Raw genomic sequence first — 55,122 nt, 5'->3', positions numbered from 1 at the left:
CGGCCGCGGCGCCGGCCTCCCGGGAGAGCACCAGCGCACAGCCGTGGTCGGAGACGACCGGCATCTCCTTGGCGACCAGGTTCATGCCGTCGCGGATCGGGTTGACCAGGGCCACGTCGGCCATCCGGTAGGCGGCCAGCGAGCGGGCGAAGTCGTCCTTGACGTGCAGGTCGACCGGCTGCCAACCGTCCGTGCCGAAGGTTTCGTTGATCTCCGCGGCGACCCGTTCGACGGTGGCGGTGTACTCGCGGTAGACCGCCAGGTCCTGCCGCGAGGGGTAGGCGAAGGCGATGTGCACCACCCGGCCGTGCCACTGCGGGTGGTCCTCGAGCAGCCGCCGGTAGGCGTGCAGGCCGCGCACGATGTTCTTGGACAGCTCGGTGCGGTCCACGCGCACGATCGTCTTGCGGTCCGGGCCGATCCGCTCGCGCAGCACGGCCAGGCGCTCCTCGACGTCCGGCCGGTGCGCGCGCTCCCGCAGGAAGTCCGCGTCCGCGCCGAGGCCGTGCACGCCGAGCCGGGTCGTACGGCCCTCGAAGCGGACGGCCACCGCCGTGCCGTCCTCGTACAGCGGCTCCGCGCCCAGCACCCGGGCGCAGCACGCGGCGAAGGCCTCGGCCCAGCGCCGGGTGAGGAATCCCGCGCGGTCGCCGCCGAGGATGCCGCGCAGCACCTGCGCGGCCACGTCGTCGGGCAGCAGGGCGTAGTAGTCCGGCGGGGCCCAGGGGGTGTGGGAGAAGTGCCCGATCCGCAGGTCGGGCCGCCGCTCGCGCAACAGGCCGGGAACCAGCGCGAGATGGTAGTCCTGCACCAGGGCGACCGCGCCCTCGGCCGCCTCCTCGGCGAGCGTGTCCGCGAAGGCGGCGTTGTAGGCCTCGTACGCCGCCCACTGGGCGCGGAAGCGGTCGTCGAAGACGGGCTCGAGCGGGGTCTGGTAGAGCATGTGATGGACGAACCACAGCACGGAGTTGGCGATGCCGTTGTACGCGGCGGAGAAGGTCTCCGGCGCGATGTCCAGCATCCGCACCCGGTGGCCGCCGGTGTCGGCGGCGTCGAGTCTGCCGCCCGACCGCCGTGCCGCGCGGCGGTCCCCCTCGCCGAGCGCGGCGCACACCCATAGCGCGCCGGAACCGGAGGGCAGGGCGCTGAGCCCCGACACCAGACCCCCGCCGCCCCGGCCGGCCGTCAGCGTGCCGTCCTCGTCCAGCCGGTACGAGACGGGGCCCCGATTGGAGGCCACGACGATCGGGGCGGAGTGCGTGTGCTCGGCAACCATGACGCGAGCCTTGCCGCCGCGCGATCCGCGCAAACGTACGCTTACGCCGCGCGGTGCCGCGCGTACTCGGGGATGTCCGCCATGGGGGGGCGTTCCTCGGTGTCCACTGCATAGATGCGCGGAACGAAGCCCTCCGCCGTGCGCTCGAATTGCGTGAGCACCGGCCGTACCAGGGGCGCGCGGGCCAGCCGCAGCTGTGCGGTGCGGTAGATCGCGGCGGCCATCCGGCCGAGGGCCAGGCCGTCCTGATGGCGGTGCTTGCGTACGCCCACGTCCACCTGGGCCATCGCGTCCAGGCCCACCGTGTGCAGTGCGTCCACCAGCAGCCCGAGCTCGACGCCGTAGCCGACGGGGAACGGCAGCCGCTCCAGCAGGTCGCGTCGCGCCGCGTACTCGCCGCCCAGCGGCTGGACGAAGCCGGCCAGCTGCGGCCAGTGCAGGTTCAGCAGCGGGCGGGCCACCAGCTCGGTCACCCGGCCGCCCTGGCCCGCCGTCGTGCCGAGCGGACGGTCGTACATGCCCTTGACGAAGGCGACGTCCGGGTCGGTCAGCAGCGGGCCGATGATCCCCGAGACGAAGGACGCCGAGAATTCGCGCAGGTCGGCGTCGATGAAGCACACGATGTCGCCGGTCGTCACCAGCAGCGACCGCCACAGCACCTCGCCCTTGCCGGGCATCGCGGGCAGCCGCGGCAGCACGCTGTCCCGGTGCACGACGCGCGCCCCGGCCGCCGCCGCGACCTCGGACGTACGGTCCGTGGAGCCGGAGTCCAGCACCACCAGCTCGTCCACCAGCGGCACGGCCCGGGTCATCAGCTCGCGGCGGATCGTGGCGGCGATCTCGCCGACCGTCGCCTCCTCGTTCAGCGCGGGCAGCACCACGCTGACCGTGGTCCCGGTGTCCCGCTTGGCGGCGAGCAGCCGGTCGAGCGGGCGGTCGGCCGCCGACCAGGACCGCCGGGACAGCCAGCGTTCCACCTCTTCCAGCACGTGCACGACTCCTTGTTTGTGATGCATCTCGCGTTACGGACGGCCCTCTCTCGGGCCGGGGCCTTCGGTTACAGTCTTGAACAACGCGGACGGCTCCCGTATGTCGGGGTCGTCGCGCGCACAAACGCCCGGGCCATGCCCGGGCCATACCGCTCATCCAGAGGGGCAGAGGGACACGGCCCGTTGAAGCCCCGGCAACCCTCCAGCCGGTCTCGTTCTCGAACGCGAGGCTCCCGGCGGGGAAGGTGCCAATTCCGTCTCGTGGCGAGGTTCGCCACGGGGAAGATGAGGAGAAAGGGCCTCGCCTCCATGGCTGTGCAAGCCGTTGAACGCGTTACTTCTTTCGGTCCCGCCGTCGCGCTCTCCTGCCGCGAGTGCGGCGAGCGCGTCGCTCTCGGGCCGGTCTTCGCCTGTGTCGCCTGCTTCGGTCCGCTCGAGGTGGCGTACGAACTGCCGGGCGGTGACCCTGAGGCGCTGCGGCGCCGGATCGAGTCCGGTCCGCCGAACATCTGGCGCTATGCCCCGCTGCTGCCCGTCCCCGAGGACGTCGCGGACCGGCCGAACCTCAACCCCGGCTTCACCAAGCTGGTCAAGGCCGACAACCTCGCCCGCGAACTGGGCGTCACGGGTGAGCTGTTCGTCAAGGACGACTCCGGCAACCCGACGCATTCCTTCAAGGACCGTGTCGTCGCGATCGCCGTCGAGGCGGCACGTGCCTTCGGCTTCACGACGCTGTCCTGCTCGTCGACGGGCAACCTGGCCGGTGCGGTGGGTGCCGCGGCGGCGCGGGCGGGGCTGCGGTCGTGCGTGTTCATCCCGCACGACCTCGAGACGGGCAAGGTCGTCATGGCCGCGGTCTACGGCGGCGACCTCGTCGGCATCGAGGGCACGTACGACGACGTGAACCGCTTCTGCTCCGAGCTGATCGGGGATCCGGCGGGTGAGGGGTGGGGGTTCGTCAACGTCAACCTCCGCCCGTACTACGGGGAGGGGTCGAAGACCCTGGCGTACGAGATCTGCGAGCAGCTGGGGTGGCGGCTGCCGGACCAGATCGTGGTTCCCGTCGCCTCCGGGTCGCAACTGACGAAGGTCGACAAGGGGTTGCGGGAGCTGATCGCGCTCGGGCTGGTCGAGGACCGCCCGTACCGGATCTTCGGTGCGCAGGCGGAGGGGTGCTCGCCGGTGTCGCGGGCGTTCAAGGACGGCCATGACGTGGTGCGGCCGGTGCGGCCGGACACGATCGCCAAGTCGCTCGCGATCGGCAATCCGGCGGACGGGCCGTACGTCCTCGACATCGCCCGGAGGACGGGCGGGGCCGTCGAGGATGTGACGGACGCGGAAGTGGTGGACGCGATCCGGGTGTTGGCCCGTACGGAGGGGATCTTCGCGGAGACCGCGGGCGGGGTGACGGTCGGGGTCACCCGCAAGCTGATCGACTCCGGTGCGCTGGATCCGGGGCTGACCACGGTCGTGCTGAACACGGGCGACGGTCTCAAGACGCTTGACGCGGTGGCGGCGGGGCCGACGGCGACGATCCGCCCGTCGCTGGACGCGTTTCGCTCCGCGGGGCTCTAAGGGTTTGTGCCCCGGCCCCGCCCTTTCGCCGTTTCCTGGGGCTGCGCCCCAGACCCCGCTTGTCGCGGCTTCGCCGCTCGGCCTCAAACGCCGGCCGGGCTGGAATTCAGCCCGGTTTCGGGGTCCGGGGCGGAGCCCCGGAGGAAACGGTGAAAGGGCGGGACCGGGGCACCCTCTGCCCACAGCAACCACCCACCACCCGAAAGGCGAACAACCCCATGAGCGTGACAGTCCGCATTCCCACCATCCTCCGCACTTACACCTCCGGCCAGGCGGAGGTTTCCGCCGACGGGGCCACCCTCGGTGAGGTGATCGCGTCGCTCGAGCACAACCACCCCGGCATCGCCGCCCGTGTCCTCGATGAGGGCGGCCGGCTGCGCCGGTTCGTGAATGTCTACGTCAACGACGACGACGTCCGCTTCGAGGGCGGCCTCGAAGCGGCGACGCCGGACGGCGCAGGCGTCTCGATCATCCCGGCCGTCGCGGGCGGCTGACTTTTTCCCCTTCTTCACAACTGCCCAGTGCGACACGGCAATCGCCCCGTCCGGAACCGGACGGGGCGATTCCGTCTGTTGAACCGCGATACAGTTGGGCCGTTCCCCCTCCGGTGTCAGTGCCGAACGCATATGAGAACCCGTCAAGTTGCGCAGGAAATATGCGCGTTAATTGTCGGGTTGGTTGGGGTGTGTCCGGTCCGACTTGCCCTGGAACATCCGCAGTTCACCCAATCTTTCCGATCGGCCACCCTCCGATTTCTCGTCCTTCTGACCTGTTGCAGACGGCATCCGTGCAGATACATTCAGCCGCGGTCGACGCGTTCCGGCGCACACCCCCACCTGTCGGGGGTGAGGTCTGACCCGGGCCCGCGAAGTGCGGTCCTGTGCAAGGGCCAGTAATAGGGGAGTTAGGCATGGCTCAGGGCACCGTCAAGTGGTTCAACGCGGAGAAGGGGTACGGCTTCATCGCGGTCGACGGTGGTGCGGATGTTTTCGTCCACTACAGCGCGATCCAGATGGACGGTTACCGCACCCTCGAGGAAGGGCAGCGGGTCGAGTTCGAGATCTCGCAGGGCCAGAAGGGGCCTCAGGCGGACATGGTGAAGCTGGCCGTCTGACCCGCGACGCATCGACCACCCGGTCATCCGATTTGTGCGAAGGGCCCGTACCTCGTGGGTACGGGCCCTTCGCATGCCCGCTCGCATCCCCGGCGGAGCCCTGATTCCGGCCCCGGATATCCCTGAGTCGCTTGCACTCGGTGGGGCCGAGTGCTAATCATTGGGCTTAGCACTCTCCCAGTGAGAGTGACAGATTTGGACCGTCGGTGAGGTCGGCGAGTCGGGCGGGGCAAGGAACCGCCGGGCCCGTGGGCCGTCCGTCGCGGGCGCCGGTGCGGTCCGGAGCAATCCACCCCAGTCCGGGAGGACCACTTCACATGGCCAAGATCATCGCGTTCGACGAGGAGGCACGGCGCGGTCTCGAGCGCGGGATGAACCAGCTCGCCGACGCCGTCAAGGTCACCCTCGGCCCCAAGGGCCGCAACGTCGTCCTCGAGAAGAAGTGGGGCGCCCCCACGATCACCAACGATGGTGTGTCCATCGCCAAGGAGATCGAGCTCGAGGACCCGTACGAGAAGATCGGCGCCGAGCTGGTCAAGGAGGTCGCGAAGAAGACGGACGACGTCGCCGGTGACGGCACGACGACCGCGACCGTCCTCGCCCAGGCGCTGGTCCGCGAGGGCCTGCGCAACGTTGCCGCCGGCGCCAACCCGATGGCCCTGAAGCGCGGCATCGAGAAGGCCGTCGAGGCCGTCTCCGCCTCGCTGCTCGAGCAGGCCAAGGACGTGGAGACCAAGGAGCAGATCGCCTCCACCGCCTCCATCTCCGCCGCCGACACCCAGATCGGCGAGCTGATCGCCGAGGCCATGGACAAGGTCGGCAAGGAAGGCGTCATCACCGTCGAGGAGTCCCAGACCTTCGGTCTGGAGCTTGAGCTCACCGAGGGTATGCGCTTCGACAAGGGCTACATCTCGGCGTACTTCGCGACCGACATGGAGCGCATGGAGGCGTCCCTCGAGGACCCCTACATCCTCATCGTCAACTCCAAGGTCTCCGCGGTGAAGGACCTCCTTCCGCTGCTGGAGAAGGTCATGCAGTCCGGCAAGCCGCTGCTGATCATCGCCGAGGACGTCGAGGGCGAGGCCCTGTCCACGCTGGTCGTCAACAAGATCCGCGGCACCTTCAAGTCCGTCGCCGTCAAGGCCCCGGGCTTCGGCGACCGCCGCAAGGCCATGCTGGGCGACATCGCCATCCTCACCGGTGGCACGGTCATCTCCGAGGAGGTCGGCCTCAAGCTGGAGAACGCCGGTCTCGACCTGCTCGGCCGCGCCCGCAAGGTCGTCATCACCAAGGACGAGACGACCATCGTCGACGGTGCCGGTGACAGCGAGCAGGTCCAGGGCCGCGTCAACCAGATCCGCGCCGAGATCGAGAACAGCGACTCCGACTACGACCGCGAGAAGCTGCAGGAGCGTCTGGCGAAGCTGGCCGGCGGCGTGGCCGTCATCAAGGCCGGTGCCGCGACCGAGGTGGAGCTCAAGGAGCGCAAGCACCGCATCGAGGACGCCGTCCGCAACGCGAAGGCCGCCGTCGAGGAGGGCATCGTCGCCGGTGGTGGCGTGGCCCTGCTGCAGGCTTCCTCGGTCTTCGAGAAGCTGGACCTCGAGGGTGACGAGGCCACTGGTGCCGCCGCTGTGAAGCTGGCCCTGGAGGCCCCGCTCAAGCAGATCTCCGTGAACGCCGGCCTCGAGGGTGGCGTCATCGTGGAGAAGGTGCGCAACCTGGCCGTCGGCCACGGCCTGAACGCCGCGACCGGCGAGTACGTCGACATGATCGCCGAGGGCATCATCGACCCGGCGAAGGTGACGCGCTCCGCGCTGCAGAACGCCGCGTCCATCGCGGCGCTGTTCCTCACGACCGAGGCTGTCATTGCCGACAAGCCGGAGAAGGCCGCTGCGGCTGCTCCGGGTGGCATGCCGGGTGGTGAGATGGACTTCTGAGTCGCTTCGCGGCTCAGCGTCCATCGGACATGTACCGAGGGCGGTACCCCTGCTGGGGGTGCCGCCCTCGGGCGTTTTCCGGGGCTCCGCCCCGGACCCCGAACGCGGCTTCGCCGCGTGTCCTCAAACGCCGGACGGGCTGGATTTCGCGCCCGCGCTGGAGTTGTCCAGCGGGCTGGATGTGAACCCGAACAGATACGTCGCGGCGAAGCCGACCCCGTAGCCCACCAGCAAGCCCCCGCCGTACACGGCCGCTGCCTGCGGCAGGCCGCCGTGGTTGCCCCGCAGGAGGGGGAACAGGGCCCAGCCGGAGGGGCCGATGGCTGTGGTGCCCACCTGGTGGCCCAGTTGGCCCAGCAGGCCGACGAAGCCGCCCGCGAACGCGCCGCCGACGCAGGCGGTGGCGAACGGGCGGCCCAGCGGCAGGGAGACGCCGTAGATGAGCGGCTCGCCGATGCCCAGCAGGCCCGCCGGGAGGGCGGAGCGGACCACCCCGCGTACCGAGGGGAGCCGGACGTGCACGGCGAGGGCGGCGCCCACCTGGCCCGCGCCCGCCATGGAGAGGAGGGGGAGCAGGACCGTGTAGCCCTGTTCGGCGATGAGGGTGGTGTGGATGGGGATCAGGGCCTGGTGCAGGCCCAGCATCACCAGCGGCAGGAACAGCCCCCCGAGCACGAAGCCCGTGACGGCGCCGCCGTGCGTGAGCAGCCAGCCGGTGAAGTGGCCGATGGCGGCGGAGAGTTCACCGGCCGCGTACATCAGGCCGTAGACGGTGGCGAGGCCGGGGAGCAGGACCGTGAGGGCCGGGGTGAGCAGGGTGTCGAGGGCGGTGGGGACCACACGGCGGCAGGTACGCTCCACACCCACGGCCAGCAGCGCCGCGCACAGTGCGCCGATGACCCCGCCCTGGCCGGGGGACAGGGGGACGCCGAAGGCGTGCACGCGGCTCACACCCGGGTACATGACGACGGCCGCGACGGCACCGCCCAGCACCGGGGTCCCGCCGAACTCCTTGGCGGTGTTGTAGCCGACGAACACGGCGATCAGGGACATGAAGCCGGAGGAGACGGCGATGAGGGCAGGGGTGAGGGAAGGGGCCGGGTTCAGGCCTGCCAGGCCCGCGATGAGGCCGCAGCCGATGAGGGCCGGGATCAGGGGGATGAAGATCTGCGCGATGCGGCGCAGCATGTGTTTCAACGGGGTGGAGTTGCGGGCCTGTTGGGTGGTGCGGATGTGTGCGCCCCGGTCGGCGAGGAGCAGGGGCTCCAGCTCGGCGGCGGCGCGGGCGGCGGTGCCCGGACCGAGGACGATCTGGTAGGACGGGCCGTCCTCGACGACGCCCAAGACCCCTGGCAGCGCCCGTAGTCCGGCGTCCCGGACCAGCGCGCGGTCGTGGACGGTCAGGCGCAGACGGGTCATGCAGGCGGTGACGGTGGCGATGTTCCCGGGTCCGCCGAGGAGGGGGAGGAGGTCGGTGGTGATGGTGTCTGGTGCCATGGCGCCTTGCCTGGTGGGGGTTCCGGGTGGCCTCGGACGAGGTCGAGTGCCGCGCGCAGGTGACCGCCGGACTCTTCCAGCAGGCGGGCGGCGGTGGGGCCGTCGACCCCGCCGAGGAGGACGAGGATGGCGTTCTTCACCTCTCCGCCGGTCTCGCCCAGCGCGGCCCCGGCCTCCGTGTCGGAGGCGCCGGTGGCGAGCGAGACGATGTGCAGGGAGCGTGCGCGCAGTTTGTCGTTGGTGGCCCGGACGTCGACCATCAGGTTTCCGTAGGTCTTGCCGAGCCGGATCATGGTGATGGTCGAGAGCATGTTGAGGACGAGCTTCTGGGCGGTGCCCGCCTTCAACCGGGTGGATCCGGTGAGGAGTTCGGGGCCGACGACGACCTCGATGGCATGCTCGGCGGCGGCCCCGAGGGCCGAGGAGGCGTTGCAGGCCAGCCCGATGGTGAGCGCCCCGGCGCGGCGGGCGTGCCGGACAGCGCCGAGGGCGTAGGGCGTGCGGCCCGAGGCGGAGATGCCGACGACGGTGTCGTCGGGCCCGATCCGCAGGGCGTCCAGGTCCGCGGCGGCCGACTCCTCGTCGTCCTCGGCTCCTTCGACGGCCGTGACCAGGGCGGCGGGCCCGCCCGCGACGAGCCCGACCACCTGGCCGGGGCCGGTGTTGAACGTCGGCGGGCATTCGCTGGCGTCCAGCACCCCGAGCCGTCCGGCGGTGCCCGCGCCCGCGTAGACCAGCCGTCCGCCGCGTGCCATCCGGGCGGCCGTGGCGTCGATGGCCTCGGCTATCCGCGGGAGTTGGGCGCCGACGGCGGCGGCGACGGTGGCGTCGTCGGCGTTCATGATGCCGGCGATGGCGCGGGTGGGCAGCCGGTCGATGTCCGCGAGGTCGGGACGGAACTCCTCGGTGGTCAGCGCGGCGAGCTGGGCGCGGAGTGCGGCGAAGGCGGCGGTCGATGTCATGGCGAGGAGCCCTTCACCGGTTGGCGCGCGGGTCGTGGCGGTGGGCGAGTGCCTCGTAGGTGGCGGACAGGGCGGGGGCGGCGGTCGCGTACGTGTGCTGGGCGACGCCGATGAACAGGCAGTCCACGACGAGGAGTTGGCTGGTGCGGCTGGACATCGCCGCCGGGCGCAGCTCGCTCTCGCGGGCCGAGGAGGTGGTGAGCACATGGTCGGCGTACTGGGCGATCTCGGCGTCCGGGCGGCCGGTGACGGCGACCGTGGTGGCGCCGTGCTCGAAGGCGACCCGCAGCGGTTCGATGACGTCGGTGGTGCGCCCGGAGTGGGTGATGGCGATCGCCACGTCCCCGGCGCGGAGCTGGACCGCGTTGGTGACGGCCAGGTGGGGGTCGGCGGGCGCGTGGGCGATCAGGCCGATGCGGAGCAGCTTCTGGACGAGGTCCTGGCCGACGAGGTTGGAGGCCCCGATGCCGTACACGTCGATGCGCCGGGCGGTGGCGAGCGCGGCGACGGCCGACTCCAGCTGGGCGGTGTCGAGCCCGGCGGCGGTGTCGGCGAGGCACTGGGCCTCTTCCCGGGCGAGCTTGGCGACGACGTGGGCGAGCGGGTCGTCCACCGCGATGTCGGCGGTGACGGCGGGCGCCCGGCCCGCGGCCTGTTCGGCCGCGAGGGCGGCGAGGGCGAGCCGCAGGTCGCGGTAGCCGGGGTAGCCGAGGACGCGGGCGGTGCGCACGACGGTGGCCTCGCTGGTGCCGGTGCGCTCCGCGAGTCCGGTGACGGTGAGCGCGGCCGAGCCCGCCGGGTCGCCCACCACGGCGTCGGCGACGCGCTGCATGGAGCGGGTCATCGTGGGGGCGAGGGTGCGGACCTTGGCGGCCAGGGCCGTGGGGGCGGGTGGAGCGACGGTGAAAGTTTCTTTCAGTTTGCTGCTCACCCTCCGAAAGGTATTTTCGGCCCGATGTGCCGTCAAGCGTCCGCGTCCCGGACAATGGCACGCATGGAGCTCGAACAGGCACTGCACGCGGCGCGGGCACTCGTTCTCGCCGATCTGGCGGCCGGTGATGTGGCCGAGGCGGATGTCGTGTCGCTCGTCGAGGACGCGGTCGCGGGGCGGCGGTGGTGGGTCGAGCAGTGGCCCGAAGGCGCCGAGTACCTGGCCGGGCTGGTGGCCCAGGACGTCCAGGACGCGCTGCTCGACCGGTACGGCCGCTGGCCGCTGTGTCCTGTGTGCGCCGAGTCCGGCGACCTGCACGCGCTCGAGGTCGAGCCCGAGCTGGGGCCGGATCCGCACTGGGCGTGCGCCAAGCAGGCGGTGCTGGTGGCGCCGGTGGGCTCGCTGGCGTCGGTGCGGCGCGCGTGACGCTCTACGTCGACCCGCCGACCTGGCCCGGTCACGGCCGGATGTGGTCCCACCTGATCAGCGACACGGGCTTCGAGGAGCTGCACGCCTTCGCGGCCCGGCTCGGCCTGCCCGCCCGGGCCTTCGACCGCGACCACTACGACGTGCCGGAGACCTCGTACGCGGACGTGGTGCGGCAGGGCGCGATCGAGGCCAACAGCCGGGAGCTGGTGCGGTTGTTGCGGAGCGCGGGACTGCGCCGGCCCAAGGGCTTCGTACATCACACCGAGGGACCGTTTCGGCCGTCCTCGTACGAGTGACGTCGCGCATGTCGCGTCAGGTGCCGGGCAGCCGTGATGTGCCAGCACCGATGACCGGATAAGAGGTATTTCATGCGCCGTATCGCTGTCATGACCCTCGGAACCGCCGCGATCCTCGGCCTGTTGACCCCCGCCGACTCCTCCGCGCGCGGGCCGGCCCGCTCCCGTGCCCGTCAGACGGAGAGCAGCTCCAGCTCCGCCGCGAGATTGCGGCGGGCGGTGCGTTCCCAGAGCTCCTGACCTCGCGGGGTGCGGAACAGGCGGGGCAGGACCAGGAGTTGGCGCAGGATATCCGCGCGGCCGGCGCGGAAGGCGGCGTCGGGCACGAAGCCGTACTCCTGGCGGACGGCTGCCGCGTAGGCCGCGTAGTCCTGGGGACCGCCGCCGAGCACGGCGAGGTCCGCGTCGCACAGGACCTCGCCGTTGCGGTCGCCCGGGGCGGGGTCGTGGGTGACGGTGAGGCGGACGAGGCGGGCGACCTCGGCGGTACGGGCCTCGCCGACCCCCAGCTCCGGCAGGGCGCGCTCGGCGAGGCGGGCGCTGCGCTCCTCGTTCTCCGAGCGCTCGGGGAGGTAGACGACGTCGTGGAACCAGGCGGCGAGGCGTACGGCGGTGGCGTCCTCGGCGTGGCCGGCCAGCTCGTCGACGCGGTCCAGGACGGCGGCCAGGTGGGTGGGGGTGTGGTAGTGCCGCTGCGGTTCCGACCAGCGGGCGAGGAGGTTGTCCGCGTACCGCCCGTCGGGGTCCTCGGCGCGGGCCTGTGCGATCGCCTCGGCCCAGCGGGCGCGCAGGGCGGGGGCCGCCGGGTGTTCGGGTGCCGGGTGTTCGGGCGTGACTGCCATAGGCCAATTGTGTACGCCGATGGTGTGGCACGGCTTTCTGTAAGGGACACCGATGTGGCACTCTGTGCTACATGTCTAGACCAATTCTCGAAGTGATCGCGCTGGGCCCCGAGGACGCGGTGGCCGCGCAGGCCGGCGGGGCGGACCGGCTCGAGCTGGTCAGTGACATGGCCTCCGACGGCCTCACCCCGGCTCTGGCGACCTTCGTGGCGGTCCGGGACGCCGTCGACATCCCGGTGCGTGTGATGCTGCGCGCGGCGGACGGGTTCGCCGTCGGCGGTGCCGCGGCGCTGGCCGCGCTGTGCGCGGACGCGCGGGCGCTGCGTGCCGAGGGGGCGCGGGAGTTCGTCCTCGGCTTCCTGGCCGAGGACGGCCGGGCGGACCTGCCGGCCGTGGCCGCGCTGACCGATGTGCTCGGGCCGCGGGCGCGGTGGACGTTCCACCGCGCCATCGACCGGGCCGCCGACCGCGACGCGCTCCGCAAGCAGCTCGCGGACCAGCCGGGGCTGGACACCTACCTCACGGCCGGCTCCGCGTCCGGCGTTGACGACGGCCTGGCCACGCTGCTGGCCGAGGCGGGCCGGGGCGACGAACCGGGGTACGAGCCGCGGATCATGGCCGGCGGCGGGCTGAAGCTCAAGCACGTGCCGGTGCTGCGGGCCGCGGGCATCGATGCCTTTCACATCGGCGGCGCGGCGCGTCCCGCGGGCTGGGACTCGCCGGTCGACGCGGCGGCCGTACGGGTCTGGCGCGAGGCGCTCGACGCGGCGTAGGCGGGAGTGGTGGTGCGGGCGGTCGTCGCCCGCGCGATGACGACGGACGCCACCGCGAGCACCGCTCCCGCGAGCGGGAACCAGTGCGCGCCGAACAGCGCGATGGCCAGGCTGCCGGTGCCGCCGGCCGCGGCGATGCCGAGGTAGAGCGCGCTGCTGTTGAGGGAGATGAGCAGCGGTGCGCTCGGCGGGTCGATGGAGGCCAGCCGGTGCGGGAGGGCGACGCCGACGGCCCAGCCGACGACCGGGGTGACCACGCTGTAGACGAGCGTGCCCGGCATCGTCCGCGACAGCCAGGGCAGCGCGGCGAAGGCGAGTGCCACGGTCGTGCCGCCGGTGATCAGGACCGCGCGCACCCCGGCCCGGTCGACCGCCCGGCCGCCGAGCCAGCTGCCCGCGACCGAGGCGACGCCGTACACCAGCAGGACCAGGCTGAGCTGGTTCTGGTCGCCGCCCGTTGCCGGGCGGACGGCGGTGGCCAGATAGATGTAGACGGTGTTGAAGGCGAGGAAGAAGACGAACGTCGTGGCGGCCGCGCCGACGACGCGGCGGTCTCGCAGGGGTGCGAGGCGCTCGCGGAGGCCGGGCGCGGTGGCCGTGGCGGGCAGTCCGCGCAGCAGGGCGGCGAGTCCGATGAACGCGGCGGTGCCGAGTGCCACGACGAGCCACATCGTCCAGCGCCAGTCGGTGCGGCCGATCCAGGCGCCGAGCGGGACGCCGAGTGCGGTGGCCACGGTCATGCCGCCGAGCACGGTGGCGATGGCCCGTCCGCGCCGCTCCGGCGGCACGAGGCCGACGGCTACCGCGTTCGCGGTCGGGGTGTAGAGCGCGGCCCCGGCGGCGGCGAGCACGCGGGTGGCGAGCAGGGTGGGGTAGTCGGGGGCGACGGCGGTCAGCGCGTTGGCCGCCGTGAACACCGCGAGCGCGGTGAGCAGCAGTGTGCGGCGCGGCCAGCGGGCCGTCAGCGCGGCGAGTACGGGCGCGAGAAGCGCGTACGCGAGCGCGAACACGGTGACCGCCTGGCCCGCGGCCGAGACGGAGACGTCCATGTCGCGGGCGATCCCGTCGAGGATCCCCGCCATGACCATGGAGTCGGTGCCCATGGCGAAGGTGCCGAGGGCGAGCAGGAGCAGGCGCAGACGCACGGATGTCCCTTCCGGGTCTTCGGTAATGTTGGATGCACGTCAAACAATAGAGATTGTTGGATAGGTGTCAAACAGTGGATGGTGAACGGCTGCCACAGCCGGATGTCGAGGACATCGAGCTGGTGAAGGTGCTGGGTGCGCTGGGGGATCCGGTGCGGCTGGGACTGTTCGGCGTGTACGCGCGGGGTGGTGAGTACCACTGCTCGTCCGACGAGCTCGGCGTGGGACATCTGCACAAGTCGACGGCGTCGCACCATATGCGGGTGATGCGGGAGGCGGGGATCACGACGACGCGGGCCGTCGGGCGGAACCGGTATGTGTCGCTGCGGCGGGAGGAGTTGGAGGGGCGGTTCCCGGGGTTGGTGGATGTGCTGATGAAGTCGCTGGGTGGGTAAGGGGGTTGTGCCCCGGCCCCACCCTCTCGCCGTCTCCCGGGGCTCCGCCCCCGGACCCCGCTTGTCGCGGCTTCGCCGCTCGTCCTCAATCGCCGGACGGGCTTGATGGTGCCAGGCCGCGCGAAAATTCAGCCCGTCCGGCGATTGAGGACAACCGCGCGGAGCGCGGTTTCGGGGGCCAGGGGGCGCAGCCCCCGAAACGGGGTCCGGGGGCGGAGCCCCGGGAGACGGCGAGAGGGTGGGGCCGGGGCGCGACCCCTACCCCGCCAGCTGATCCGGCAGCGGAGCGGCATGCACGATCGCCAGCCCCGACACCGCCCGCGTGAGCGCCACGTACAGGCGGCGCAGCCCCGTGCGTTCGTCCGGCTCGGCGGCGACGACCGCCGACGGCTCGTCGAGGACGACGTGGTCGTACTCGAGGCCCTTCGCCAGGGTGGCCGGCACGAGCGTGAGACGGGCGTCGGCCGTGGTCTCCTCGCCGGGGGACACGTACCGCAGGCCCGCCGCGTCCAGCGCCGCCGCGAGCACGGGCACGCGCCCGTCCGCCGCGATCAGGCCGGTCGACCCCTCGCGCGCCAACGCGTCCCCGCAGGCGGCCACCACGGCCGCGTCCAGCCCGGACGCGGCGACCTCCCGTACGCGGAAGTCGCCCGCCGACTCGCGGATCGACGTGGCCTCCGTGAGGCCGGGGGCGATGGCCGGCAGCAGCCGCGAGGCGTACGCGATGACCTGGCGCGGCACGCGGAAGCCCTGCGTCAGCTCCTCCACCGTCGCCTCCGGCTTGCCGAGGTGGAGGAGCGCCTCCCGCCAGTCCGGCGTGGCCCAGGGCGTCGTGCCCTGGGCGATGTCGCCGAGGATGGTCGCCGAGCCCGTACTGCACCGGCGCCCCACGGCCCGGTACTGCATGGGTGAGAGGTCCTGCGCCTCGTCGAGGACGACGTGCCCCAACGAGGGCGTACGGGAGACGAGATCGTTCGCCTCGTCCACCAACACCGCGTCCGCCGCACTCCACTTGGCGGTCCGTACGCCGCGGCCCGGCTTCGGCCACAGGATCTCCGCCTGCTCCTCCGCGGAGAGCACCCCCTCCGCGTGCTCCGCGAGAAACTCCGCGTCGGACAGCAGCCGCAGCACCAGCTTCGCCGGGTCGACCGGCGGCCAGGCGGCCTTGACGGCCGCCTTCACCGCGGGGTTGCGGGCCACCGCGTCCTGCACGCGGTCGTCCGGCGCCTCGCCCGCCTGCTCCATCCGCAGCAGCACCGCGTGCGCGATGCGCTGCGGCAGGGCGTCGCGGGCCGCGCCGTAGCGGATGTCACGGTCGAGCAACTCCTGTACAAGCTCCTCGACTTCGTACGCCGGAACGCGCCAGCGGCGCGAGCCGCGCACCACGACCAACGGCTCCGCCGGCATCGTCACCCCCGACCGCACCGCGCGCCGCAGGACCTCCGCCATGCGGGCGTCGCCCTTGATCCGGGCCGCGGCCGCGGAGTCGGTGCCGCGCACCTCGACATGGGCCACCAGGTCGTCGACCGTGGCCTGGGCGACGTTCAACTCGCCGAGCGCGGGCAGGACCTGCTCGATGTAGTGCAGGAAGGACCGGTTCGGGCCGATCACCAGCGTGCCCGTGCGCGCGAGCCGCTCGCGGTGCGCGTAGAGGAGGTACGCGACCCGGTGCAGGCCGACCGCCGTCTTCCCGGTGCCCGGCGCACCCTGGACGCACACCGTGCCGCCGATCCCGGACCGGACGATCTGGTCCTGCTCCGGCTGGATCGTGGCGACGATGTCGCGCATCGGGCCGACGCGCGGGCGCTCGATCTCCGACTGGAGCAGCTTGCTCGCCTGCTCGCCGCTGGAGGAATCGGTCAGGTCCTCGTCCTCGTACGCCGTCAACTCGCCGCCGGTGTAACCGAAGCGGCGCCGCATCGTGACGCTCATCGGGTCCTTCTTCGAGGCCCGGTAGAACGGCTGCGAGACGGGGGCGCGCCAGTCGATGACCATGGGGTCGCCCGCGGCGTCGTGGACGTGCCGGCGGCCGATGTAGAAGCGCTCCCGCTGCACATAGTCGAGGCGTCCGAAGAACAGCGGGGTGTCCGCGAGGTCCGCGAGGGCGATGATGCGCTGCTCGATCTGGTTCCTGAGCACGGCGGCGTTGACCCAGTTCGCGGCGACGTCCTTGATGTCGAGTGCCTCGACGTCGGCGCGCATCGCGCGCAACGCGGTGCGGGACTCGGCGAGATGGGCGCGCTCGCGGGAGAGCGGGTCGGACGCGGACATGGTGCTGCCTCCAGGCGTACGTGCGGTGGGACGAGCGAGGGGCCGGCCGGTTTCCGACCGGGCGGCGGCGCTCCCGGTGAGCGGTACGGGAGGCGGGCAGACGCGCGAGTCTAGTCAGCGGAGCGGGGGCGCGCGAATGATTTATCGCGCGCCCGGGGGAGGCTCTCAGGGTCGGGGTCCGACTCCCGTAGGGGGCCGGATGATCCTGGAGTCGTACGGCCGGGCCCGCCCGTTTACATCGGCAGGCCGATGTCAGGCGGGCCCGCGGAATCCATCATGGAGACATGGCTACCGCAGCAGTCACCTCAGACGTCCAGGCCGCCGAGAGCGGCACCGCCCACGCATTCGGCAACGCCATCCGCGCGATCAAGGTCTTCGCGGGTGCGGCCGTGAGCGTCGTCCTCCTCGGCCAGTTCGCCGAGGAGGCACACGTCAGGCGCTGAGTTCAGTCCTCCACGAAGAGGACGTCCGCGTCGTCGAAGATCCGCAGTACCACCAGCAGCAGACGCCCACGCGACACCATGTACTCCGCCACGATCTGTGAGGTGAGGCGGATTTCGCGGTCCTGCTCGCCCGCGCCGATGGGCCGGGAGACCTCCGTGTAAGGATCACGCGCCAGAATCTCGACTGCCTTGTCGAACGAGGCCCGGCGCACAGGGTCGAGGCGATCGCGGTCACGCGCTGCCGGCTCGGTGTACAGAACCTCGTAGATGTCCTGGTGGGGCATGATCGCTCTCCTAGCCGTGGCCGTACATCGACGACCAGCGTACCGAGCCGGAATCGGGCTGGGGCCGCCGTTACGCGTCCTCGTCTGTCAACAGCTCGTCCGCGTCCATGATCCGGTACGCGTACCCCTGCTCCGCCAGGAACCGCTGGCGGTGCGCCGCGAAGTCCTGGTCGACCGTGTCGCGCGCGACGACGGAGTAGAAGCGCGCCTCGTGCCCGTCGGCCTTCGGCCGCAGCACCCGGCCCAGGCGCTGGGCCTCCTCCTGGCGCGAGCCGAACGTGCCCGACACCTGGATGGCGACGGTCGCCTCCGGCAGGTCGATGGAGAAGTTGGCGACCTTCGACACCACCAGCACGGAGATCTCGCCCTCACGGAACGCGTCGAAGAGCTTCTCGCGCTGCGCGTTGGTCGTCTCGCCCTTGATGACCGGCGCCCCCAAGTGCTCGCCGAGCTCGTCGAGTTGGTCGATGTACTGGCCGATGACCAGGGTCTGCTCGCCCTGGTGCCGGCGCACCAGCGCCTCCGTGACCTTGCGCTTGGAGTCGGTGGTGGCGCAGTAGCGGTACTTCTCCTCCGGCTCGGCCGTCGCGTAGGCCAGCCGCTCGCCGTCCGTCAGATTGACGCGCACCTCGACACAGTCGGCCGGAGCGATATAGCCCTGTGCCTCGATCTCCTTCCAGGGCGCGTCGAACCGCTTGGGCCCGATGAGCGAGAACACGTCCGACTCGCGGCCGTCCTCGCGCACCAGGGTCGCGGTCAGCCCGAGGCGGCGGCGTGCCTGGAGGTCGGCGGTGAACTTGAAGACGGGCGCGGGCAGCAGGTGCACCTCGTCGTAGACGACCAGGCCCCAGTCGCGGGAGTCGAAGAGCTCGAGGTGCGGGTAGATGCCCTTCCGCTTGGTCGTCAGCACCTGGTAGGTGGCGATGGTGACCGGGCGGATCTCCTTCTTCGTGCCGCTGTACTCGCCGATCTCGTCCTCGGTCAGGGACGTGCGCCGTACGAGCTCGTGCTTCCACTGCCGGGCGGAGACGGTGTTGGTCACCAGGATCAGCGTGGTCGCCTTCGCCTGTGCCATCGCGCCCGCGCCGACGAGCGTCTTGCCCGCGCCGCACGGCAGCACGACCACGCCCGAGCCGCCGTGCCAGAAGCCCTCCACCGCCTGCCGCTGGTAGGGGCGCAGCGTCCAGCCCTCCTCGCGCAGCTCTATGGGGTGGGCCTCGCCGTCGACGTAGCCCGCGAGGTCCTCGGCGGGCCAGCCGAGCCGGAGCAGGGTCTGCTTGATCTGGCCGCGCTCGGAGGGGTGGACGGCGACGGTGTCCTCGTCGATGCGCTCGCCGACCAGCGGCTTGATCTTCTTCGACCGGAGCACCTCCTCCAGCACCGGCCGGTCGGTGGACTCCAGGACCAGCCCGTGCGTGGGGTGCTTGACGAGCCGCAGCCGCCCGTAGCGGTCCATGGTCTCGGCGATGTCGACGAGCAGGGCGTGCGGCACGGGGTAGCGGGAGTGGGTGACCAGGGCGTCCACGACCTGCTCGGCGTCGTGCCCGGCGGCCCGGGCGTTCCACAGGCCGAGCGGAGTGATCCGGTAGGTGTGGATGTGCTCGGGTGCGCGCTCCAGCTCCGCGAACGGGGCGATGGCACGACGGCACTCGTCGGCCCGCTCGTGGTCGACCTCGAGCAGCAGAGTCTTGTCCGACTGGACGATGAGGGATCCGTTCACGCCCGCCCTTTCGAAGTGGCCAAACTCCAAGTGTCGCGCATCGCGGGCGGAAGTGGGACGGCCTGTTCGCTCCTATTCGCTTTCGCACACCGCATAGGCCGTGACGCCGACCGCTTCCTTGCCGGTGGCGGAGACGGCGGCGGTCCAGCCCTTCCCGTCGTCCGTGGGGCGGCTGTAGAGGAGCGTGGCGCCCTTGGCATGGCCGGTGTCGAAGCCGCCTCCGGTGAGGTGGGTCTTCTGCGGGCAGCGGGCGGTGGCGACGACGGCGGTCCGGCCGGCCTTGGGCGCGGGGTCCGTCGCGGTGTGTTTGACGATCACGGCGTGCTCGGCGGAGTCGGCGAAGGCCGGGCCGGCGGCAGGTGCGAGGGCAGCGGCCAGGACGGCGAGGACGGTGAGGGTGCGCTGGGTCTTCGGCATGCCGGGGCCAACCGGAATCGTTGCCTCGGGGACACGGCCGCGCAGCCGTGCGCCGGGGTGCGCACGCCCGGGGCGCCGACGGCCCGGCGTGCTGCGGGGGCCGGGTGGGAGAGGCGTTTCCGTGGGGTAGCCAGGGGCCGGAATCAATGGCTTCTCGGGAGGGTGTGCATGTTCGGTAAGCGCGGTGTCGCGGTGGTGCTGAGCTCGCTGGCGCTGGTCGGTTCGTCGCTGGCCTGGGGGCCGGCCGCGTCGGCGGAGGGGGGCGTGACGTGCTCGGGGCACGAGCGCACGGTGTACGACCCGGGGCTGTCGCTCCTGGACCGGCCGACCACGATCCACGCCCGGGCCGACTACGTCTGCACCGGCGCCCCCGGCGAGGCGTCCCCGGCCGTCGGGATGCTCGAGGGCGAGGCGGATGCCTCGTGCCTGACCCTCAGCAGCCCGCACGGCCGGGAGGTCGTGCAGTGGGCGGACGGGCGCCGCTCGGTGATCGTCTACCGCACCGGCACCGCCGTCCGCGCCGGCGGGAGCAACCTCGTCGACCTCTACGGCGAGGTCGTCGAGGGCCGCTACCGGGGCCTGCCGGCCCGGCGGGAGGTGGTGAACATTCCGGCCGGGCTCGTGACCCAGTGCCTGGCGGAGGGCGTGCGGGACGCCTCCGGCGGGTCGCAGCTGGAGATCGGCGCGGACTAGATCGGCGTGGACTAGGCGGTTTCGTCGGCGAGTTCCGCGACGCCCGTGATGCGGTGCAGCGGGTACGTCCGTACCTCGTCCGCGGTGTGGTCGTACGCCGTGACGAAGCCGCCCTCCACCCGGACCGGGGCGATCACGCGCTGGCTCGCGGCGCCGTCGGCGTTGACGTAGCCGATCCACACCGCGGCGCCGGTGAGGACCGCCGCCTGCATGGTCGCCAGGGTCTCGGCGGAGGTGGTGCGCGGCAGCCCGCTGCCGGACCGGGCGGGCGCCGCGGCCGGCTTGCGCTCGGCGGTCGCCGCGAGGTCGCCCGCGCGGACGGCCCGCACGGCCGCGCCGAGGAGGGTCGCGTCGGGGACGGGCGGGCCCTCCGGCACGGGCGCCGGGGCGCTGCGCGGCGGGGTGCGCCGCACATCGGCGCGGGCGATCACCACATCGCCCTCGGCGGACTCGGCCGCCGGGGCGTACCCCATCGCCCGCAGGCCCGCGAGCAGTTCGTCGGGCGCGGCCTGGGCGGCGAGCACGGTGGGGGCGAGGCGGCGCAGCAGCAGCGGGGCCGAGCGGCGGTCGGCGAGGATCTCGGTGAGCACGGCGTCGTCGTCGCAGCGCAGGTACGAGGAGGCGGCGCCGACCCGCAGCCGGCCGTGGCGGCGGGCCACGTCGTCGACGAGGTAGTCGAGCGGCTGCGGCACGGGCGTACGGGAGTGCTCGGCGAGGAAGGCCTTGAGTTCGGCGGCCGTACGGCCCGCGTCCAGCGCGCGGCGCACGGACTCGGGGCCGAACCGGTAGACGGTGGCGCCGCCCTTGGACTCGACGTCGGCCAGGACGCCGAGGACCTGCGCGAGCGGGCGGCGCAGCGGGCCGGGGGCGACGGCGGTGAGGTCGGCCTGGAGCAGCACGTGGTCCAGGGGCTCGGGGAGCAGGGGCGCGAGCACGGCGGCGGGGGAGCGGCCCTCGAGCAGCGCGCGGCCGTGGGCGGCCAGCGCGCCCCGGCCGGTGACGCCGAGGAGCTCGGCCTCGGTCAGGGCCCACCGCGCGAGGTGGGCACGCAACTGCTCGTGCCCGGTGGGGCGTTCCCAGCGCAGCCGCTCGAGCAGGGCGTCGGTGGGGACGGAGGAGCCCGGCGGCAGCCCGGCGAGCAGGGCCAGGAGCCGGCGGCGCACCTCGGGGGCGGGGGCCCGGTCGAGGTCGGGGCCGAGGGCGGAGAGCGCACGGCCCTTGGCGTCCTTGGTGCCGGTCAGGCCCGGGGTGCGGGTGGCGGTGAGCCAGGCGGCCGCGAGGCGCGACCAGCGCTGTTCGGGGGGCAGTTCGAGCCAGTCGTCGTAGGCGGGGGTGGGGGCGTAGCGCTCGTCGACCTCGCCGTCGGAGGCCAGCAGGCCCGCGGCGAGGGCGAGTTCGGCCCAGAAGGCGGCCGTCCGCTCGGTGGTGTCCAGGAGGGCGGCGGCGCGCTTGAGGTCGCGTACGCTCAGGCCGCCCGCGCGCAGGACGAGGGGGCCGTCGGTCTCCCAGGCCGTGAGGAGTTCCTCGACGGTCGTCAGCGCGGTGAACGCCTGTCCCGCGCCGGTGGCGTCCACGACGGACCCGGAGTGCTCGGTGACGGGCGCGAGTCCGGGCGGGACGGGGTGGGTCTCGCGGTGCGCCCGTCCGGCGCGCAGGTGCAGGGCGGCCTCGCGGGGGAGCACCACGGCGCCGGGCGCGGTGGGCAGCAGCAGGCCGCGGTCGAGCAGCCAGCGCAGGTGCGGTGCTGGGTCGGCGGTGACGGTGCCGTACGGCGGTCCCCAGACCAGCCGGTCGAGGACGTCCACCGCCTCGGCGGGTGCCCCGTCGAGCAGGGCGGCCATCCGCGTACGGTCCTCGAACAGCCCGGTCAGGGCGGTGGCGGCCGACACGGGGTCGTGGGTGGCGGGCAGGCCCGCGGTGGCCAGGAGTTCCTGGAGCCGGCCGGGCGACATGCCGGCCGCGGCCTCGCCGGCGGTGGGGCCGAGCCCGGTGGGCGACGGGCGGGCGGGGGTGGGGGCCAGCAGCTCGCGCACCGTGCGCACCAGGCGCAGCCGGTCCTCGCCGCCCCAGACGAGGGCCTGGGTGCGCAGGGTGGCGACGGCGCGCGGCAGTTCGCGGGCGACGGCCGGGTCGCCCGTCTCGCCCTTCCCAGCAGGCTGCTCCCGGCCGGTCATGAGCGCGGCGAGCGTCCCGTACGGGCAGGGGTCGGGGGCCACGGCGAGGGCCTCGGCGACCTCGAGCGCGAAGCGGTCCAGGTGGTCCAGGGCGCGGACCACGGAGGCGCGGGTGGCGGCGCGGGTGGCGAGCTGGGTGAGGTCGCCCGGCACCGGGTTCAGCAGGTCGGGGCGGGCCCGCAGCAGACCGGCCAGGGCGTCGTCGGGGCGTGCGCGCAGCTCCTCGGCGAGTGTGCGCGGGGCTCCGCCGGTGCCGCCGGTCTCCCTGCTGCCGGTGTCCCTGCTCTCCCGCGAACTGGTCATTCTGCTTACGGTACCGGGTCGGCGCGTACCGCCCGCCGCCGTGAGCGGGAGCGGGTACCGTCGGGGAGACGACAACGTGCTGGGGGACCGTGGGGAACCTGGGGGACGTGGTGGGGATCGAGAGCGACCAGCTGGTCTACGACTACTTGAGCCGGGTCGGTGACATCGCCCAGCGGCAGGCCTTCACCTCCGGCGACCGGATGCGGCTGGTGACCCGGCTGCGTACGGAGATCGAGCGGCGCCGGGCGACGGAGGGCGCCGACACCCCGGCGGCCGTGCAGCGGATCCTCGACGGCTTCGGCACCCCCTCGGAGGCGGTCGCCGACGCGAGCGGAACCACGGCGTCCGGCTTGTCCGCGGACGCGGCCGGGGGCCGCGTGCCGGCGCCGCGCCGTGAGGGCGAGCCGGTGCGGTTCCCCGACGCGGGGGCGCCGCCGCACCTGGCCACCGAGGAGGAGCTGCGCGGTCCGGGCGGCGTGACGGCCGACTGGTGGCGGGTGGAGGCCGTGCCTTCCGGACCCGGCGAGCGTGTCCACGGCTTCACCGGCGGCATCGAGATCCCGGAGATGCTCAGGCCGCCCGCGCAGCGCGGCGAGCCCGCGATCGAGCGGCTGCCGCAGGACGCCGCGCCGGGCGCGGGCGAGGACGACGACGAGGGTGACGAGGGCTACGAGGAGGAGCCCTCCGGCCGCCGCCGCGTCGGCGTGCTGCGCACCGGCGAGGGCGATCCGATGAGTGCGGTGCTGCTGCTGGTGGTCGTGGTGCTGCTGGTCGGCGCGGTGCTGGGCAACTGGATGGTGATCGGCTGCGCCTGGGCCATCGCCTATGTGACCCGCAGGCTCTCGCAGAACGAGTCGAAGTGGGCGGTCATGGGCGTGCCGGGCCTGGTCGCCGCCGGCTGGATCGTCTGGCTGTGGGGCCGCACGAAGGGGCGCTGGGGCGCGCCGATACCGGAGGGCCAGCTGGGCCCGGCGGTTGTGGACACGTGGTCGGTCGCGTTGCGGGTTGCGGCTGTGGGGTCGGCGTTGTTTGTGTTGTGGCGGGCGCGGAGGTAGTGCGGGTGGGGTGGGGGTGCTTGTGCCCCGGTCCCGCCCTTTCTCCGTTTCCCGGGGCGCAGCCCCCGGACCCCGCTGTCGCGGCTTCGCCGCTCGTCCTCAATCGCCGGACGGGCTTGATAGTGCCGGGCCGGGCTTGAGAGTGCCGTGCTGCTGGGGTCCGCGCCGCGCTGCTGGGGTCCGCGCTTGCGCCGAAATCCAGCGTGAGCGTGAAAGCCCAGGGCGGCCCCGACATTCCAGCCCGTCCGGCGTTTGAGGACCAACGCGGCGGAGCCGCGTTGCGGGGGTCCAGGGGGCGTAGCCCCCGGATGCCGCGCGTCAGCGCGGGCACGGGAGACGGGGAGAGGGCGGGACCGGGGCAACCCCCTCACACCGGAGCCCACGGCGACAGCGGCACGATCAGCGGTCCTCCCGTCACCGGGTCGGGGACAACCATCGCCTCCAGCCCGAAAACCTCCCGCACCAGCTCCGCCGTGACGATCTCCGACGGGCCGCCCTGCGCCACGACCCGGCCGTCCTTCATCGCCACCAGATGATCCGCGTAGCGGACCGCCTGGTTGAGGTCGTGCAGCACCGCGACCACCGTCCGTCCCCGCTCATGGTTGAGGCGCCGCACCAGATCGAGCACCTCCACCTGGTGCGCGATGTCGAGATACGTCGTCGGCTCGTCCAGCAGCAGCACGTCCGTCTCCTGCGCGAGGGCCATCGCGATCCACACGCGCTGCCGCTGTCCGCCGGACAGTTCGTCCACCGCCCGGTCCGCGAGCGCCGCGACATCCGTACGGGTCATGGCCTCGGTGACCGCCTGTTCGTCCGCCTCGGACCACTGCTGCCACCACCGCTGGTGCGGCTGCCGGCCGCGGGCCACCAAGTCCGCGACGGTGATCGCCTCGGGGGCGGAGGGCGTCTGCGGCAGCAGGCCCAGCGACCGCGCGAGCCGGCGCGTGGGTATCCGGCCGATCTCCTCGCCGTCCAGCAGCACCGAACCCCGCACCGGCTTCAGCAGCCGCCCCAGCGACCGCAGGAGCGTCGACTTGCCGCACGCGTTGGGGCCCACGACGACCGTGACGGCACCGTCCGGGACGTCCAGGTCGAGCCCCTCGACCACGGTGCGCTGCTCGTAGGCGAGGGTCAGCCCGAGAGCCTGCAGTCTGCTGTCGGTCGTGTCAGTCGTCATGCCGGGGCACCTCCACTGCGGCCACGGGCGATCAGCCAGATGAGGTACGGCGCGCCGATGGCCGCCGTCAGCACCCCCACCGGCAGTTGCGTCGGTTCGAAGAGCTTGCGGCCGAGCAGATCCGCGGCGACCACGATCAGCGCGCCGAGCAGGGCCGAGCAGGGCCGAGCACAGGAGCGGGATCTGCGCGGTCCGGGTGATCCGGCGGGCGATCTGCGGGGCGAGCAGGGCGACGAAGTCCACCGGGCCCGCCGCGCCGGTCGCGACGGAGGCCAGGACGACGCCGAGCACCACCAGCCCGAGCCGCACCCGGTTCAGCCGTACGCCCAGCGCGGTCGCCGTGGCGTCGTCCATCGACACCGTCCGCTGCGCCCTCGCCGCCCAGCACAGGAACGGGGCGAGCAGCAGCAGCGTCCACGCCACGGGCCCGGCCGCGGCCCAGCCCGCGCTGTTCAGCGAGCCGGTCATCCACACCTTGGCCTGCTGGGCGACCAGGTAGTCGCCCTTGGTCAGGAACAGCTGGGTGACCGCGCGCAGCGCGATCGCGAAGCCGATGCCGACGAGCACGAAACGCCCCGCGTGCAGCCCCCGCCGCCAGGCGAAGGCGTGGACGAGCACGGCCGCCAGCAGCCCGCCGGACACCGACAGCCATGGCAGTACGGCCGGCGAGGTGACGCCGAAGGTCATCGCGCCGACCGTGAGCGCGCCCGCGCCCTGGCTGACGCCGATGACGTCGGGGCTGGCCAGCGGGTTGCGGGCGACGGTCTGGATCAGCGCCCCGGCGATCCCGAAGGCCGCGCCGACCAGCAGGCCCACCGTCATCCGGGGCAGCCGGAGCGTCCCGACGGTGAACGTCTCGGACGAGGGCTGCCCGAACACGACCTTCAGCGCTTCGCCCGGCGCCGTGGCGTGCGTACCGACGCACAGGTATGCCAGGCAGACCGCGGCCAGCGCCAGGGCGAGGCCCAGCGCGGCGACCGTGGCCCGCCGGTGCACGAGGAAGGACCCGCGGCCGGCCCGCAGGAGCGCGTAACCCGTGGGGACCGTCATGCGGTGACCGCCTTCCGCCGGGCCAGGGTGACCAGGAACGGCAGCCCGATCAGGGCCGTCATCACGCCGGACGGCACCTCGCTGTCGGCGTAGATCACCCGCCCGGCGACGTCGGCGAGCAGCAGCACGACCGGCCCGAGCACGGCCGCCACGGGCAGCAGCAGCCGGTGGGAGCCGCCCACGAGCGCCCGGGCGATGTGCGGCACCGCGAGGCCGACGAAGGCGATCGGCCCGGCGGCGGCGACCCCGACGCCGGTGAGGACCGTGGCACCGGCCCAGCCGGTGATCCGTACGGCCCCGACATGGCGCCCCAGCCCGCGGGCGATGTCCTCGCCGAGCGCGAGCGCGTCCAGGCCGCGGGCGACGGAGAGCACCAGCACGGTGCCGACGAGCAGGAACGGCCACAGCAGCCGGGCGACCGCGGGGTCGTCGACGGCGAGGGAGCCGATCTGCCAGAACCGGAACTCCTCCAGCGCGGAGGCCTTGGTGGTGAGGACGCCGCTGATCACGGACACCAGCAGTGCGTTGACCGCCGCCCCGGCGAGCGCGAGCCGCAGCGGCGAGGCGCCGCCCCGGCCGCGCGCGGCGATGGCGTGGACGCCGGCGGCCGCGACCGCCGCGCCTGCGAAGGCGAACCACACGAAGTCCGCGGGCCGGTGCACCCCCGCCACGGCGATGGCCAGCACCACGCCCACGGACGCGCCGTGGCTGACGCCGAGGATGCCGGGATCGGCGACCGGATTGCGGGTGATGCCCTGCATCACCACCCCGGCCATGGCCAGGGCCGCGCCGACCATCAGCCCGAGCATCGTGCGCGGCAGCCGCAGCGACCGCACCACGTCGGCGTCGGTTCCACTGCCGCCGTGCAGGAGGGCGTCGGCCACCCGGTCCGGGGCGATCACCCGGTTGCCGACCGCGAGGCTGAGCACCACCGCGGCCAGCAGCGCGACGAGAGCGGCCACCGTCCACCCGACGCGGCGAGAAGCGTGGGGCATTGCTCTCACTTCGCGATAGATCAGTACGAGTCATACGAGTTAGGTGAGCCTAAGCATAGGTGAGAGCCTCACGGCACAATGAGGCGCATGAGCCCCTCCTCCCTCACCGTCGGTTTCGACCTCGACCTCACGCTGATCGACTCCCGCCCCGGCATCAGGGCCGCGTACGTGGCGCTCGCCGCCGCCACCGGCACGCCCATCGACGTCGACCTCGTGGTCAGCCGCATCGGCCCGCCGCTGGAGCAGGAGTTGCGCAACTGGTTCCCCGAGGACCGCATCGAGGCGGTGCGCGAGCAGTACATCGCCGACTACCGCCGGCACGCCCTCGGCCCCACGACCGCCATGCCGGGCGCCCGCGAAGCCGTCGCGGCCGTACGGGAGTTGGGCGGCCGGGCCGTCGTCGTCACCGCCAAGCACGAGGACAACGCCCGTCTCCACCTCGACCGCCTCGGCATCGAGCCCGACGAACTCGTCGGCTCGCTGTGGGCCGAGGGCAAGGCGACCGCGCTGCGCGCGCATGGCGCGGGCGTCTACGTCGGCGACCACACCGGCGATGTGTGCGGGGCCCGCGCGGCGGGAGCGCTGTCCGTGGCGGTGGCCACCGGTCCGTGCAGCGCGGACGAACTGCGCGAGGCCGGAGCGGATGTCCTGCTCCCCGACCTCACGGAGTTCCCCGCCTGGCTGCGCGGCTACCTCGCGGACGCCTCCCGCGCCTGACGCCGCTGCTCCGCGATCGAACGCAGCACCCCGGCGCCGGAGATCAGGAAGCCGACGCCCATCAGCATGCACACGAAGTACGCCGCGGACGGCAGCGGATCGGCACCGAGGAACAGCGGGGCCACGGTGGCCAGCGTGGCAACCGCGCCTACGAGAAAGACGATGGCGCCGGTCCGCACGAGCAGATCCCCGGCCCTGGACGTTTCATTGGTCACCTGAGCAGGGTAGTTGCCCGCCGGAGGAGGGTCCGCTTCCGGCCGGACGCGCAGAGGTACGACTCGAGGACGTCTTGTCACCAGGCTCCGGACCATTAGCCTTGGAGCAGCGGGTCATGCGGCCCGCTCTAGTGCTATCCAGAGCTTTTGTTTGCTTACGAATTTCCCGATTTTTCCGACGAGTACGAGGACGAGGACAGACGTGCCTACCGGCAAGGTCAAGTGGTTCAACAGCGAGAAGGGCTTCGGCTTTCTCTCCCGCGACGACGGCGGAGACGTCTTCGTGCACTCCTCGGTGCTCCCGGACGGGGTCGATGCCCTCAAGCCCGGCCAGCGCGTGGAGTTCGGCGTCGTCGCGGGCCAGCGCGGCGACCAGGCGCTCACGGTGACGATCCTCGACCCCACCCCCTCGGTCGCCGCGGCACAGCGCCGCAAGCCCGATGAGCTGGCCTCCATCGTGCAGGACCTCACCACGCTCCTGGAGAACGTCACCCAGCAGCTCGAGCGCGGCCGTTACCCCGACAAGGCCCACGGCGCCAAGATCGCGGGCATGCTGCGCGCGGTGGCCGACCAGCTCGACGTCTGAGATCGGGCCTCCGGGGGTCAGACCTCCGGGAAGCCCAGCGCATCGGGGCCGAGGGGCGGTACGAGCCCCTCGGCCGCGGCACGTGTCAGCAGCCCGCGCACGGCCGCGTACCCGTCCTCGCCGAGGCCCGCGGTGAACTCGTTGACGTAGAGCCCGATGTGCTGGTCCGTGACCTTGGGGTCCATCTCCTGCGCGTGCTCGAGCACATACGGACGCGATGCCTCCGGGTCGTCCCACGCCATGAGGACGGACGTCCGCGCCGCCTCCGCCAGCCGGTGCAGCATCGGCGCGCCCAGCGAGCGCTTCGCGATGATCGCGCCGAGCGGGATCGGCAGCCCGGTGGTGTTCTCCCAGTGCTCGCCCATGTCGGCCAGGCACGTCAGCCCGTAGTCCTCGTAGGTGAACCGCGCCTCGTGGATCACCAGGCCCGCGTCCACCTTGCCGTCGCGCACCGCGGGCATGATCTCGTGGAACGGCAGCACCACGATCTCGCCGACCCCGCCCGGCACCTCCGTGGCGGCCCACAGCCGGAACAGCAGGTACGCGGTCGACCGCTCGCTCGGCACCGCGATCGTCTTCCCGGCCAGGGAGGCGGCCGGCGCGGGCTCGTTCGTGAGCACCAGCGGCCCGCAGCCGCGCCCGAGCGCGCCGCCGCACGGCAGGAGCGCGTACTCGTCCAGCACCCAGGGCAGCACCGCGTACGACACCTTGAGCACGTCCAGCTCGCCGCGCTCGGCCATGCCGTTGGTGATGTCGATGTCCGCGAAGGTGACGTCGAGCGCGGGCGCGCCCGGGACGCGGCCGTGCGCCCAGGCGTCGAAGGTGAACGTGTCGTTGGGGCAGGGCGAGTAGGCGATCCTGATCCGCTCGGTCATCACAAGCGCTCCTTACGGTTCCCGGACGGTTCGCGGTCGAGTGCCGGCGAGATCTTGCGGAACGCTTCCGTCAGCGCGGCCAGCGCCTCGCCGATGCGCCAGGCCGCGCGGTCGCGCGGGCCGACCGCGTTGGAGACGGCCCGCAGTTCCAGCACCGGCACGCCGTGCGCGGCCGCGGCCTCGGCCACGCCGAAGCCCTCCATCGCCTCGGCCAGCGCCCGCGGGTACCGCGCCGCCAGTTCCTCGGCCCGCTCGGCCGTACCGGTCGCCGTGGACACGGTCAGCACCTCGCCGCGCAGCGCCCCGACGGCCTGGGACACGGCCTGTACGAGCTCCGGCCGCACCCGGTGGGCGTCCGTGCCGAAGCCCAGCTCGGTGACGGTGAGGAAGCCGTCCGGCGTCTGCGCCCCCAGGTCGGCGGCGACGACCGCTTCGGAGACGACCAGGGCGCCCAGCGGCGCCTCGGGGGCGAAGCCCCCGCCGATGCCCGTCGAGATCACCAGGTCGTACGGTTCACCGCCCAGCGCCGCCCATGTCAGCGCGGTCGCAGTGCCCGCCGCCGCGGCGGCGGGGCCGACACCCGCGGCCAGCACGTCGAACACCGGCCCGCCCGTGCGGTGCAGGACCGCGCCGCCGGGCAGTACGGCCTCAGGGCCCACCGGCCCGGCGGCCGTCACCGCGTCGCGTTCTGCCGCGACGGCGGTGACCACGAGGACGCGCACGGTCAGCTGTTGTTCTCGAGGGTGAAGGTCCAGATGCCGTAGGCCTTGCCGTCGCCGGCCTCGACGATGCCGACCTTGACCGAGCTGCCCTTGCCCCCGGCACGGAAGAAGCCGGCGGCCGGGATGGTGATGTAGGTCTTGGTGCTCGTGTCCGTCACCTGCTGGCCGTTGACGAAGAGCGCCCAGCCCTTGTCCGCGATCTTCGGGTCGACGCCGAGGCGGAGCTTGTCCTCGGCAGCCGCCTTGACGGTCTTGCCCTCCTCGTTCAGGCAGGACTCGAGCTTCTCGTCGAGTGCCTTGCCGTCGTTGTAGCAGGCGGCCTCGGTGGTCACCGTGGTCGATCCGACAGACACCGTCGCCAGCGGCGTCGGCTTGTCGCAGGCGGAGAGGGCGACGAGCCCGAAGGTCACGGCCCCGACGGCGGCAGCGGCGCGGCGGCGCTTGCCCCGGAGATACGCAGCGGTCATGCGGGCAGGCTATCGGGCCACGTCAGTCACGCTACGCGCGGGTGCGGCGAGCCGCGCCGCGCGGCCGTCAGCAGGCCCCGTACGGCAGTGGCCACACCCAGCGCGAGGAACGCCGCCGCGACCGACATGCCCAGCACGCCGTTGAGCGGCAGCAGGATCCCGATCGCCCCGCCGACCACCCACGCCATCTGCAGCGCCGTCTCCGAGCGGGCGAACGCGGACGTCCGCACCTCCTCCGGCACGTCGCGCTGGATCAGCGAGTCCAGCGACTGCTTGCCCAGCGCCTGCGAGATGCCGGCCACCGCCGCCACGACCACCACGAAGAACCAGCCGTAGAACGCGGCGGTGGCGATCGTGGTGCCCAGGGCCACCGTCAGCACCAGCGCGATCGTCTTCTCCGGCCCGCGCGAGCGCAGCAGCGCGCCGATCGCCGTGCCCAGCGCGTTGCCCCCGCCCGCCGCCACCGCGACCAGGCCCAGCGAGACCGCCGGGCTCAGCCCGTCCAGCGGATGCACGCGCAGCAGGAACGCCAGGAAGAACGTCAGGAACCCCGACAGCATGCGCAGCGCCATGTTCGCCTGGAGCGCGTGCAGCACCGAACGGCCCACCGTGCGCAGGCCCGGCTTCGGGCTGCGCTTCCCGCCCACCCGCGGGGGCAGATGGCGGTGCTCGGCGGACGTCAGCCGCGCCCGCACCTCGCCCTTCGCCGAGTCGACCTTGTGCGGCATCGACAGCGACAGGTAGGTGCCGCCCACGAACACCAGGCACGCGCCGTACAACGGCCAGGCCGGGCCGATCTGGTGCAGCCCCGCGCCGAGCGGGGCCGCCACGCCCGTAGCCATCAGCCCGCCCAGAGTCACGCGGGAATTCGCCTTCACGAGGGAAATCCGTGGTGGCAGCAGTCGTGGCACGACGGCCGACCGCACCACGCCGTACGCCTTCGACGCCACCAGCACCCCGAGGGCCGCCGGATACAGCTCGAGGCCGCCGCTGGCCACCGCGCCCGACATCATCAGCGCCAGCACCGCACGCGTGAGCATCGCGCCGGCCATCGCGGCCCGGCGGCCGTGCGGAAGGCGGTCGAGTATCGGCCCGATCACCGGGGCCAGAAGAGTGAACGGCGCCATCGTGACGGCGAGGTAGAGCGCCACCCGTCCGCGTGCCTGGTCGGTGGGGACCGAGAAGAACACCGTGGACGCCAGCGCGATCGTGATCAACATGTCGCCCGCGGAGTTCACCGCGTGCAGCTCGATCAGCTTCGCCAGGCCCGACTCGCCCGCGCCGTGCGCGTTCGTGGCCTTGCGGATGCCCTTGCCGGCGGCCGTGAAAGGGCTCCGCAGTGCCCGGCCGACACTCCGGCCGGTACGGCGGAGCGGGCCGCCCTTCCCTGACCGGATGGCTCCCACCACGCCATACTGCCCCAACCGGAAGGACCTGCGGCACTCACGGCGCGTCCGCCCGTACTCCCGTGGGGTGTCCGCGGGGGCGTACCGGAGCGACCCGAGGGAGCTCGGCGAAACCCGGGTATGCCCGGCGCGGTCACCCGAGGTAGCGTGCCTCACGCGCCACCGGCGATCGTTCTTGGCCGCGCCCCGCGTCTCCATCACGCAGAATGGACGGGACCAGGTGCGCCCGAGTCCGATTCGGGCGCGGACGTCGACGCGGCCCTTTGGTCCGCTCCGTCCGCCGAACCGGCCGTCGGCCGGCGCACTCGTGAGACGGCGTGGAAGAGAGAATCGATTCTTGTGAGTGCTGCGATGCGAAGCCGTACCCCGGACCGCCTGTGCGCCGAGGCGGTCGAACTCGCCCGTGCCGCGGCCGATGAAGCCGCGCTGCCCGGGCAGGTCGGCGACCACGTCGAGGCCGTGGCCGACGGGGACCGGGTCGTCACGCACTACTTCGCCTGCCTGGACCCGGGCTACCGGGGCTGGCGCTGGGCCGTCACCGTCGCCCGTGCCTCGCGCGCCAAGGCCGTCACCCTCGACGAGACCGTGCTGCTGCCCGGCCCCGACGCGCTGCTCGCCCCCGAATGGGTGCCGTGGAGCGAGCGGCTGCGCCCCGGCGACATGGGCCCCGGCGACCTGCTGCCCACCGAGGCCGACGACCTGCGCCTGGAGCCGGGCTACACCGGTGAGGAGGTGCCGCCGCCGAACTCCGCCGTCTCCGCGGAGATGACCGAGCTCGCCGACGCCGAGGACGCCGACGTCTCCGCCGGCCCGCCCTCCGCCCAGCCGACCACGCCCGTGCGCGGCTCGATCTCCTCGCTCGCCGAGGAGCTCGGCATGCGCCGGGCCCGGGTGCTGTCGCGCTACGGCCTTCACACGGCGGCGGACCGCTGGGACGAGTCCCACGGCGCCAAGACCCCCATGGCCCAGGCCGCGCCCGCCTCCTGCGTCACCTGCGGCTTCCTGATCCCCATCGGGGGCTCGCTCGGCCAGGCGTTCGGCGTGTGCGGCAATGAGTTCGGCCCGGCGGACGGTCATGTCGTCTCGCTGGCCTACGGATGCGGTGGCCACTCCGAGGCCGCGGTCATGCCGAAGCCGCCGCGTCCGGCTCCGCCGGTGATCGACGAGACGGTGGTGGATGTGCTGTCGCTGCGCGCGGAGGGTGAGGGCGAGGAAGACCTCGGCCACGCGTAGGGGTTTGTTGCCCCTGCCCCGCCCTTTCACCGACTCCAGCCCGTCCGGCGTTTGAGGACCAACGCGGCGGAGCCGCGTTGCGGGGTCCGGGGGCTTGCCCCCGGGAGACGGTGAGAGGGTGGGACCGGGGCATCATTCGCCCCCTGCGACGGACGCGAGGGAGACGGACACGTGAGCGGCACCCCCATGGCACGGCCCGCAACAGCGGACCCGTTCGGTACCGCACGGCTGCGCCGCGGCGTACTGGACGCCTGGGCCGCCTCCCCCGCCCGCTTCCGGGAGGACGCCAACGCCGAGGAGGACCTCGCCCTCGGCGGCTACCGCGACCGCCTCGTCGTCGAACTCGCCCAGAACGCCGCCGACGCGGCAGCCCGCGCCGGCGTCCCCGGCAGACTCCGCCTGACCCTGCACGCCGCCGCGGGCAACAACCCCGCCGTACTCGCGGCGGCCAACACCGGTGCCCCCCTCGACGCCTCCGGCGTCGAGTCGCTGTCGACGCTCCGCGCGTCGGCCAAGAGGGACGGAGCACAGGAAAGCGTCGGCCGCTTCGGCGTCGGCTTCTCCGCCGTCCTCGCCGTCAGCGACGAACCGGCCGTCGTCGGCCGCACCGGCGGCGTCCGCTGGTCGCTCGCCGAAGCACGCGAACTCGCCGAGGAGACCGCCCGGTTCGCGCCCGGCCTGGGCGAGGAGATCCGCCGCCGCGAGCGCCACGTGCCCCTGCTGCGGCTCCCGCTGCCCGCCGAGGGCCCCGCGCCGGAGGGCTACGACACCGTGGTCGTCCTCCCGCTGCGGGACGGCGCCGCCGAGGACCTGGCCGCACACCTGCTGGCCGCGATCGACGACGCGCTGCTCCTGGCCCTGCCGGGCCTGGCGGAGGTCGTGATCGAGACCCCGTCCGCCGCACCCCGCACCCTGACACGCCGTCAGGACGGCGCGTACGTCGTCGTCGAGGACTCCGCGCGCCACGAGCCCGCGACCCGATGGCGCGTCAGCCGCACCGGCGGCCGCCTGGACGCGGCGCTGCTCGCGGACCGCCCCGTCGAGGAACGGCTGCGCCCCGACTGGTCGGTGACCTGGGCGGTCCCGGTGGACGGCGAGCTCGCGCCCGTACGTCCGGCGACCGCCCCCGTGCTGCACGCGCCGACGCCCACGGACGAACCGCTCGGCCTCCCGGCGCTGCTCATCGCCACCTTCCCGCTCGAGCCCACCCGCCGGCACACCGCGCCCGGCCCGCTCACGGACTTCCTCGTGGAGCGCGCGGCACAGGCGTACGCCGCCCTCGTGGCCGACTGGCGGCCGCTGGGCACCGCCACGCTCGACCTGGTGCCGTCGCCGCTGGCCCGCAGCGCGGTGGACGCGGAGATCCGCCGCCAGGTGCTGGACCGGCTGCCGCGCGTGGCGTTCCTGCGCAACGCCGTACCCATGCGCGGTGAAGACGGCGAGGGCGACGAAGGCCCGTTCGTGCTGCGGCCCGTGGACGCCGAGATCGTGGAGGGCGCGGGCGCGGAGACCGTGACCGTCCTCGGCGAGGTCTTCCCCGCCCTGCTGCCCGCCGGCCTCGAACGGCGGCCGGAGCTGCGGGCGTTGGGCGTCGCGCGCGTACCGCTGGGCGAGGCCGTCGACCGGCTCGCGGGCGTGGAGCGCGACCCCGAGTGGTGGTGGCGGCTGTACGACAGCCTGGCCGGCGTGGACCCGGACCGGCTGAGCGGCCTGCCCGTGCCCCTCGCGGAGGGCCGTACGGCCATCGGCCCCCGGCAGGTGCTGCTGCCGCCCTCCGACGCCGCCGAGGCGCAGCGGCTGGCACGGCTCGGCCTGAAGGTCGTCCACCCGGACGCCGCCCACCCGCTGCTGGAGAAGCTCGGCGCCACGCCGTCCTCGCCCCGCGCGATCCTGAACACGCCGCAGGTGCGGGCGGCCGTCGCGGCCTCCCTCGACGCGGGCGAGATCTGGGACGAGGACGCGCTCGCTCACGACGAACTGGTCGACACCGTGCTCACGCTCGTGCGCGACGCGGACCTCGCCGTCGGCGACGAGCCCTGGCTCGCCGCGCTCGCCCTGACCGACGAGGACGGCGAACTCGCCCCGGCCGGTGAACTCGTGCTGCCCGGCAGCCCCTTCGAGAGCGTCATCCGCCCCGGCGAACTCGCCGCGTGCGACGCGGAACTGGCCGAGCGGTGGGGCGAGCAGCCGCTGGCGGCTGTCGGCGTGCTCGCCGGTTTCGCCCTGGTGCGGGCCACGGATGTCGTCCTCGACCCCGATGAACTGGAGCCGCGCGACGGCGACTTCGCCGAGCCGGACGATGCCGGTCTGCTCGACGCCGTCGACGTGTGGTGCGAGGACGTCCTCGACCGGCTGCCCGAGACACCCGTTCCGCCGGTCGTGACGGAGATCGTCGCCGTGCGCGACCTCGACCTGGTCGACGACGATGCCTGGCCGCAGGCTCTCGCCCTGCTCGCCCAGCCGCCGCTGCGCGACGCGCTGACCATGCCCGTACGCGTCCTGCTCCCCGACGGCACGACGGCGTCCGTCCGCCCGTACACCGCCTGGTGGCTGCGCGGCCACCCGGTCCTGGACGGCCGCCGCCCGGCCGGTCTGCGGGCCGCCTCCGGTGATCCGCTGCTGGCCGGCCTGTACGACGCGGTGGACGCGACCGGGCTCGCGGACGAGCAGGTGCTGCGCGCCCTGGGCGTCCGCACCTCCGCGGCGTCCCTGCTCGCCGAGCCCGGCGGCGCGGCCGAGCTGCTGGCCCGCCTCGCGGACCCGGACCGCCCGGTCGGCGAGGCCCAACTGCACGGCCTGTACGCCCTGTTGGCCGACCTCGACCCGGACGAGGTGACGCTCCCGGACGAGCTGCGGGCCGTCGTCGACGGCACCGTGTGCGTCGTCGACGCGGCGGACGCACTCGTGGCGGACGCCCCTGACCTGCTCCCGCTCGCGGGCGGCCGCGCCCTGCTGCCCGTCCGCCCCGAGCAGGCCGCCACGCTGGCGGAGCTGCTCCAGGTCCGCCGCCTGAGCGAGGCGGTCCCGGCGGCGGTGCCCGCCGGGGGCGAGGTCCGGCAGGTGCCGGAGGAGGTACGGGCCCTGCTGCCTTCGGCCCCGGCCACGTACACCGAGCACGACGAGCTGATCATCGACGGCATCGAGCTCGACTGGCGCCTCGGCCCCGACGGCGTCCTCCACGCGGCCACCCTCGAGGGCCTCGCCGCGGGCCTCGCCTGGGCGGCGGGCCACTGGTCCCGCCGCTTCGAGGCGGCGGCGCTGCTGGAGGACCCGTCGCGGGGCGAGGAGCTGGCCCGGGCCCGCTGGTTCGACTAGCCCCTGCCCGTCCTGTGTAGTACTGGCAGGGCCAGCTACGCCCTTGGTGATCGGTTGGGCGCAGAGCAGACTCAGGGCATGGGCAACAACGACTTGGGCGACTTCCTGCGGGCTCGCCGTGCCGGACTCACGCCGGACGAGATCGGTCTGCCGGTCGAGTTCGGCGCCGGCCGTCGGGTCGCCGGTCTGCGGCGCGGTGAGGTCGCGCAGCTGGCCGGGGTGAGTGCCGAGTACTACACCCGTCTGGAACAAGGCCGCGCCCGGCAGCCGTCCGAACAGGTACTGCATGCCCTCTGTGACGCGCTGCGGTTCGATGACATCGAGCGGCGGCATCTGTTCGCCCTCGCGGGCACCACAGCCGGGCACAAGGACCGGGCCGAGCACACGTCACGGCTACGACCGGCGCTGCGCCAGGTGCTGGAGTCGATGGATCTGGCTTCTGCTTTTGTCAGCGACCGGAACCTCACCGTGGTCGGCGGGAACACGTTGTGGGCGTTGCTGTTTCCCGGTGTGGCCGAACTGCCGCGCCGGGAACGCAGCATGGCGCGCTGGACGCTGCTGGATCCGCGTGCCCGCCTGGTGTGGTGCGACTGGGAACGCGTCGCCCGCGACTACGTGCACGGGCTGCGGCTGGCCGCCGCCGCCCAGCCGCGAAACCAGCACATCGCCACCCTGATCGGTGAGTTGATGATGCGCTCACCCGAGTTCCCGGCGTGGTGGTCGGAACACCGCGTCCGGGAACGCAGCACCGGCCTCAAACGCCTCCACCACCCTGTCGCCGGTGACCTGGAACTGCAGTACGAGATCTTCACCTCGGTCGCCGACCCGGGCCAATCGCTCGTCGTCTACACCGCGCCGTCCGGCTCGCCATCCCAGGAGCGCCTGCGACTGCTGGCCAGTTGGGGCAGCGAACCCGCCACCGCGACTGCCCGGGACACCGCCGCCGGGTCCTGACCACCGCCTGACCCGGGCGATCCAGCACCAGCACCAACACCACTCGGACACGACCCCGCCGTACCCGCGGGGTCGATGCCGCCGTGCCCACGCACGCCCCGCGGCCTGATACTCATCCACGAAAGGTCACTCGTAGTGAGCAAGACATTCCTGATCACCGGCGTCAGCACCGGCCTCGGACTGGCCATCGCCCGACGGGCCCTGGCGGCCGGGCACCGGGTCGCGGGCACCGTGCGCACCGAGCAGCACGCGGCCGCCTTCCGGGCACTGGACCCCGACCGCGCCCGGGCCTTCGTCCTCGACCTGTCCGACGAGGACCGGATCGACCCCACGGTGCGGGCCGCCGAAGCGGAACTGGGCCCGGTCGACGTGCTCGTGGCCAACGCCGGCTACGGGCTCGAAGGCACCTTCGAAGAGTCGTCGATGGCCGATCTGCGCCGCCAGTTCGAGATCAACGTATTCGGCACGGTGGCGACCGTGAAAGCGGTCCTCCCCGGCATGCGGGAACGACGCGGCGGCCACATCTTCGTCATCACCTCGATGGGCGGGCACACCACCTTCCCCGGACTGGCGTTCTACGAAGGCAGCAAGCACGCCCTGGAAGGCATCACCGACACCCTCGCCCAAGAGGTCAACCAGTTCGGCGTGCGGGTCACCGCCGTGGCTCCCGGCGCGTTCAAGACCGACTGGGCAGGCAGGTCACTGGTCCGCGCACCACGCGGCATCGCCGACTACGACGCACTGTTCGACCCGATCCGGACCCGCCGCCAGGCCCTCGCGGGCCAGGGCATCGGTGACCCCGATCGCGCGGGCGACGCCATCCTCACCCTCCTGGACGCGGAGAAGCCCCCTGTGCATGTCCTGCTCGGCTCGGACGCGCTGCGCCTGGTCGCCGCCGGGCGCCAACGCGTCCAGGACGACTTCGACGCCTGGGAGGAACTCAGCCGCTCCACCGACTCCACCGAAGGCGGAGTGACAGTCGCCTGACACTGGAACCGGTCTCCGAGGCCCACCGACAGCGGCGGGCCTCGGCGCCCTACGCTGGAAGCAAGCGCAAGGAGGAGGCCGACATGACCAGAAAAGTCGCCGACTGCCGCCGCTTCCCCAGTGAGACCAACTGCACCCTCACCATCACCGGTGAGGAGGAGGAAGTGGTCCGGGCAGCCACCGAACACGCGATCTCCGTGCACGGGCACACCGACTCGCCCGAGCTGCGCGAGCAGATCCGCAACTTCCTCGAGCTCGAGAAGACGACCAGCGCGGCCTGACCCGTCACGACCCGTCACGACCCGTCACGCGGGGAACCGGCGCCCCACCCATCGCCAGGTGAGCTCGAGGACGACAGACGCCACGGCGGCCACACCCACCGCGGCCCAGGGGAGTGTGGTCCCGACCAGCTTGAGCGCGAAGAACCGCTGGAGCCACGGCACGCCCAACACGACCAGGAACCCCAGCCCCATCGCCAGCACCAGCGCGACCCGCCACCACGTATACGGCCGCGCGATGATCGCGAGCACCCACAACGAGATCAGGAACAGCGTCAGCGTCGCCGCGCTGGTCTCGGCGTTCAGCGCACCGTCCTGCCCCGCGTAGTAGCCCCTGGCCAGCAGATACACGGCGAAGGTGGCCGCCCCCGCGATCAGCCCCGCCGGGATGGCGTACCGCATCACCCGCCGCACGAAATGCGGCTTGGCCCGCTCCTTGTTGGGCGCCAGGGCCAGGAAGAAGGCGGGCACGCCGATCGTCAGCGTGGACAGCAGCGTCAGATGGCGCGGCAGGAACGGATACGGCACGCGCGTGCAGACGACCAGGATCGCGAGCAGCACGGAATACGCGGTCTTCGTCAGGAACAGCGTCGCGACCCGCGTGATGTTGCCGATCACGCGCCGCCCCTCGGCGACCACGGACGGCAGCGAGGCGAAGCTGTTGTTCAGCAGGACGATTTGCGCGACGGCCCGCGTCGCTTCCGAACCCGCGCCCATGGCGACGCCGATGTCGGCGTCCTTCAGGGCGAGTACGTCGTTGACGCCGTCGCCGGTCATCGCGACGGTGTGCCCGCGCGACTGGAGCGCGCCGACCATGTCGCGCTTCTGCTGCGGGGACACCCGCCCGAACACCGCACCCCGGTCGAGGACTTCGGCCATCGCCTCCCGCTCGGCCGGCAGCTTGCGCGCGTCGACCGTGGACTCGGCGCCGGGCAGCCCGAGCTTGCCCGCGACGGCGCCGACGGAGACGGCGTTGTCACCGGAGATGACCTTCGCGGCGACGTCCTGCTCCGCGAAGTAGCGCAGGGTCTCGCCCGCGTCGGGGCGCAGCCGCTGCTCGAGCACGACGAGCGCGGTGGGCCGTACGCCCTCGGCGACGCGCGGGTCGGCCAGCGGCCGCTCGGCGCGGGCCAGGAGCAGCACGCGCAGCCCCTGCGCGTTGAGGTCCTCGATCTCGGCGAGCGCCGGATCGCCCTCCGGCAGCAGCACATCGGGCGCGCCCAGCAGCCAGTTGGTGTGCTCGCCGCCGGGACCGGCGAGCACGGCGCCGCTGTACTTGCGGGCGGAGGAGAAGGGCAGCGACTCCGTGCAGCGCCAGCCGCCCTGCCCGTCGGGGTAGGCGTCGATGATGGCCTGGAGACTGGCGTTGGGCCGGGGGTCGGAGTCGCCGAGGGCGCCGAGGACCTCGCGTACGTGGTTCTCCTCCGCCGCGGCCAGCAGGCGCAGTTCGCTGACGTCCATGCCGCCCTCGGTGAGCGTGCCGGTCTTGTCGAGGCAGACGACGTCGACCCGGGCCAGGCCCTCGATCGCGGGGAGTTCCTGGACGAGGCACTGCTTGCGGCCGAGCCGGATGACGCCGATGGCGAAGGCGACGGAGGTGAGCAGCACCAGGCCCTCGGGGACCATCGGCACGATGCCCGCGACCATCCGCCGCACGGCCTCCCGCCAGTCGTGGTTCTGGACCACGAGCTGGCTGATGACCAGGCCGATCGCGGCGGGGAGCATCATCCAGGTGACGAACTTGAGGATCAGGCTGATGCCGGTGCGCAGTTCGGAGTGGACGAGCGTGAAGCGGCTGGCCTCCTCGGCGAGTTGGGCGGCGTAGGCCTCGCGCCCGACCTTGGTCGCGGTGAAGGCGCCGCCGCCCGCGACGACGAACGAGCCGGACATGACCTTGTCGCCGGGCTTCTTCAGCACCGGGTCGGCCTCGCCGGTGAGCAGCGACTCGTCGATCTCCAGTCCCTCCGCCTCCGCGACCTCGCCGTCGACGACGCACTTGTCGCCCGGCCCGAGCTCGATCAGGTCGCCGAGGACGATCTCGCCGGTGCCGATCGCGGTGGACCGGCCGTCACGGCGGACGACGGGCCTGGCCTCGCCGATGACGGCGAGCGAGTCGAGGGTCTTCTTGGCGCGGAGCTCCTGGATGATGCCGATCGCGGTGTTGGCGACGATGACGAAGCCGAAGAGGCCGTCCTGGATCGGCCCGACGATCAGGATGATCAGGAAGAGGACGCCGATGATGGCGTTGAACCGGGTGAGGACGTTGGCCCGGATGATCTCCGTCAGCGAGCGCGAGGAGCGCACGGGGACATCGTTGACCTCGCCCCGGGCCACGCGTTCGGCGACCTCGGCGGCCGTGAGGCCCGGGAGCGACACACGGTGCTCGCCCATGCCTTCGACGGTACGGGCTATCGGCCCGCTTCACCTGCCGGGGCGGCTTCGCTTCCGGCCGCCTTCAGAGCGGCGGCGTGCCGCTTGATCGCGGCGTCCCGCTTGCGGACGTACCAGACGCCGATCAGGCCGAGGCCGCCGCCGGCCAGGCAGGTCCACAGCCACCACAGGTGGCCGTGGTCGTCGAACCATCCGTAGAAGGGCAGCTGGGCCAGGAAGAGGACGAACCACACGATCGTGCCGCCGGTGACGGTGGCGACGACGTTGCCCTCGAGGGGCTCGGGTGCCTCGTGCGTGGGTGTCCACTTCGTCATGGCCGCCAGCCTAGTCCGTCCGTCTGCTGGTCCGTCCGCCCGCGCGGACATCTGGCGGAGGCCTTGTCCCATAGGGGTCTACGCGCGGAGATAGCAATTCACGGCTTGTTTATTCATACTGAATCGAACCGGATCTGATCGGTAAGTTTTGTTTGATCATCCAATCCACGTATGACTGAGGTACGCATGTCCTCCTCGGCCACCGCTGCGGTCGATGCCCAGCAGCCGTCCCCGGCATCGCCGGGCAGCAACCTCCTCGACCGGTACTTCCGGATCTCCGAGCGAGGCTCGTCCATCCCCCGAGAGCTCCGTGGTGGCCTGGCCACCTTCTTTGCGATGGCCTACATCATCGTGCTGAACCCGATCATCCTCGGGGCGGGTCACGACAAGTTCGGTCACCAGCTGAACAACGGCCAACTGGTCACGGCCACCGCCCTGGTGGCCGGACTCTCCACCGTGCTGATGGGCGTCATCGGCAATGTGCCGATCGCCTGCGCCGCCGGTCTCGGCATCAACGCCGTCGTCTCGCTCCAGCTGGCGCCCAAGATGAGCTGGCCGGACGCGATGGGCATGGTGGTGCTCGCCGGTCTGGTGCTGATGCTGCTCGTCGCCTCCGGCCTGCGGCAGCGCGTGATGGACGCGATCCCGAACGGGCTGCGGCGCGCGATCGCGATCGGCATCGGCATGTTCATCACGCTGATCGGCCTGGTGGACTCCGGCTTCGTCACCCGCAACCCGGACGGCGCCCACACCACCGTCCCGATGGGGCTCGGCCAGGGCGGCCAGCTGCACGGCTGGCCGGTGCTGATCTTCGCGGCCGGGCTGGCGCTGACCTTCATCCTGGTCGTCCGCAAGACCTCCGGGGCGATCCTCATCGGCATCGTCGTGACGACCTTCGTCGCGATCGTCCTCAACGAGCTCGCGGTGATTCCCGACGCGAGCTGGGGCCTGAGCGTCCCCCGCATCCCCGACAACATCGTCGGCGCCCCCGACTTCGGGCTCGTCGGCAACATCAGCCTCTTCGGCGGCTTCCACGAGGTCGGCTGGCTGACCGGCTGCCTCTTCGTCTTCACCGTGCTGCTGTCCGGCTTCTTCGACGCGATGGGCACGATCATCGGCGTCGGCGAGGAGGCCGGGCTGACCGACGAGAACGGCCAGCTCCCGGGCATGGGGAAGATCCTGATGATGGACGGCATCGCCGTCGCGGGCGGCGGCCTCGGCTCGGCCTCCGCGAACACCTGCTTCGTCGAGTCCACGGCCGGCGTCGGCGAGGGTGCCCGTACGGGCCTGGCCAACCTGATGACCGGCGCGCTCTTCCTGCTCGCCCTGGTCCTCACCCCGCTGGCCACCGTCGTCCCCTCGCAGGCCGCGACGCCGGCACTGCTGGTCGTCGGCTTCCTGATCATGGCGGCCAACGTCAAGGAGATCGACTGGAGCGACTTCACGATCGCGATCCCCGCGTTCCTGACGATCGTCTCGATGCCGTTCACCTACTCGATCACCAACGGCATCGGCATCGGCGTGCTGGCCTTCATCCTGCTGCGCATCGCGGACCGGCGGGCTCGGGAAATCCCCTGGCTGCTGAACGCGGTCGGGGCCTGCTTCCTCGTGTACTTCATGCTCGACCCGATCGAGCGGCTGCTCGGCGTGAAGTAGCGGCGGCGAGGGCAGCTTTCACAGAGAACACCGAGAACCGGCAGCAGCGCACAGCGCCGCTGCCGGTTCTCGGTTTCCTTAGCAGAGGTAATGAGGTAATCTAATGAACATGCCGGACCTGTCCCATGCCTCCGAAGACGCCGCCGCCGTGAACTCACTGCGGTCGGGCGTCATGCGGCTGTCCCGCAGGCTCAAGCACCAGCGGGTGGACGAATCCCTGAGCCCTGCCGAGATGTCGGTGCTCGGAACCCTCGCCCGCTGTGGCTCCGCCACCCCGGGCGAGCTCGCCCGCAAGGAGCATGTGCAGCCGCCGTCGATGACCCGCATCGTCGCGCTCCTGGAGGCCAAGGGACTGGTCAGGCTCGAGCCGCACCCCGAGGACCGCCGCCAGAAGGTGGTCACCCAGACCGAGCGGGCCGAGGCCATGCTCGAGGAGAGCCGGCGCAAGCGAAACGCCTGGCTCGCCGAGCTGGCCGGGCAGTTGGACGAGGACGAGTGGGCGACCCTGCGCGCCGCCGCTCCCGTCCTGGAGAAACTCGCGCATCTGTAAGGACGCATCTAGGAGGCGAACAAACTTGAGTTCGGGACCCGGAGCAGATTCCGCACCCGCACCGAACCGCAACGACGACGCAAGCACCACCTCCCTGCCGCGTGAACCGCACAAGGGGGGCACGTTCAGCTCTCTCAGGGTCCGCAACTACCGGCTCTTCGCGATCGGCCAGGTGGTGTCCAACACCGGCACCTGGATGCAGCGCATCGCCCAGGACTGGCTGGTCCTCAGCATCACCGGCTCCTCCACGGCCGTCGGCATCACCACGGCCCTGCAGTTCCTGCCCATGCTCCTGTTCGGGCTGTACGGCGGTGTCCTCGCCGACCGGTGGCCCAAGCGGCAGCTGCTGATCGCCACTCAGGCGGCAAGTGGCCTCACCGGCCTCGGACTTGCCGTGCTCACCCTGTCGGGACATGTCCAGGTGTGGCACGTCTACCTCACGGCGTTCGCGCTCGGCCTCGTCACCGTGGTCGACAACCCCGCCCGCCAGGTGTTCGTCTCGGAGATGGTCGGCCCCGCCGACCTGCGCAACGCGGTCAGCCTCAACTCCGCCAACTTCCAGTCCGCGCGGCTCATCGGCCCGGCCGTGGCCGGTGCCATGATCACTGCCGTGGGCAGCGGTGCCGCGTTCCTGGCCAACGGCCTGTCCTACCTCGCCCCCATCACCGGCCTGCTCCTGATGCGGCCGGGCGAGCTGCACAAGCCGGCCGAACGTCCGTCGCGCGGAAAGGGCCAGCTGCGGGAGGGCCTGCGCCATGTCGCCGAGCGTCCGGACCTGATCTGGCCCATCGTGCTCATCGGCTTCATCGGTGCCTTCGGTTTCAACTTCCCCATCTGGCTCACGGCGTTCGTGAACGACGTCTTCCACGCGGGGCCCGGCACCTACGGTCTGCTCAACACCCTGATGGCGGCCGGTTCGCTGGTCGGCGCCCTGCTCGCCGCCCGGCGCGGCAGCGCCCGCCACCGCCTGCTGATCGGCGCGGCCCTGGTCTTCGGCGTACTGGAGATCGCGGCGGCGCTCTCGCCCGCCTTCTGGGTGTTCGCGGTGCTGATCGTGCCGATCGGTGTGTTCGGGCTGACGATCAATGTCACCGCCAACTCCATGGTGCAGCTCGCCGCGGACCCCGCGTTGCGCGGCCGTGTCATCAGCCTCTACATGATGGTCTTCATGGGCGGCGCCCCGCTGGGTTCCCCCCTGGTCGGCTGGATCACCGACACCTACGGTGCCCGCGTCGGCTTCGCCCTCGGCGGCGTCGTCTCCCTCCTCTCCACGACCGTCATAGGCCTCGCCCTGGCCCGCGCCGTAGGCCTCCGCCTCAAGGTGGACCTCCGCCGCGGCCACCGCGGCGTGGCCTTCGTCCCCCGCGAACCCCAGCGGGAACGACCGGAGGCCGCGGTGGCGGCGTGACGGGGCTTCCCTCTCCCCCGGGCTTTCGGGCCAGGGGAGAGGGATTCCTCACCGACGGCGTCGGTTCGACTGCGCGGGGTGTACGGACCGGTACATGCGTGGCATGATCACGTTGTTGGCGGCCAACGCGGCGCCGGTGTGTGCGACTTGGGGGAGATCGCTTTGTACGGGAGCAGCGGAGGCATGCGGCGCGGAGGGTTGACTCCCCGCATGAGAGCGGCCTGCCGGATATCGGGTGTCTTTCTGGCGGCGGGGCTCGTCGGATTCCCGGGTGCTGTGACCCCGGCCGTTGCGGACGGGCCCACTGCGGCTGCGACAGGTGCTCCCCGGCTGGAGTATTCCAGCCCTCTTCTCCCCAAGGTCGAAGTGGACGGGCCCGTGGAGTTCACCGTGTCCGATGTCCCTCCTGGGGCGGACAAGGTGATCGTCACCTCACCGGCCTTGGCGGAGCCGATTCCGCTCGCCCCTGACAAAAAGGGATCAACTCGGTTTGTCCATGCGGACGATCGCGAGCGCGATATTCGCGGCGATATCTCTCCGGGGACGTACCCCGTCACGGCGACGAGCCAAGGCCGCACCATTGCCACTGCGCGCCTCACCGTCTTTTACAAGAATCAGCCGATGATCGACCGGTTCGTCACCACTACGGATGCGCTTCCCTGCGGCGATTCCCATGCCGTCCGTCCCGGGAGCAAGGCTCTCGTCCTTCTCGCGGACCGTCGGCCGGCCGAGGGCGAGCGCACGTTGACGGTCAAGTCTCCTGCCTTCGAGCACCCGTTGAAGATCAGGAAAGACGTGGATGCCCCCGGCTGCAAGGGCGACGACGCGGACACGGTCTTCGGGGGCCACGCCGCCATACGGGACGACATATCGGCAGGGCGGTACCCGGTGACCGTGGTCAGCCATCAAGGCCGGGAGACCACCACCGACCAGGTGATTGTGGCAGGCGAGCCCGTTCCGCACGACGACAACAACTCCTGGATTATCACCACCGGTGTTGTCGCCGCTGGAGGCATGCTCGCCGCGGTCGGCTTCGTCCTGTTCCGCAGGCGACGCCAAGGCGCCGCAACCTCCTGACCCGAGCCGTCAGTGGCGCTGAGCGCCGAACACGCCTGTCTGCGCCGCCTTCTCCGACACCACAGTTCTCTCTGACCTGTCTCGGCCAGAGGTGATTTCCGCATGCACATGCACCGGAAGGATTTCCTTGCGCGCTTCACGCATACGAATACGTCATCTCGCTGTCTCCACCGTAACTACTGCGTCGTTATTGGCCAGTGGGAGCTCTCTCGCCCATGCTGTCGACGATGCGAGAAAACAGCCCCCTCCGCCGCCCGCCGCCACCCGTGCCGCTGACCCGGCGGACGCCGACGGCGGTGGCTGGACCGACGCGGACGCCATCCGGTTCTGGACACCCAAGCGCATGGCCTCGGCAACCGACCCCGCTCTGCCTCCCGCCAAGGCCCGGCAAGCCGTTCCCGGGTCCACGGGGGCAGTGGCCGGTATGCCGACCGCCGAGAAGATCCTCGGTCTCAAGTCCGTCGGCGTCATCTTCGCGTACGACAAGGAGCCGACCACCGGCAAGATGCGGGCCCATAAATGCTCGGCCAGCGTCGTGGAGAGCCCGGGCCGCAGCCTGATCCTCACCGCTGCGCACTGCACTGGTGGCAAAGCCGTCTTCGTGCCCTGGTATCGCACGGAGTACAAGCTGGAGAAGCAGACGTACGGATTCTATCGAGTCGACAAATGGTTCTTCGACCCCCGGTACGGCGAGCACAGCAACAAGAATCCGAGTTCCGACCTCGACTTCGCGTTCGCCCATCTTGCGACTTCGCCGAGCAGCAGGAAGGTGCAGGACGTGGTGGGTGCCAACAAGCTGGTCCGCACCCCGAGTTTCAACAACAACGTCACGATGGTCGGTTACCCCAAGGCAGAGTACGACCCCGCTGACCATGCCGTCCGTTGTCCCACCCAGACGTGGGCTCTGCCCCGCTTCTACCAGATCCAGGCCCTGTGCAACGGCATGTACGGCGGGGTTTCGGGCGGTCCGTGGTTCTCGAAGGTCGACTGGAGTGCCGGGACGGGCACGATCATCGGAAACGTCGGCGGGTACCACGGCGGCGGCAACGACGCCAATGTCGACTGGCTGACCTACAGCCCCGTGCATGGCGACCAGTTCTTCCGGCTGTACGACGACGCCAAGAACAACAGGCCGGTGAAGCGTCCCGATCCCTACAAGCAGCCCTCGCTTCCCTACTCCCTGGGCGGTGGCGAGACCTGGCAGCACGCCAAGCTGATGGCCTCCGGTGACTTCAACGGCAATGGGCACAGCGACATGATCGTGGTGTGGACCGACGGCGAAGTCACCATGTACTACAGCGATGGCAAGGGTCACTTCACTGGTGAGCGGCAGCTGGTGGCCAAGGGGTCCATCTGGTCGCACGCGGAGACCATCACCGCGGGCGACTTCACCGGCTCATCCCAGTTCGACCTGATGGTTCGCTGGTCGGACGGCGAGGTCTCGCTCTACGGCGACGTCGGCTCCAGGGGCCTGAAGTGGGAGGGCATCACGATGGTCGACAAGCACAAGGACAAGAAGAAGGCCGAGACCTGGAAGCACGCCACCCAGATCGCCGCAGGCCGGTTCAACGGCTCCAAGTACGTAACCGACCTGATGGTTCGCTGGTCGGATGGCGAGCTCACCCTCTACACGAACGTCGGTGCCGAGAAGAAGTTCGCAGAGGAGCACAAGCTCAAGTCATCCAACAAGACCTGGGAACACGCCACACTGCTCACCAGCGGTGAGTTCTCCGGCAACCAGAAATGGGACCTGATGGTCCAGTGGTCGGATGGCGAGCTCGACAATTACGTCGGTACCACCACGTCCGCCCTCGGCAACGAGGCCCGGATCCAGAACGCCAATGCGACGTGGACCCACAACACGGTCATGACCACCGGCAACTTCACCGCCAACGGCCGTACCGACGACCTCCTCGTCCGCTGGTCCGACGGCGAGACCAGCATGTACGTCGACACCGGCGCCAGCCGTCTCGGCACCGAGGTGAATCTCGTGCCCAAGGCATGACGCCGCACCCGTCACGCATGACTCCCTGCGCATGCGTGACGGGCGCGCGGGGCATGGCATGATCACGGCGTTGATGTCCCGATACGGAGGAGAACGCTATGCGCAGGGCAGCGTCCGCCTGCCTGGTCACGGCACTGGCCGGCCTGGCGCTCACGGCGACACCGGCGGTCGCCGCGAAGGCCGGTGCTCCGCGCCTGGAGTACTTCAGTGCCCTCTCCAAGGTCGAGGTGGGTGGAGACGTCTCGTTCAACGCGTTCGACGTCCCCCGCGGGACGGACAAGGTGATCGTCACCTCGCCGGCCCTGCTCGAGCCGATTCCGCTCACGCCCGAGAAGAAGGGGGCGACCCAGTTCGTTCAGACGAACAAGCCGGGGACGCACCACGGGATCCGCAGCAACATATCCGCGGGGACGTATCCCGTGACCGCGACGACGGGCCAGGGGCGCACCATCGCCACGACGCGCCTCGTCATCGTCGCCAAGGGGACGCCCACGGTGGACCGGTTCGTCATCCACCCGAAGAAGGGTGCGGACCTTTGCAGCGACAGCCCCGAGGCCGTCCGGCCGGGCGGCAAGGCCCAGGTCTTCCTCTCCTTGATCCAGTCGGTGGAGGGGGAGAAGTCGCTGACCGTCAAGTCGCCGGTGTTCAGGCACCCGTTGACCATCAAGCGGGACGCGGAGGCGCCGGGCTGCAAGCGTGATGACGCGGGCACGTTCTACGGGGGGCACGCCGGGATACGGGACGACATACCGGTGGGGCGGTACGAGATGAAGGTGGTCGGCCGCGACGGGAAGCAGATCGCGACCCAGCAGGTAACGGTGGCCGGCGAGCCCGTCACGTACGACAACCGCCCCTGGGAGATCGCCGGTCTCGGCGCGGCCGGGCTCATGTTCGCCGGTGCCGGGGTCACCGCCGTGTGGAGCCGGAAGCGGCGCAAGGCCACCGATGCCTCCGAGTCCGCCACCGACGCCTCCGACTGACGGTCACACCCGCCGCTCGAGCACCTGTACCGGCGTCTCGCCCCGCACCAGCACCCGCTCCGTGGGCCGGAACCCCTGGCCCCGGTAGTAGTCCACCAGCGGGGCGTCCCCGCCCTTCCTGATGCGCGTGATGTCGGTGCCCATCCGCGCGACACTAGTGGCATGCGCCTCTTCGTCGCAGTGACCCCGCCCTCACCGGAGCTGGACGAACTCGCGCGCGCCGCCGAGCGGTTGCGCGTTCTGCCGTACGCGGACCGGCTCCGCTGGACCGACCCGGCGACCTGGCACTTCACCCTCGCCTTCCTCGGCGAGGTGGACGAGGCGCTGCTGCCCGGTCTCACCGAGCGTCTCGGCCGTGCCGCGCACCGTCACCCGCCGCACGAGATCCGCCTGTCGGGGGGCGGCCGGTTCGGTGACCGCACCCTGTGGGCCGGGGCCGAAGGGGACCTGGAGACCCTGCGCGCCCTCGCCCGCTCCTGCGCCGCCGGGGCCCGCCGGGCCGGGGTGCCGGTGGACGAGTCGCGCGCCTTCCACGCGCACCTCACGCTGGCCCGCGGGGGCGGGCGCGTGAGCCTGCGCCCGTACGCGGAGGCGCTCGCGGAGTTCGCGGGCACGCCGTGGACGGCCGACCGCCTCGAGCTGGTGCGGAGCAGGCTGCCCGGCTCCGGCCACCCCGGCGAGCGGCCCCGGTACGAGACCGTCCGGGCCTGGGACCTGGGGCGCTGAGCCGGGCGGTTACGCTCGGGGGGTGGACCCGAAGACCAGGAACCGGATCATGACCGGGGCGCTCGCCCTGATGCTCGTCGTCGTCGCCGTGGTGGCCGCGGTGAAGTGACGCCCGTACGGGGGCGAGGCGTTCTTGCCTCGAGCCCGCTCGAAGCAGTTGGCTAGGGCGGCATGGAGTACACGCAGCTTGGACGCACAGGACTCAAGGTCAGCCGTCTGGTGCTCGGCACCATGAACTTCGGTCCGCAGACCGATGAGGCCGGCAGCCACGCCATCATGGACGCCGCGCTCGACGCGGGCGTGAACTTTGTCGACACCGCCAACGTCTACGGCTGGGCCGACAACAAGGGCCGCACCGAGGAGATCATCGGCAGCTGGCTCGCCAAGGGCGGCGGCCGCCGGGACAAGGTCGTCATCGCCACCAAGGTGTTCGGCAACATGGGCCCGGACGGCGCCTTCTGGCCCAACCACGACCGGCTGTCCGCCGTCAACATCCGCCGCGCGGTCGAGGGCAGCCTGAAGCGGCTGGGGACCGACCACATCGACCTGTACCAGTTCCACCACGTGGACCGGCAGACCCCGTGGGACGAGATCTGGCAGGCCATCGACGTCCTGGTCCAGCAGGGCAAGATCCTCTACGCGGGTTCGTCCAACCACGCCGGCTGGCACATCGCGCAGGCCAACGAGGCCGCGCGGCGGCGCGGCACCCTGGGCCTGGTCAGCGAGCAGTGCCTCTACAACCTCGCCGAGCGGCGCGCCGAGATGGAGGTCGTCCCGGCCGCCGAGGCGTACGGGCTGGGGGTCATCCCCTGGTCGCCGCTGCACGGCGGACTGCTCGGCGGCGTCCTCCGCAAGGAGAAGGAGGGCGGCAGCGCCCGCGCCGCCTCCGGCCGGTCGGCGGACGCCCTGGCGAACACCAAGGTCCGTGAACAGGTCCAGGCCTACGAGGACTTGCTCGACAAGCACGGCCTCGCCCCCGGCGAGGTGGCGCTGGCGTGGCTGCTGAGCCGCCCCGCCGTCACCGGCCCGATCGTCGGCCCGCGCACCCTGGAGCAGCTGGAGAGCGCGCTCCGGGCGGTGGAGCTGAAGCTGAGCGAGGAGCTGCTGGCCTCCCTCGACGAGGTCTTCCCTGGCCCCGGTCCCTCGCCTGAGGCGTTCGCCTGGTGAGTATCAGCTCCGGGGGAACTCGTCCGTGGTGAGGGTGATGCCGGCGGGGGTGTCCGTCAGATCGACGGGCTCCCCGAAGGCGACGGTCAGCTCGGCGAGGTACTCGCCGTCCTTGGGCTGGGTGTAGAGGCGGCAGCGCCCGGTGTAAGGGTCGGCGATCAGATAGGCGGGCACCCCGGCGGCGGCGTAGATGTCCTTCTTGGGGCCGTAGTCGTTGGCGGCGGTGCCCTTGGAGATCACCTCGGCGATGAACTCGATGTCCTCGTGCCGCGGGGCCCCCTCTTCGTTCACGACCGCTTCGTCGCTGAGCTTCAGGACATCGGGGCACAAGCCGTTGCGATCCCCGGGGAAGTCGATGCGTACGTCAGAGGCGAGAACCTTCCTGGGGTGCTTGGCGCTCAGCTGCTGGAGAACGTCAAAGATGATGTCCCAGTGGACCTTCCGCTGCGGCGACATGAAGACGTCTCCCCCGATGATGTCGATCTTGTATCCCTCGGGGACGCACAGCGAGTCGAACAACATGTCCAGTTGCCGCTTGTTGCTGGTGTCGGCCATCTCGATCCTGTCGGGCAGTACCGCGGTCATCGTTGGCGCTCCTCCCCGCTGCCGCGTGGTCGCGGGCAGCCGCGCAGTACAACGATACGCACGGCGGTCAGGGCACGGGGCGGTACGGGCCGCCCACCTCCCACGCCTGGTGCATCGCGTCGGCGAACGCCGCGGCGATGCGGTGTTCGCCGCGGGCGTTGGGGTGTGTGCCGTCGTACGTGTCGAGGTCCGTGTCCCAGCCGGGCGGCACCGAGGCGAGCAGGATCGGCGAGCCCGGTGCGTCGAGGTCCGCGACCGCCTTGGCGAGCAGCTCGTTGAAGCGGTCGCACTCCGCGGCGAACTCCGGCTCGTAGTGGGCGCGGGTGTTGTGGATGACCGGGAGCAGCACGGCCCGTACGGCGGGATTCGCGGTACGGGCCTCTTCGACGAAGCGGTGGACGTTGGCGACGGTCTGCTCGGCGTCGGTGTAGAAGCCGAGGTCGATGAGGCCGAGGGAGACGAGCAGCGTGTCGGCCCGGTGTGCGCGGACGGCCTCGCCGATGACCGGGGCCATGTGCTGCCACCCCTCGCCCCACCCGGCGAGGTGGGCGCGGGCCTTCTCGGGGAAGCCGGGGGCGCCGTAGTCGAGCGACACGGCCGCGTCGGCCGACGGGTCGTACAGCTCGCGGCGCGGGCCGACGATGCGGAACGGGCCGCCGTAGGACGTACAGAGGTGCTGCCACATGCGGTAGCGCCAGGTGAGGTCACCGGCGCTGCCGATGGTCATGGAGTCGCCGACGAACATCACGTGCATGGGTGAATTCAAGCAGCCGGTGTGCTCAGCTCGTGTACGCCCAGCCGCTCCAGCGCTCCACGTGGACGGCGACGACCGGCCCCTCCGGCGGGCGGGCCTCGTACGGGCCGTACTTCTGCCGCAGCAGCCGGACGGGCTCGTGGCGCTGTGCCGGGTCCGAGAGGATCTCGGCGGATCCGTCCGCCCGGGCCCACCACACGGTGTCCCAGTCGTCGGCGTAGTGGTCGACGAGGACGGCGACGCGGGGGTTCTGCCGGATGTTCCGCAGGCGGCGCAGGTCCTGGGTGCTCTTGGGCTTGTGGTCGATCGCGAAGTACAGGGTGTCGCCGCTCACCGCGAAGGTGACGGGCACGAGATGCGGGATGCCCGCCGCGTCGGCGGTGGCCAGCCGGGCGACCGGCGCGGCGGCGAAGCGGGCCCGGGCGTCTGCCGGCCTGAGTCTCATGACGCGACCGTAACCGCACCGGCAGCCGTATCGGCGACAATGGAACGTCATCCCAGGCAGGAGATCACCACGTTGTCCCAGAGCCACCACCGTTCCGACCTGCGGGCCGACTGCGCGAGCTGCTTCGGCCTGTGCTGTGTCGCACTGCCCTTCGCCAAGTCGTCGGACTTCGCCGTGAACAAGGACGCCGGGAAGCCGTGCGCGAACCTCCAGGCCGACTTCCGCTGCGGCATTCACGCGAAGCTGCGCGACAAGGGCTTCTCGGGCTGTACGGTCTTCGACTGCTTCGGCGCCGGGCAGAAGGTGTCACAGGTCACCTTCGGCGGGCGGGACTGGCGGCAGGACCCCGGCACCGCGCGGCGGATGTTCGAGGTGTTCCCCGTGATGCGGCACCTCCACGAGCTGCTCTGGTACCTGACCGAGGCGCTGGAGCTGGCCCCGGCCCGGCCCGTGCACGGTGACCTCCGCCGGGAACTCGACCGGATCGACGGCCTCACGCGCGGCGGTGCCGAGGAGGTGGCCGGGCTGGACATCGGTGCGCTGCGCGCCGACGTCAACGCCCTGCTGCTGCGCACCAGCGAGCTCGTCCGGGCCGGGGTCCCGGGCCGCAAGAAGAACCACCGCGGCGCCGACCTCATCGGCGCCCGGCTGAAGGGGGCGAACCTGCGGGGCGCCAATCTGCGCGGGGCGTGTCTCATAGCGGCCGACCTCAAGGGCGCGGATCTTCGGCAGGCCGATCTCATAGGCGCGGATCTCCGGGACGCGGACCTGAGCGGTGCCGACCTCACGGGCAGCATCTTCCTCACCCAGGCCCAGCTCAACGCCGCGCGAGGCGACGCGGCGACGACCCTGCCGGAGGGGCTCGCGCACCCCGCGCACTGGTGATCTTCGGTTGCGGAAAAGGCTGGTAACCGGTTTCCAGTCGATCTAGGTTCCGGTTATGCAACCACCCGTAACGTCAGACGAGATCACACCCACGTCCGAAGGGACCGAGGGTGCCGAAGGCTACAAACGCGGCCTCGGCACCCGGCAGATCCAGATGCTCGCCATCGGCGGCACGATCGGCACCGGGCTGTTCCTCGGCGCCGGTACCGCGATATCCCAGGCGGGGCCCAGCCTCATCCTCTGGTACGCCATCGCGGGTGTCGTGCTCTTCTGCGTCATGCGTGCCCTGGGCGAACTGCTCACGCACCGGCCGGTGTCGGGGAGCTTCGCCGAGTACGCGCGGGAGTTCCTGGGCCCGTTCTGGGGCTATGCCACCGCCTGGACGTACTGGATCATGTGGGTCACCACCGGCATGGCCGAGATCACGGCGGCCGGGAAGTATGTGCAGTACTGGTTCCCCGGTGTTCCGCAGTGGCAGACGGCGCTGGCGTCGCTGGTGGTGCTGTCGGCGGTCAACCTGATCTCGGTGAAGGCGTTCGGCGAGCTCGAGTTCTGGTTCGCGCTGATCAAGGTCGTGGCGATCGTCGCAATGATTCTGGTCGGGCTCGGGGTGCTGATCATCGGGTTCGGCAACGTCGGGGACACGGCCTCCGTGCGGCACCTGTGGGCGGACGGCGGCGTCATGCCGAACGGTGTGCACGACTCTCTGATGACGCTCCAGATCGTGCTGTTCGCGTATCTGGGTGTGGAACTCGTCGGTGTCACGGCGGGCGAGGCCGAGGACCCGAAGCGGAACATTCCCCGGGCGATCAACAGCCTGCCGCTGCGCTTCGGCCTGTTCTACATCGGCACGTTGCTGGTGATCCTGTCGGTGGTGAGCTGGAACGTGTTCAGCTCGGGGGACAGCCCGTTCGTCACGGCCTTCCAGAAGATCGGCATTCCGGGCGCGGCCGGGATCGTCAACTTCATCGTGCTCACGTCCGCGCTTTCCGCGTGCAACGCGGGTGGGCTGTACTCGACGGCGAGGATGCTGCGCACGGCCTCGCTCAACGGGCATGCGCCGAAGGTGCTCGCCCGGCTGACCGGGCGGGGGGTGCCGGCGCTGGCGCTCGGCGTCTCGGCGGTGGTCATGAGCCTGGGCGTGCTGGTCAACGCCATTGATCCGAAGCATGCGTTCGCGTACATCACGGCCGTGTCGACGGGCGGCGCGATTCTGGTGTGGAGCGTGATCCTGGTGACGCACCTGCGGTACCGGCGTGAGGTTGCCGCGGGGCGTACGGAGGCGTCGGGGTACCGGCTGCCGGGGGCGCCTTGGACGAATGTGATCGCGCTGGGGTTCTTCGCGTTTGTGACGGTGCTGATTGCCTGGAGTGCGGATACGCGGGTCGCGCTGTACGTGATGGGGGTGTGGGTGGCGCTGCTCCTGGTGGGGTGGGTGGTGCTAAGGCGGCGGCGGGGGTAGGGGGTTCTGCCCCGGCCCCACCCTCTCGCCGTCTCCCGGGGCTTGCCCCCGGACCCCGAACCGCGCTTCGTGCGGTGTCCGGGGGCAAGCCCCCTGGCCCCCGCAACGCGGCTTCGCCGCGTTGGTCCTCAAACGCCGGACGGGCTGGAGAGTGCCGGGCCGGGCTCGCGCCGGATTTCAGCGCAAGCGCGAAATCCGGCGCGGGCACGAAAATTA

The 55,122-nt window shown here is 71.8% G+C and carries 53 protein-coding genes, 1 pseudogene and 1 riboswitch (1 of these 55 only partly in view); of the genes and pseudogenes, 28 read left to right on the top strand and 26 right to left on the bottom strand.

Going from position 1 to position 55,122, the window contains the following annotated elements; all coding sequences use genetic code 11:
- Both ACV530_RS15845 and ACV530_RS15840 read right to left on the bottom strand, forming a co-directional pair.
- Positions 1–1,276: the 5' portion of an alpha,alpha-trehalose-phosphate synthase (UDP-forming) gene (locus ACV530_RS15845; protein ID WP_494333099.1), read on the bottom strand. It extends 188 nt beyond the left edge of the window; 1,276 of the gene's 1,464 nt are visible here — the first part of the coding sequence; the start codon lies at positions 1,274–1,276; the stop codon falls past the left edge of the window.
- Between the two features lie 41 nt (positions 1,277–1,317).
- Positions 1,318–2,265 carry a glucosyl-3-phosphoglycerate synthase gene (locus ACV530_RS15840; protein WP_494333098.1) on the bottom strand — a complete coding sequence of 316 codons (948 nt, stop codon included), beginning with the start codon at positions 2,263–2,265 and terminating at the stop codon, positions 1,318–1,320.
- Between the two features lie 150 nt (positions 2,266–2,415).
- Positions 2,416–2,557, top strand: a riboswitch (SAM riboswitch).
- Positions 2,558–2,574: 17 nt separating this feature from the next.
- Between ACV530_RS15840 and thrC the strand changes: the two genes are divergently transcribed.
- From thrC to groL, 4 genes are all read left to right on the top strand, one after another.
- A complete protein-coding gene (gene thrC, locus ACV530_RS15835; RefSeq protein WP_494333097.1) occupies positions 2,575–3,840 on the top strand; it encodes a threonine synthase in 1,266 nt (421 codons plus the stop codon).
- 218 nt (positions 3,841–4,058) lie between these two features.
- Positions 4,059–4,334, top strand: a complete 276-nt coding sequence (locus ACV530_RS15830; RefSeq protein ID WP_494333096.1) for a MoaD/ThiS family protein — start codon at positions 4,059–4,061, stop codon at positions 4,332–4,334.
- Between the two features lie 416 nt (positions 4,335–4,750).
- Positions 4,751–4,954 carry a cold-shock protein gene (locus tag ACV530_RS15825; RefSeq protein ID WP_005315736.1) on the top strand — a complete coding sequence of 68 codons (204 nt, stop codon included), beginning with the start codon at positions 4,751–4,753 and terminating at the stop codon, positions 4,952–4,954.
- A gap of 317 nt (positions 4,955–5,271) precedes the next feature.
- Positions 5,272–6,894: a chaperonin GroEL gene (groL, locus tag ACV530_RS15820; RefSeq protein ID WP_494333095.1), complete on the top strand. Its 1,623-nt coding sequence runs from the start codon at positions 5,272–5,274 to the stop codon at positions 6,892–6,894.
- A 123-nt stretch (positions 6,895–7,017) separates the two neighbouring features.
- On the opposite strand, the gene ACV530_RS15815 is transcribed toward groL, so the two are convergent.
- The 3 genes from ACV530_RS15815 to ACV530_RS15805 are packed head-to-tail and all read right to left on the bottom strand — an operon-like array spanning position 7,018 to position 10,284.
- Positions 7,018–8,391: a PTS transporter subunit EIIC gene (locus ACV530_RS15815; RefSeq protein WP_494333094.1), complete on the bottom strand. Its 1,374-nt coding sequence runs from the start codon at positions 8,389–8,391 to the stop codon at positions 7,018–7,020.
- A complete protein-coding gene (murQ, locus tag ACV530_RS15810) occupies positions 8,310–9,353 on the bottom strand; it encodes an N-acetylmuramic acid 6-phosphate etherase (RefSeq protein ID WP_494333093.1) in 1,044 nt (347 codons plus the stop codon). The genes ACV530_RS15815 and murQ overlap by 82 nt, the downstream gene beginning before the upstream one ends.
- Before the next feature lie 13 nt (positions 9,354–9,366).
- Positions 9,367–10,284, bottom strand: a complete 918-nt coding sequence (locus ACV530_RS15805; protein WP_494333092.1) for a MurR/RpiR family transcriptional regulator — start codon at positions 10,282–10,284, stop codon at positions 9,367–9,369.
- 63 nt (positions 10,285–10,347) lie between these two features.
- Between ACV530_RS15805 and ACV530_RS15800 the strand changes: the two genes are divergently transcribed.
- Together ACV530_RS15800 and ACV530_RS15795 are read left to right on the top strand one after the other, a co-directional pair.
- A complete protein-coding gene (locus ACV530_RS15800; protein ID WP_494333091.1) occupies positions 10,348–10,710 on the top strand; it encodes a DUF8819 family protein in 363 nt (120 codons plus the stop codon).
- A complete protein-coding gene (locus ACV530_RS15795) occupies positions 10,707–11,009 on the top strand; it encodes a DUF4031 domain-containing protein (protein ID WP_494333090.1) in 303 nt (100 codons plus the stop codon). Before ACV530_RS15800 ends, ACV530_RS15795 begins: the two co-directional genes overlap by 4 nt.
- 173 nt (positions 11,010–11,182) lie before the next feature.
- Here ACV530_RS15795 and ACV530_RS15790 read toward each other — a convergent pair whose 3' ends face one another.
- Positions 11,183–11,851 (bottom strand): HD domain-containing protein, encoded by a 669-nt coding sequence (locus ACV530_RS15790; RefSeq protein WP_494333089.1) that lies wholly within the window; start codon positions 11,849–11,851, stop codon positions 11,183–11,185.
- A gap of 71 nt (positions 11,852–11,922) precedes the next feature.
- Between ACV530_RS15790 and ACV530_RS15785 the strand changes: the two genes are divergently transcribed.
- Positions 11,923–12,624 carry a copper homeostasis protein CutC gene (locus ACV530_RS15785; protein WP_494333088.1) on the top strand — a complete coding sequence of 234 codons (702 nt, stop codon included), beginning with the start codon at positions 11,923–11,925 and terminating at the stop codon, positions 12,622–12,624.
- Here the strand turns inward: ACV530_RS15785 and ACV530_RS15780 are convergent.
- Complete coding sequence (locus ACV530_RS15780) at positions 12,531–13,769, bottom strand: MFS transporter (protein ID WP_494333087.1); 1,239 nt, start codon at positions 13,767–13,769, stop codon at positions 12,531–12,533. The genes ACV530_RS15785 and ACV530_RS15780 overlap by 94 nt on opposite strands.
- 74 nt (positions 13,770–13,843) lie before the next feature.
- Between ACV530_RS15780 and ACV530_RS15775 the strand changes: the two genes are divergently transcribed.
- The gene (locus ACV530_RS15775) at positions 13,844–14,164 is read left to right on the top strand and encodes an ArsR/SmtB family transcription factor (protein ID WP_494333086.1); all 321 of its coding nucleotides are present in this window, start codon (positions 13,844–13,846) and stop codon (positions 14,162–14,164) included.
- 258 nt (positions 14,165–14,422) lie between these two features.
- On the opposite strand, the gene ACV530_RS15770 is transcribed toward ACV530_RS15775, so the two are convergent.
- Positions 14,423–16,435 (bottom strand): HelD family protein, encoded by a 2,013-nt coding sequence (locus tag ACV530_RS15770; RefSeq protein ID WP_494333085.1) that lies wholly within the window; start codon positions 16,433–16,435, stop codon positions 14,423–14,425.
- Positions 16,436–16,719: 284 nt separating this feature from the next.
- On the opposite strand from ACV530_RS15770, the gene ACV530_RS15765 reads away from it, so the two are divergent.
- Positions 16,720–16,878: a hypothetical protein gene (locus ACV530_RS15765; protein WP_494333084.1), complete on the top strand. Its 159-nt coding sequence runs from the start codon at positions 16,720–16,722 to the stop codon at positions 16,876–16,878.
- 2 nt (positions 16,879–16,880) lie between these two features.
- Here the strand turns inward: ACV530_RS15765 and ACV530_RS15760 are convergent, their stop codons facing one another.
- The 3 genes from ACV530_RS15760 to ACV530_RS15750 form a co-directional block, all read right to left on the bottom strand.
- Positions 16,881–17,162 carry a type II toxin-antitoxin system RelE family toxin gene (locus ACV530_RS15760; RefSeq protein WP_494333083.1) on the bottom strand — a complete coding sequence of 94 codons (282 nt, stop codon included), beginning with the start codon at positions 17,160–17,162 and terminating at the stop codon, positions 16,881–16,883.
- A 70-nt stretch (positions 17,163–17,232) separates the two neighbouring features.
- A complete protein-coding gene (locus ACV530_RS15755; protein WP_494333082.1) occupies positions 17,233–18,882 on the bottom strand; it encodes a DNA repair helicase XPB in 1,650 nt (549 codons plus the stop codon).
- A 72-nt stretch (positions 18,883–18,954) separates the two neighbouring features.
- Entirely contained in the window at positions 18,955–19,299 is a 345-nt protein-coding gene (locus ACV530_RS15750) for a hypothetical protein (protein WP_494333081.1), read from the bottom strand.
- A gap of 168 nt (positions 19,300–19,467) precedes the next feature.
- Between ACV530_RS15750 and ACV530_RS15745 the strand changes: the two genes are divergently transcribed.
- Positions 19,468–19,992, top strand: a complete 525-nt coding sequence (locus tag ACV530_RS15745; protein ID WP_494333080.1) for a hypothetical protein — start codon at positions 19,468–19,470, stop codon at positions 19,990–19,992.
- 11 nt (positions 19,993–20,003) lie between these two features.
- Here the strand turns inward: ACV530_RS15745 and ACV530_RS15740 are convergent, their stop codons facing one another.
- A complete protein-coding gene (locus ACV530_RS15740; protein WP_494333079.1) occupies positions 20,004–22,469 on the bottom strand; it encodes a helicase-associated domain-containing protein in 2,466 nt (821 codons plus the stop codon).
- A gap of 107 nt (positions 22,470–22,576) precedes the next feature.
- Here ACV530_RS15740 and ACV530_RS15735 point away from each other — a divergent pair, with 107 nt between their 5' ends.
- Positions 22,577–23,524, top strand: coding sequence for a hypothetical protein (locus tag ACV530_RS15735; RefSeq protein ID WP_494333078.1), 948 nt, complete (start codon positions 22,577–22,579; stop codon positions 23,522–23,524).
- A gap of 367 nt (positions 23,525–23,891) precedes the next feature.
- Here the strand turns inward: ACV530_RS15735 and ACV530_RS15730 are convergent, their stop codons facing one another.
- From ACV530_RS15730 to ACV530_RS15720, 3 genes and pseudogenes are all read right to left on the bottom strand, one after another.
- Positions 23,892–24,701, bottom strand: a complete 810-nt coding sequence (locus ACV530_RS15730; RefSeq protein WP_494333077.1) for an ABC transporter ATP-binding protein — start codon at positions 24,699–24,701, stop codon at positions 23,892–23,894.
- A pseudogene (locus tag ACV530_RS15725) lies at positions 24,698–25,751 on the bottom strand (FecCD family ABC transporter permease). The gene ACV530_RS15730 and the pseudogene ACV530_RS15725 overlap by 4 nt, the downstream one beginning before the upstream one ends.
- Positions 25,748–26,746: a FecCD family ABC transporter permease gene (locus ACV530_RS15720; protein ID WP_494333076.1), complete on the bottom strand. Its 999-nt coding sequence runs from the start codon at positions 26,744–26,746 to the stop codon at positions 25,748–25,750. The pseudogene ACV530_RS15725 and the gene ACV530_RS15720 overlap by 4 nt, the downstream one beginning before the upstream one ends.
- Before the next feature lie 78 nt (positions 26,747–26,824).
- Here ACV530_RS15720 and ACV530_RS15715 point away from each other — a divergent pair, with 78 nt between their 5' ends.
- The gene (locus tag ACV530_RS15715; RefSeq protein ID WP_494333075.1) at positions 26,825–27,463 is read left to right on the top strand and encodes an HAD family hydrolase; all 639 of its coding nucleotides are present in this window, start codon (positions 26,825–26,827) and stop codon (positions 27,461–27,463) included.
- Here ACV530_RS15715 and ACV530_RS15710 read toward each other — a convergent pair.
- Positions 27,436–27,678 (bottom strand): hypothetical protein, encoded by a 243-nt coding sequence (locus tag ACV530_RS15710; protein WP_494333074.1) that lies wholly within the window; start codon positions 27,676–27,678, stop codon positions 27,436–27,438. The two genes, ACV530_RS15715 and ACV530_RS15710, sit on opposite strands and share 28 nt — an antisense overlap.
- Positions 27,679–27,880: 202 nt before the next feature.
- Here ACV530_RS15710 and ACV530_RS15705 point away from each other — a divergent pair, with 202 nt between their 5' ends.
- Positions 27,881–28,264 (top strand): cold-shock protein, encoded by a 384-nt coding sequence (locus ACV530_RS15705; RefSeq protein WP_494333073.1) that lies wholly within the window; start codon positions 27,881–27,883, stop codon positions 28,262–28,264.
- Between the two features lie 17 nt (positions 28,265–28,281).
- Here the strand turns inward: ACV530_RS15705 and ACV530_RS15700 are convergent, their stop codons facing one another.
- Genes ACV530_RS15700 through ACV530_RS15685 form a run of 4 tightly spaced genes read right to left on the bottom strand, consistent with a single transcriptional unit; the run spans position 28,282 to position 31,734 of the window.
- The gene (locus tag ACV530_RS15700; RefSeq protein WP_494333072.1) at positions 28,282–29,139 is read right to left on the bottom strand and encodes a 1,4-dihydroxy-6-naphtoate synthase; all 858 of its coding nucleotides are present in this window, start codon (positions 29,137–29,139) and stop codon (positions 28,282–28,284) included.
- A complete protein-coding gene (locus tag ACV530_RS15695) occupies positions 29,139–29,861 on the bottom strand; it encodes a futalosine hydrolase (protein ID WP_494333071.1) in 723 nt (240 codons plus the stop codon). The genes ACV530_RS15700 and ACV530_RS15695 overlap by 1 nt, the downstream gene beginning before the upstream one ends.
- A 2-nt stretch (positions 29,862–29,863) precedes the next feature.
- Complete coding sequence (locus tag ACV530_RS15690) at positions 29,864–30,328, bottom strand: DUF2771 domain-containing protein (RefSeq protein ID WP_494333070.1); 465 nt, start codon at positions 30,326–30,328, stop codon at positions 29,864–29,866.
- Between the two features lie 26 nt (positions 30,329–30,354).
- On the bottom strand, positions 30,355–31,734 hold the full coding sequence (locus ACV530_RS15685; RefSeq protein WP_494333069.1) for an MFS transporter: 1,380 nt from the start codon (positions 31,732–31,734) through the stop codon (positions 30,355–30,357).
- A 351-nt stretch (positions 31,735–32,085) separates the two neighbouring features.
- Between ACV530_RS15685 and ACV530_RS15680 the strand changes: the two genes are divergently transcribed.
- The 5 genes from ACV530_RS15680 (at position 32,086) to ACV530_RS15660 (ending at position 38,504) form a co-directional block, all read left to right on the top strand.
- The gene (locus ACV530_RS15680; RefSeq protein WP_494333068.1) at positions 32,086–32,967 is read left to right on the top strand and encodes a DUF3027 domain-containing protein; all 882 of its coding nucleotides are present in this window, start codon (positions 32,086–32,088) and stop codon (positions 32,965–32,967) included.
- A gap of 186 nt (positions 32,968–33,153) precedes the next feature.
- Positions 33,154–36,282 (top strand): sacsin N-terminal ATP-binding-like domain-containing protein, encoded by a 3,129-nt coding sequence (locus ACV530_RS15675; RefSeq protein ID WP_494333255.1) that lies wholly within the window; start codon positions 33,154–33,156, stop codon positions 36,280–36,282.
- 78 nt (positions 36,283–36,360) lie between these two features.
- Positions 36,361–37,236 carry a helix-turn-helix transcriptional regulator gene (locus ACV530_RS15670; RefSeq protein ID WP_494333067.1) on the top strand — a complete coding sequence of 292 codons (876 nt, stop codon included), beginning with the start codon at positions 36,361–36,363 and terminating at the stop codon, positions 37,234–37,236.
- 135 nt (positions 37,237–37,371) lie between these two features.
- Positions 37,372–38,223: an oxidoreductase gene (locus ACV530_RS15665; RefSeq protein WP_494333066.1), complete on the top strand. Its 852-nt coding sequence runs from the start codon at positions 37,372–37,374 to the stop codon at positions 38,221–38,223.
- An 83-nt stretch (positions 38,224–38,306) separates the two neighbouring features.
- Positions 38,307–38,504 (top strand): DUF1059 domain-containing protein, encoded by a 198-nt coding sequence (locus tag ACV530_RS15660; RefSeq protein ID WP_494333065.1) that lies wholly within the window; start codon positions 38,307–38,309, stop codon positions 38,502–38,504.
- Between the two features lie 24 nt (positions 38,505–38,528).
- Here ACV530_RS15660 and ACV530_RS15655 read toward each other — a convergent pair whose 3' ends face one another.
- Both ACV530_RS15655 and ACV530_RS15650 read right to left on the bottom strand, forming a co-directional pair.
- The gene (locus ACV530_RS15655) at positions 38,529–40,892 is read right to left on the bottom strand and encodes an HAD-IC family P-type ATPase (protein WP_494333064.1); all 2,364 of its coding nucleotides are present in this window, start codon (positions 40,890–40,892) and stop codon (positions 38,529–38,531) included.
- A 17-nt stretch (positions 40,893–40,909) separates the two neighbouring features.
- On the bottom strand, positions 40,910–41,206 hold the full coding sequence (locus ACV530_RS15650) for a DUF2530 domain-containing protein (RefSeq protein WP_494333063.1): 297 nt from the start codon (positions 41,204–41,206) through the stop codon (positions 40,910–40,912).
- 186 nt (positions 41,207–41,392) lie between these two features.
- Here ACV530_RS15650 and ACV530_RS15645 point away from each other — a divergent pair, with 186 nt between their 5' ends.
- From ACV530_RS15645 to ACV530_RS15620, 6 genes are all read left to right on the top strand, one after another.
- Positions 41,393–42,862 (top strand): NCS2 family permease, encoded by a 1,470-nt coding sequence (locus tag ACV530_RS15645; RefSeq protein ID WP_494333254.1) that lies wholly within the window; start codon positions 41,393–41,395, stop codon positions 42,860–42,862.
- Positions 42,863–42,971: 109 nt separating this feature from the next.
- The gene (locus tag ACV530_RS15640) at positions 42,972–43,412 is read left to right on the top strand and encodes a MarR family winged helix-turn-helix transcriptional regulator (protein WP_494333062.1); all 441 of its coding nucleotides are present in this window, start codon (positions 42,972–42,974) and stop codon (positions 43,410–43,412) included.
- A 25-nt stretch (positions 43,413–43,437) separates the two neighbouring features.
- The gene (locus tag ACV530_RS15635; RefSeq protein WP_494333061.1) at positions 43,438–44,820 is read left to right on the top strand and encodes an MFS transporter; all 1,383 of its coding nucleotides are present in this window, start codon (positions 43,438–43,440) and stop codon (positions 44,818–44,820) included.
- A 378-nt stretch (positions 44,821–45,198) separates the two neighbouring features.
- Positions 45,199–45,897 carry a hypothetical protein gene (locus ACV530_RS15630; protein WP_494333060.1) on the top strand — a complete coding sequence of 233 codons (699 nt, stop codon included), beginning with the start codon at positions 45,199–45,201 and terminating at the stop codon, positions 45,895–45,897.
- A 343-nt stretch (positions 45,898–46,240) separates the two neighbouring features.
- On the top strand, positions 46,241–47,902 hold the full coding sequence (locus ACV530_RS15625) for a trypsin-like serine peptidase (protein WP_494333059.1): 1,662 nt from the start codon (positions 46,241–46,243) through the stop codon (positions 47,900–47,902).
- A gap of 98 nt (positions 47,903–48,000) precedes the next feature.
- Complete coding sequence (locus ACV530_RS15620; protein ID WP_494333058.1) at positions 48,001–48,882, top strand: hypothetical protein; 882 nt, start codon at positions 48,001–48,003, stop codon at positions 48,880–48,882.
- Positions 48,883–48,885: 3 nt separating this feature from the next.
- On the opposite strand, the gene ACV530_RS15615 is transcribed toward ACV530_RS15620, so the two are convergent.
- Complete coding sequence (locus ACV530_RS15615) at positions 48,886–49,026, bottom strand: hypothetical protein (RefSeq protein WP_494333057.1); 141 nt, start codon at positions 49,024–49,026, stop codon at positions 48,886–48,888.
- A gap of 18 nt (positions 49,027–49,044) precedes the next feature.
- Between ACV530_RS15615 and thpR the strand changes: the two genes are divergently transcribed.
- Together thpR and ACV530_RS15605 are read left to right on the top strand one after the other, a co-directional pair.
- The gene (thpR, locus tag ACV530_RS15610; protein WP_494333056.1) at positions 49,045–49,608 is read left to right on the top strand and encodes an RNA 2',3'-cyclic phosphodiesterase; all 564 of its coding nucleotides are present in this window, start codon (positions 49,045–49,047) and stop codon (positions 49,606–49,608) included.
- A gap of 171 nt (positions 49,609–49,779) precedes the next feature.
- Positions 49,780–50,775: an aldo/keto reductase gene (locus ACV530_RS15605; protein ID WP_494333055.1), complete on the top strand. Its 996-nt coding sequence runs from the start codon at positions 49,780–49,782 to the stop codon at positions 50,773–50,775.
- A gap of 3 nt (positions 50,776–50,778) precedes the next feature.
- Here ACV530_RS15605 and ACV530_RS15600 read toward each other — a convergent pair whose 3' ends face one another.
- The 3 genes from ACV530_RS15600 to ACV530_RS15590 all read right to left on the bottom strand — a co-directional run bounded on the left by ACV530_RS15600 (position 50,779) and on the right by ACV530_RS15590 (position 52,559).
- The gene (locus tag ACV530_RS15600; RefSeq protein WP_494333054.1) at positions 50,779–51,360 is read right to left on the bottom strand and encodes a Uma2 family endonuclease; all 582 of its coding nucleotides are present in this window, start codon (positions 51,358–51,360) and stop codon (positions 50,779–50,781) included.
- Between the two features lie 67 nt (positions 51,361–51,427).
- Entirely contained in the window at positions 51,428–52,114 is a 687-nt protein-coding gene (locus tag ACV530_RS15595) for an SGNH/GDSL hydrolase family protein (RefSeq protein WP_494333053.1), read from the bottom strand.
- Between the two features lie 25 nt (positions 52,115–52,139).
- Entirely contained in the window at positions 52,140–52,559 is a 420-nt protein-coding gene (locus ACV530_RS15590; RefSeq protein ID WP_494333052.1) for a TIGR03668 family PPOX class F420-dependent oxidoreductase, read from the bottom strand.
- 39 nt (positions 52,560–52,598) lie between these two features.
- Here ACV530_RS15590 and ACV530_RS15585 point away from each other — a divergent pair, with 39 nt between their 5' ends.
- Both ACV530_RS15585 and ACV530_RS15580 read left to right on the top strand, forming a co-directional pair.
- Complete coding sequence (locus ACV530_RS15585; protein ID WP_494333051.1) at positions 52,599–53,444, top strand: pentapeptide repeat-containing protein; 846 nt, start codon at positions 52,599–52,601, stop codon at positions 53,442–53,444.
- 55 nt (positions 53,445–53,499) lie between these two features.
- Complete coding sequence (locus ACV530_RS15580; RefSeq protein ID WP_494333050.1) at positions 53,500–54,906, top strand: amino acid permease; 1,407 nt, start codon at positions 53,500–53,502, stop codon at positions 54,904–54,906.
- Positions 54,907–55,122: the final 216 nt, after the last annotated feature.

It is taken from the genome of Streptomyces sp. SX-6 (assembly GCF_059089585.1).
The sequence above is the reverse complement of the archived record's forward strand: the minus strand, read 5'-3'. Positions and strand labels throughout refer to the sequence as shown.

Coding starts and splice junctions, on each gene's coding strand:
- thrC (WP_494333097.1), top strand. CDS start 2,575: ATGGCTGTGCAAGCCGTTGAACGCGTTACTTCTTTCGGTCCCGCCGTC.
- ACV530_RS15830 (WP_494333096.1), top strand. CDS start 4,059: ATGAGCGTGACAGTCCGCATTCCCACCATCCTCCGCACTTACACCTCC.
- ACV530_RS15825 (WP_005315736.1), top strand. CDS start 4,751: ATGGCTCAGGGCACCGTCAAGTGGTTCAACGCGGAGAAGGGGTACGGC.
- groL (WP_494333095.1), top strand. CDS start 5,272: ATGGCCAAGATCATCGCGTTCGACGAGGAGGCACGGCGCGGTCTCGAG.
- ACV530_RS15815 (WP_494333094.1), bottom strand. CDS start 8,391: ATGGCACCAGACACCATCACCACCGACCTCCTCCCCCTCCTCGGCGGA.
- murQ (WP_494333093.1), bottom strand. CDS start 9,353: ATGACATCGACCGCCGCCTTCGCCGCACTCCGCGCCCAGCTCGCCGCG.
- ACV530_RS15800 (WP_494333091.1), top strand. CDS start 10,348: ATGGAGCTCGAACAGGCACTGCACGCGGCGCGGGCACTCGTTCTCGCC.
- ACV530_RS15790 (WP_494333089.1), bottom strand. CDS start 11,851: ATGGCAGTCACGCCCGAACACCCGGCACCCGAACACCCGGCGGCCCCC.
- ACV530_RS15785 (WP_494333088.1), top strand. CDS start 11,923: ATGTCTAGACCAATTCTCGAAGTGATCGCGCTGGGCCCCGAGGACGCG.
- ACV530_RS15770 (WP_494333085.1), bottom strand. CDS start 16,435: ATGTCCGCGTCCGACCCGCTCTCCCGCGAGCGCGCCCATCTCGCCGAG.
- ACV530_RS15765 (WP_494333084.1), top strand. CDS start 16,720: ATGGCTACCGCAGCAGTCACCTCAGACGTCCAGGCCGCCGAGAGCGGC.
- ACV530_RS15760 (WP_494333083.1), bottom strand. CDS start 17,162: ATGCCCCACCAGGACATCTACGAGGTTCTGTACACCGAGCCGGCAGCG.
- ACV530_RS15750 (WP_494333081.1), bottom strand. CDS start 19,299: ATGCCGAAGACCCAGCGCACCCTCACCGTCCTCGCCGTCCTGGCCGCT.
- ACV530_RS15745 (WP_494333080.1), top strand. CDS start 19,468: ATGTTCGGTAAGCGCGGTGTCGCGGTGGTGCTGAGCTCGCTGGCGCTG.
- ACV530_RS15740 (WP_494333079.1), bottom strand. CDS start 22,469: ATGACCAGTTCGCGGGAGAGCAGGGACACCGGCAGCAGGGAGACCGGC.
- ACV530_RS15730 (WP_494333077.1), bottom strand. CDS start 24,701: ATGACGACTGACACGACCGACAGCAGACTGCAGGCTCTCGGGCTGACC.
- ACV530_RS15720 (WP_494333076.1), bottom strand. CDS start 26,746: ATGCCCCACGCTTCTCGCCGCGTCGGGTGGACGGTGGCCGCTCTCGTC.
- ACV530_RS15715 (WP_494333075.1), top strand. CDS start 26,825: ATGAGGCGCATGAGCCCCTCCTCCCTCACCGTCGGTTTCGACCTCGAC.
- ACV530_RS15700 (WP_494333072.1), bottom strand. CDS start 29,139: ATGACCGAGCGGATCAGGATCGCCTACTCGCCCTGCCCCAACGACACG.
- ACV530_RS15690 (WP_494333070.1), bottom strand. CDS start 30,328: ATGACCGCTGCGTATCTCCGGGGCAAGCGCCGCCGCGCCGCTGCCGCC.
- ACV530_RS15680 (WP_494333068.1), top strand. CDS start 32,086: ATGCGAAGCCGTACCCCGGACCGCCTGTGCGCCGAGGCGGTCGAACTC.
- ACV530_RS15675 (WP_494333255.1), top strand. CDS start 33,154: ATGGCACGGCCCGCAACAGCGGACCCGTTCGGTACCGCACGGCTGCGC.
- ACV530_RS15670 (WP_494333067.1), top strand. CDS start 36,361: ATGGGCAACAACGACTTGGGCGACTTCCTGCGGGCTCGCCGTGCCGGA.
- ACV530_RS15660 (WP_494333065.1), top strand. CDS start 38,307: ATGACCAGAAAAGTCGCCGACTGCCGCCGCTTCCCCAGTGAGACCAAC.
- ACV530_RS15655 (WP_494333064.1), bottom strand. CDS start 40,892: ATGGGCGAGCACCGTGTGTCGCTCCCGGGCCTCACGGCCGCCGAGGTC.
- ACV530_RS15650 (WP_494333063.1), bottom strand. CDS start 41,206: ATGACGAAGTGGACACCCACGCACGAGGCACCCGAGCCCCTCGAGGGC.
- ACV530_RS15645 (WP_494333254.1), top strand. CDS start 41,393: ATGTCCTCCTCGGCCACCGCTGCGGTCGATGCCCAGCAGCCGTCCCCG.
- ACV530_RS15640 (WP_494333062.1), top strand. CDS start 42,972: ATGCCGGACCTGTCCCATGCCTCCGAAGACGCCGCCGCCGTGAACTCA.
- ACV530_RS15625 (WP_494333059.1), top strand. CDS start 46,241: ATGGCCTCGGCAACCGACCCCGCTCTGCCTCCCGCCAAGGCCCGGCAA.
- ACV530_RS15620 (WP_494333058.1), top strand. CDS start 48,001: ATGCGCAGGGCAGCGTCCGCCTGCCTGGTCACGGCACTGGCCGGCCTG.
- ACV530_RS15615 (WP_494333057.1), bottom strand. CDS start 49,026: ATGGGCACCGACATCACGCGCATCAGGAAGGGCGGGGACGCCCCGCTG.
- thpR (WP_494333056.1), top strand. CDS start 49,045: ATGCGCCTCTTCGTCGCAGTGACCCCGCCCTCACCGGAGCTGGACGAA.
- ACV530_RS15605 (WP_494333055.1), top strand. CDS start 49,780: ATGGAGTACACGCAGCTTGGACGCACAGGACTCAAGGTCAGCCGTCTG.
- ACV530_RS15600 (WP_494333054.1), bottom strand. CDS start 51,360: ATGACCGCGGTACTGCCCGACAGGATCGAGATGGCCGACACCAGCAAC.
- ACV530_RS15595 (WP_494333053.1), bottom strand. CDS start 52,114: ATGCACGTGATGTTCGTCGGCGACTCCATGACCATCGGCAGCGCCGGT.
- ACV530_RS15590 (WP_494333052.1), bottom strand. CDS start 52,559: ATGAGACTCAGGCCGGCAGACGCCCGGGCCCGCTTCGCCGCCGCGCCG.
- ACV530_RS15585 (WP_494333051.1), top strand. CDS start 52,599: ATGGAACGTCATCCCAGGCAGGAGATCACCACGTTGTCCCAGAGCCAC.
- ACV530_RS15580 (WP_494333050.1), top strand. CDS start 53,500: ATGCAACCACCCGTAACGTCAGACGAGATCACACCCACGTCCGAAGGG.